General features: G+C 54.8%; 54 protein-coding genes, 2 tRNA genes and 1 other RNA gene (2 of these 57 only partly in view). 34 read left to right on the forward strand and 23 right to left on the reverse strand.

What is annotated here, in order from left to right; all coding sequences use genetic code 11:
* From EH164_RS10375 to EH164_RS10405, 6 genes are all read left to right on the forward strand, one after another.
* Window positions 1-33 carry the final stretch of an RNA polymerase sigma factor gene (locus tag EH164_RS10375; protein WP_124968176.1) on the forward strand. 513 nt of this gene lie to the left of the window's left edge, so only the last 33 of its 546 coding nucleotides appear in the window; the start codon falls outside the window, past its left edge; its stop codon occupies window positions 31-33.
* A gap of 123 nt (window positions 34-156) precedes the next feature.
* A complete protein-coding gene (locus tag EH164_RS10380) occupies window positions 157-1,635 on the forward strand; it encodes a PAS domain S-box protein (protein WP_241175023.1) in 1,479 nt (492 codons plus the stop codon).
* Window positions 1,632-2,273 carry a response regulator transcription factor gene (locus EH164_RS10385; protein WP_023478664.1) on the forward strand — a complete coding sequence of 214 codons (642 nt, stop codon included), beginning with the start codon at window positions 1,632-1,634 and terminating at the stop codon, window positions 2,271-2,273. Before EH164_RS10380 ends, EH164_RS10385 begins: the two co-directional genes overlap by 4 nt.
* A 97-nt stretch (window positions 2,274-2,370) precedes the next feature.
* Entirely contained in the window at window positions 2,371-2,841 is a 471-nt protein-coding gene (locus EH164_RS10395) for an SMI1/KNR4 family protein (RefSeq protein WP_124968177.1), read from the forward strand.
* A gap of 109 nt (window positions 2,842-2,950) precedes the next feature.
* A complete protein-coding gene (locus EH164_RS22760; RefSeq protein ID WP_241175024.1) occupies window positions 2,951-3,355 on the forward strand; it encodes a hypothetical protein in 405 nt (134 codons plus the stop codon).
* A gap of 82 nt (window positions 3,356-3,437) precedes the next feature.
* Complete coding sequence (locus tag EH164_RS10405) at window positions 3,438-3,899, forward strand: hypothetical protein (RefSeq protein WP_241175025.1); 462 nt, start codon at window positions 3,438-3,440, stop codon at window positions 3,897-3,899.
* Between the two features lie 112 nt (window positions 3,900-4,011).
* Here the strand turns inward: EH164_RS10405 and EH164_RS10410 are convergent, their stop codons facing one another.
* From EH164_RS10410 to pth, 3 genes are all read right to left on the reverse strand, one after another.
* A complete protein-coding gene (locus EH164_RS10410) occupies window positions 4,012-4,599 on the reverse strand; it encodes a DUF4291 domain-containing protein (RefSeq protein WP_124968178.1) in 588 nt (195 codons plus the stop codon).
* A 293-nt stretch (window positions 4,600-4,892) separates the two neighbouring features.
* The gene (ychF, locus tag EH164_RS10415) at window positions 4,893-5,984 is read right to left on the reverse strand and encodes a redox-regulated ATPase YchF (protein WP_124968179.1); all 1,092 of its coding nucleotides are present in this window, start codon (window positions 5,982-5,984) and stop codon (window positions 4,893-4,895) included.
* Between the two features lie 125 nt (window positions 5,985-6,109).
* Entirely contained in the window at window positions 6,110-6,694 is a 585-nt protein-coding gene (gene pth, locus EH164_RS10420) for an aminoacyl-tRNA hydrolase (protein WP_023478596.1), read from the reverse strand.
* A gap of 272 nt (window positions 6,695-6,966) precedes the next feature.
* Between pth and ychH the strand changes: the two genes are divergently transcribed.
* Together ychH and EH164_RS10430 are read left to right on the forward strand one after the other, a co-directional pair.
* On the forward strand, window positions 6,967-7,242 hold the full coding sequence (ychH, locus tag EH164_RS10425) for a stress-induced protein YchH (protein ID WP_023478593.1): 276 nt from the start codon (window positions 6,967-6,969) through the stop codon (window positions 7,240-7,242).
* 115 nt (window positions 7,243-7,357) lie between these two features.
* Window positions 7,358-8,413, forward strand: coding sequence for a MerR family transcriptional regulator (locus tag EH164_RS10430; RefSeq protein WP_124968180.1), 1,056 nt, complete (start codon window positions 7,358-7,360; stop codon window positions 8,411-8,413).
* On the opposite strand, the gene dauA is transcribed toward EH164_RS10430, so the two are convergent.
* The 4 genes from dauA to lolB form a co-directional block, all read right to left on the reverse strand.
* The gene (dauA, locus tag EH164_RS10435; protein WP_124971383.1) at window positions 8,399-10,051 is read right to left on the reverse strand and encodes a C4-dicarboxylic acid transporter DauA; all 1,653 of its coding nucleotides are present in this window, start codon (window positions 10,049-10,051) and stop codon (window positions 8,399-8,401) included. The genes EH164_RS10430 and dauA overlap by 15 nt on opposite strands.
* A gap of 132 nt (window positions 10,052-10,183) precedes the next feature.
* Window positions 10,184-11,131, reverse strand: coding sequence for a ribose-phosphate diphosphokinase (gene prs, locus EH164_RS10440; protein ID WP_007371855.1), 948 nt, complete (start codon window positions 11,129-11,131; stop codon window positions 10,184-10,186).
* 123 nt (window positions 11,132-11,254) lie between these two features.
* Window positions 11,255-12,121 carry a 4-(cytidine 5'-diphospho)-2-C-methyl-D-erythritol kinase gene (gene ispE, locus EH164_RS10445; protein WP_124968181.1) on the reverse strand — a complete coding sequence of 289 codons (867 nt, stop codon included), beginning with the start codon at window positions 12,119-12,121 and terminating at the stop codon, window positions 11,255-11,257.
* Window positions 12,118-12,741, reverse strand: a complete 624-nt coding sequence (gene lolB / locus EH164_RS10450; protein ID WP_023478783.1) for a lipoprotein insertase outer membrane protein LolB — start codon at window positions 12,739-12,741, stop codon at window positions 12,118-12,120. The genes ispE and lolB overlap by 4 nt, the downstream gene beginning before the upstream one ends.
* A gap of 200 nt (window positions 12,742-12,941) precedes the next feature.
* Between lolB and hemA the strand changes: the two genes are divergently transcribed.
* Genes hemA through kdsA form a run of 6 tightly spaced genes read left to right on the forward strand, consistent with a single transcriptional unit; the run spans window position 12,942 to window position 18,256 of the window.
* Window positions 12,942-14,198 (forward strand): glutamyl-tRNA reductase, encoded by a 1,257-nt coding sequence (gene hemA / locus EH164_RS10455; RefSeq protein ID WP_023478633.1) that lies wholly within the window; start codon window positions 12,942-12,944, stop codon window positions 14,196-14,198.
* A gap of 43 nt (window positions 14,199-14,241) precedes the next feature.
* Complete coding sequence (prfA, locus tag EH164_RS10460; RefSeq protein ID WP_023478594.1) at window positions 14,242-15,324, forward strand: peptide chain release factor 1; 1,083 nt, start codon at window positions 14,242-14,244, stop codon at window positions 15,322-15,324.
* Window positions 15,324-16,154 (forward strand): peptide chain release factor N(5)-glutamine methyltransferase, encoded by an 831-nt coding sequence (gene prmC / locus EH164_RS10465; RefSeq protein WP_124968182.1) that lies wholly within the window; start codon window positions 15,324-15,326, stop codon window positions 16,152-16,154. The genes prfA and prmC overlap by 1 nt, the downstream gene beginning before the upstream one ends.
* A 15-nt stretch (window positions 16,155-16,169) precedes the next feature.
* Complete coding sequence (sirB2, locus tag EH164_RS10470; protein ID WP_023478628.1) at window positions 16,170-16,562, forward strand: invasion regulator SirB2; 393 nt, start codon at window positions 16,170-16,172, stop codon at window positions 16,560-16,562.
* 3 nt (window positions 16,563-16,565) lie between these two features.
* The gene (gene sirB1 / locus EH164_RS10475) at window positions 16,566-17,375 is read left to right on the forward strand and encodes an invasion regulator SirB1 (RefSeq protein ID WP_023478892.1); all 810 of its coding nucleotides are present in this window, start codon (window positions 16,566-16,568) and stop codon (window positions 17,373-17,375) included.
* Between the two features lie 26 nt (window positions 17,376-17,401).
* Window positions 17,402-18,256 (forward strand): 3-deoxy-8-phosphooctulonate synthase, encoded by an 855-nt coding sequence (kdsA, locus tag EH164_RS10480; protein WP_076769943.1) that lies wholly within the window; start codon window positions 17,402-17,404, stop codon window positions 18,254-18,256.
* A 43-nt stretch (window positions 18,257-18,299) separates the two neighbouring features.
* Here the strand turns inward: kdsA and chaA are convergent, their stop codons facing one another.
* Window positions 18,300-19,394 (reverse strand): sodium-potassium/proton antiporter ChaA, encoded by a 1,095-nt coding sequence (gene chaA, locus EH164_RS10485; protein WP_054803465.1) that lies wholly within the window; start codon window positions 19,392-19,394, stop codon window positions 18,300-18,302.
* 275 nt (window positions 19,395-19,669) lie between these two features.
* On the opposite strand from chaA, the gene chaB reads away from it, so the two are divergent.
* On the forward strand, window positions 19,670-19,900 hold the full coding sequence (chaB, locus tag EH164_RS10490; protein ID WP_023478915.1) for a putative cation transport regulator ChaB: 231 nt from the start codon (window positions 19,670-19,672) through the stop codon (window positions 19,898-19,900).
* Window positions 19,901-20,071: 171 nt separating this feature from the next.
* Window positions 20,072-20,770, forward strand: a complete 699-nt coding sequence (locus EH164_RS10495; RefSeq protein WP_124968183.1) for a gamma-glutamylcyclotransferase — start codon at window positions 20,072-20,074, stop codon at window positions 20,768-20,770.
* A 9-nt stretch (window positions 20,771-20,779) separates the two neighbouring features.
* Here EH164_RS10495 and EH164_RS10500 read toward each other — a convergent pair whose 3' ends face one another.
* From EH164_RS10500 to EH164_RS10515, 4 genes are all read right to left on the reverse strand, one after another.
* Window positions 20,780-21,025 (reverse strand): DUF1883 domain-containing protein, encoded by a 246-nt coding sequence (locus EH164_RS10500; protein ID WP_023478761.1) that lies wholly within the window; start codon window positions 21,023-21,025, stop codon window positions 20,780-20,782.
* Between the two features lie 199 nt (window positions 21,026-21,224).
* A complete protein-coding gene (locus tag EH164_RS10505; protein WP_124968184.1) occupies window positions 21,225-23,009 on the reverse strand; it encodes a methyl-accepting chemotaxis protein in 1,785 nt (594 codons plus the stop codon).
* A 108-nt stretch (window positions 23,010-23,117) separates the two neighbouring features.
* A complete protein-coding gene (locus tag EH164_RS10510) occupies window positions 23,118-23,471 on the reverse strand; it encodes a DsrE/DsrF/TusD sulfur relay family protein (protein ID WP_124968185.1) in 354 nt (117 codons plus the stop codon).
* 71 nt (window positions 23,472-23,542) lie between these two features.
* Window positions 23,543-24,058 (reverse strand): YbhB/YbcL family Raf kinase inhibitor-like protein, encoded by a 516-nt coding sequence (locus EH164_RS10515; protein WP_241175046.1) that lies wholly within the window; start codon window positions 24,056-24,058, stop codon window positions 23,543-23,545.
* Between the two features lie 195 nt (window positions 24,059-24,253).
* Between EH164_RS10515 and EH164_RS10520 the strand changes: the two genes are divergently transcribed.
* A complete protein-coding gene (locus EH164_RS10520) occupies window positions 24,254-25,666 on the forward strand; it encodes a YchO/YchP family invasin (RefSeq protein WP_124971386.1) in 1,413 nt (470 codons plus the stop codon).
* Here the strand turns inward: EH164_RS10520 and narL are convergent, their stop codons facing one another.
* Together narL and narX are read right to left on the reverse strand one after the other, a co-directional pair.
* Entirely contained in the window at window positions 25,667-26,317 is a 651-nt protein-coding gene (narL, locus tag EH164_RS10525; protein ID WP_023478729.1) for a two-component system response regulator NarL, read from the reverse strand.
* A complete protein-coding gene (gene narX / locus EH164_RS10530) occupies window positions 26,310-28,112 on the reverse strand; it encodes a nitrate/nitrite two-component system sensor histidine kinase NarX (protein WP_124968187.1) in 1,803 nt (600 codons plus the stop codon). The genes narL and narX overlap by 8 nt, the downstream gene beginning before the upstream one ends.
* Before the next feature lie 308 nt (window positions 28,113-28,420).
* Here narX and EH164_RS10535 point away from each other — a divergent pair, with 308 nt between their 5' ends.
* From EH164_RS10535 to narI, 5 genes are all read left to right on the forward strand, one after another.
* A complete protein-coding gene (locus tag EH164_RS10535) occupies window positions 28,421-29,809 on the forward strand; it encodes a NarK family nitrate/nitrite MFS transporter (RefSeq protein ID WP_124968188.1) in 1,389 nt (462 codons plus the stop codon).
* 395 nt (window positions 29,810-30,204) lie between these two features.
* Window positions 30,205-33,948 (forward strand): nitrate reductase subunit alpha, encoded by a 3,744-nt coding sequence (locus EH164_RS10540; RefSeq protein WP_023478715.1) that lies wholly within the window; start codon window positions 30,205-30,207, stop codon window positions 33,946-33,948.
* The gene (narH, locus tag EH164_RS10545) at window positions 33,945-35,480 is read left to right on the forward strand and encodes a nitrate reductase subunit beta (RefSeq protein ID WP_023478752.1); all 1,536 of its coding nucleotides are present in this window, start codon (window positions 33,945-33,947) and stop codon (window positions 35,478-35,480) included. Before EH164_RS10540 ends, narH begins: the two co-directional genes overlap by 4 nt.
* Window positions 35,477-36,187, forward strand: a complete 711-nt coding sequence (gene narJ / locus EH164_RS10550) for a nitrate reductase molybdenum cofactor assembly chaperone (RefSeq protein WP_023478820.1) — start codon at window positions 35,477-35,479, stop codon at window positions 36,185-36,187. Before narH ends, narJ begins: the two co-directional genes overlap by 4 nt.
* Window positions 36,187-36,864 (forward strand): respiratory nitrate reductase subunit gamma, encoded by a 678-nt coding sequence (gene narI, locus EH164_RS10555; RefSeq protein WP_124968189.1) that lies wholly within the window; start codon window positions 36,187-36,189, stop codon window positions 36,862-36,864. Before narJ ends, narI begins: the two co-directional genes overlap by 1 nt.
* 306 nt (window positions 36,865-37,170) lie before the next feature.
* Here the strand turns inward: narI and EH164_RS10560 are convergent.
* From EH164_RS10560 to EH164_RS10580, 5 genes are all read right to left on the reverse strand, one after another.
* Window positions 37,171-37,327, reverse strand: a non-coding RNA gene (locus EH164_RS10560) — RtT sRNA.
* A gap of 44 nt (window positions 37,328-37,371) precedes the next feature.
* Window positions 37,372-37,456: transfer RNA gene (locus tag EH164_RS10565), tRNA-Tyr, on the reverse strand.
* A 34-nt stretch (window positions 37,457-37,490) separates the two neighbouring features.
* A tRNA-Tyr gene (locus EH164_RS10570) sits at window positions 37,491-37,575 on the reverse strand.
* Window positions 37,576-37,733: 158 nt separating this feature from the next.
* Window positions 37,734-38,576 (reverse strand): formyltetrahydrofolate deformylase, encoded by an 843-nt coding sequence (gene purU, locus EH164_RS10575; RefSeq protein WP_023478636.1) that lies wholly within the window; start codon window positions 38,574-38,576, stop codon window positions 37,734-37,736.
* A 47-nt stretch (window positions 38,577-38,623) separates the two neighbouring features.
* Window positions 38,624-39,082: a YchJ family protein gene (locus EH164_RS10580; RefSeq protein ID WP_124968190.1), complete on the reverse strand. Its 459-nt coding sequence runs from the start codon at window positions 39,080-39,082 to the stop codon at window positions 38,624-38,626.
* A gap of 111 nt (window positions 39,083-39,193) precedes the next feature.
* Between EH164_RS10580 and rssA the strand changes: the two genes are divergently transcribed.
* From rssA to galU, 3 genes are all read left to right on the forward strand, one after another.
* Entirely contained in the window at window positions 39,194-40,102 is a 909-nt protein-coding gene (rssA, locus tag EH164_RS10585; protein ID WP_034812189.1) for a patatin-like phospholipase RssA, read from the forward strand.
* 91 nt (window positions 40,103-40,193) lie between these two features.
* On the forward strand, window positions 40,194-41,207 hold the full coding sequence (gene rssB / locus EH164_RS10590) for a two-component system response regulator RssB (RefSeq protein ID WP_023478635.1): 1,014 nt from the start codon (window positions 40,194-40,196) through the stop codon (window positions 41,205-41,207).
* 198 nt (window positions 41,208-41,405) lie between these two features.
* Window positions 41,406-42,317, forward strand: coding sequence for a UTP--glucose-1-phosphate uridylyltransferase GalU (gene galU / locus EH164_RS10595; RefSeq protein WP_023478871.1), 912 nt, complete (start codon window positions 41,406-41,408; stop codon window positions 42,315-42,317).
* 277 nt (window positions 42,318-42,594) lie between these two features.
* Here galU and hns read toward each other — a convergent pair whose 3' ends face one another.
* Window positions 42,595-43,005, reverse strand: coding sequence for a histone-like nucleoid-structuring protein H-NS (gene hns / locus EH164_RS10600; RefSeq protein WP_023478663.1), 411 nt, complete (start codon window positions 43,003-43,005; stop codon window positions 42,595-42,597).
* 546 nt (window positions 43,006-43,551) lie between these two features.
* Here hns and tdk point away from each other — a divergent pair.
* The gene (gene tdk, locus EH164_RS10605) at window positions 43,552-44,166 is read left to right on the forward strand and encodes a thymidine kinase (RefSeq protein ID WP_124968191.1); all 615 of its coding nucleotides are present in this window, start codon (window positions 43,552-43,554) and stop codon (window positions 44,164-44,166) included.
* Window positions 44,167-44,257: 91 nt separating this feature from the next.
* Here tdk and adhE read toward each other — a convergent pair whose 3' ends face one another.
* On the reverse strand, window positions 44,258-46,939 hold the full coding sequence (gene adhE / locus EH164_RS10610; RefSeq protein ID WP_124968192.1) for a bifunctional acetaldehyde-CoA/alcohol dehydrogenase: 2,682 nt from the start codon (window positions 46,937-46,939) through the stop codon (window positions 44,258-44,260).
* Between the two features lie 477 nt (window positions 46,940-47,416).
* On the opposite strand from adhE, the gene EH164_RS10615 reads away from it, so the two are divergent.
* The 6 genes from EH164_RS10615 (at window position 47,417) to oppF (ending at window position 54,519) form a co-directional block, all read left to right on the forward strand.
* Window positions 47,417-48,064, forward strand: coding sequence for a YchE family NAAT transporter (locus EH164_RS10615; protein ID WP_034812181.1), 648 nt, complete (start codon window positions 47,417-47,419; stop codon window positions 48,062-48,064).
* 818 nt (window positions 48,065-48,882) lie between these two features.
* A complete protein-coding gene (gene oppA, locus EH164_RS10620; RefSeq protein WP_124968193.1) occupies window positions 48,883-50,514 on the forward strand; it encodes an oligopeptide ABC transporter substrate-binding protein OppA in 1,632 nt (543 codons plus the stop codon).
* A gap of 135 nt (window positions 50,515-50,649) precedes the next feature.
* The gene (oppB, locus tag EH164_RS10625) at window positions 50,650-51,570 is read left to right on the forward strand and encodes an oligopeptide ABC transporter permease OppB (RefSeq protein ID WP_023478736.1); all 921 of its coding nucleotides are present in this window, start codon (window positions 50,650-50,652) and stop codon (window positions 51,568-51,570) included.
* 14 nt (window positions 51,571-51,584) lie between these two features.
* Window positions 51,585-52,493: an oligopeptide ABC transporter permease OppC gene (oppC, locus tag EH164_RS10630; RefSeq protein ID WP_023478831.1), complete on the forward strand. Its 909-nt coding sequence runs from the start codon at window positions 51,585-51,587 to the stop codon at window positions 52,491-52,493.
* An 11-nt stretch (window positions 52,494-52,504) separates the two neighbouring features.
* The gene (locus EH164_RS10635) at window positions 52,505-53,518 is read left to right on the forward strand and encodes an ABC transporter ATP-binding protein (RefSeq protein ID WP_094419774.1); all 1,014 of its coding nucleotides are present in this window, start codon (window positions 52,505-52,507) and stop codon (window positions 53,516-53,518) included.
* Window positions 53,515-54,519 (forward strand): murein tripeptide/oligopeptide ABC transporter ATP-binding protein OppF, encoded by a 1,005-nt coding sequence (oppF, locus tag EH164_RS10640; RefSeq protein ID WP_023478603.1) that lies wholly within the window; start codon window positions 53,515-53,517, stop codon window positions 54,517-54,519. Before EH164_RS10635 ends, oppF begins: the two co-directional genes overlap by 4 nt.
* A gap of 53 nt (window positions 54,520-54,572) precedes the next feature.
* Here the strand turns inward: oppF and EH164_RS10645 are convergent, their stop codons facing one another.
* Window positions 54,573-54,902 carry an HI1450 family dsDNA-mimic protein gene (locus EH164_RS10645; protein ID WP_023478694.1) on the reverse strand — a complete coding sequence of 110 codons (330 nt, stop codon included), beginning with the start codon at window positions 54,900-54,902 and terminating at the stop codon, window positions 54,573-54,575.
* 31 nt (window positions 54,903-54,933) lie between these two features.
* Complete coding sequence (gene cls / locus EH164_RS10650; protein ID WP_023478590.1) at window positions 54,934-56,394, reverse strand: cardiolipin synthase; 1,461 nt, start codon at window positions 56,392-56,394, stop codon at window positions 54,934-54,936.
* A gap of 140 nt (window positions 56,395-56,534) precedes the next feature.
* On the opposite strand from cls, the gene EH164_RS10655 reads away from it, so the two are divergent.
* Both EH164_RS10655 and EH164_RS10660 read left to right on the forward strand, forming a co-directional pair.
* A complete protein-coding gene (locus EH164_RS10655; RefSeq protein ID WP_023478828.1) occupies window positions 56,535-56,708 on the forward strand; it encodes a YciY family protein in 174 nt (57 codons plus the stop codon).
* Window positions 56,709-56,770: 62 nt separating this feature from the next.
* A protein-coding gene (locus tag EH164_RS10660; RefSeq protein WP_124968194.1) for a LysE family translocator crosses the window boundary here: on the forward strand, window positions 56,771-57,138 show its 5' portion. The gene runs 253 nt beyond the window's last position; only the first 368 of its 621 coding nucleotides appear in the window; its start codon is at window positions 56,771-56,773; the stop codon falls past the right edge of the window.

Here is a 57,138-nt window from a genome sequence, read left to right on the forward strand (position 1 = left end):
CGGGAGACGCTAAAAGGGAGAATTTACGCCTGAATCCGGGTTTGCTGAAAAGGACAAATTAACTGCTAAGATTATTAGCTCATTAATATTTAGCGGGTTACGACTATCATGCCGTCGGATGGCTATTCTCTGCGGCATGATATATCCGTGGAGGGAATGATGCTTTTACAGGGTGTATCAGGCCAGGCTGATAATCATGAGGTTAATATCAGCGGCTTATCAAACATTGCCTTAGACAAAATCCATGATGCGATTTATTTGATAGACAGCCAGCTGCATATTAAATATGTCAACGAAAAAGCCTGCCAGTTGACGGGATATTCCCGTGAGGCATTTTCACAACTCAGCTTTGATATTATTGATAAAGAACTGCGCGACAATGATGTTTTTGCTCTTTGGTGGAAACTCAGTACCCGTCCTGAAGGGATAACATTCACTTCGCAACATACCGGACGCCATAACGATTTTCCCGTCGAGGCGAGCTGTAGCGGATATAACCATGATGGCGAGCTGCATATATTATGTATTGTTCGCGATATGCATGAAATTCGTCGGCAAAAAGAGCAGCAGCTACTGCGGGAAAAACAGATGCACCGTGTGGTGGAAAATTCTCCCGATCTCATTTTACGTTTTGATTTGCAGACCCGCTGCCTCTACGCCAACCTGGCCGTCCGCAACTGGTTTAATCTGAGCGAAAACGATATCAGCCGCGTGCCGCTGACCGAAAGCGTGCCGCGCGGGGGCGTCGGCCTGAGCCTGTTTAAGCTGGTCTCGCGCACCATGGTGGATGAAAACATTGCCGAAGATGAGCTGGTGGTAAAGCGTAACGGGGAGAAACGCATCCTCCATGTGCGCTGCGTCCCGGAATATGATCTGCGCGGCGAGATAATGAGCGTGCTGGCGGTGGGGCGCGATATTACCGCTATCCGCAAGACCGAAGAGGAGCTACGGCAGCTGACGCATAATCTGGAACGGGCGCGGGAAGCGGAAAAAAAACAGCTGGCGCGTGATATTCATGACGAGCTGGGCCAGCATTTAACCGCCTTGCGTACGGGCTTGTCGCTGCTGGCGATGCGTAAAGACCAGTCTGCCGATGCGCAGCAGGCGGAAATTCAGCAACTGATGGGGCGTCTGGACAGCACCATTCAGGTGGTACGGGATGTCTCAACCCGGCTGCGGCCCAATGTGCTCAATCTCGGGTTGATTCCTGCGCTGGAGTGGTTGCGCGATCAGTTTATAAAAAACAACGGTATCCGCTGCATTTTGCTGGCGCCCGACGAGCATACCGTGGTGCTGGATGATGCGACGCTGACGGCGGCATTTCGCGTGGTACAGGAGTCCCTCACCAATGTCGCCCGCCATGCCAGAGCCAGCAATGTCTATATCTTCGTCAAACTCGCGCCGGATGCGCTGCTTATCGAAGTTGTCGATAACGGCAGGGGCTTTCATCTGCATCGTGTGAAGAGAGGAACCTGTGGGCTGCACGGGATCGAGGAGCGTGGCCGCATGCTAAATGGCGAGGCGACCATCAATAGCACACCCGGTAAAGGAACACGGGTTAAACTGAAGTTCCCCCTCTCTGTAGGTGTTAAATCAGCACCATCCTGTTCGAAAACCAGGAGGATCGATCGATGAGTGAATGCATACGTCTGATGATTGCCGACGATCATGCCATCATGCGTGAGGGCCTGAAGCAAATTTTTGCACTCGATGAGACTATCGAAGTGGTATGTGAAGCGCCGGATAGCGGCCAGGTGCTGGAGCGTTTGCGCCAGCACGACGTCGATCTGCTGCTGCTGGATATTTCGATGCCGGGCATGAGCGGGGAAGATCTGATCACCCGCCTGATACCGCTCTATCCCCAGTTGCGTATTCTGGTATTGAGTATGTTTAACGAACCGCAAATTGCCCGGCGGGTGTTAAATAACGGCGCGCTGGGCTATATCACCAAAGATAAGTCGCCAGAGATTTTACTCAAAGCGATCCGCACCGTGGCACAGGGATCACGCTATATCGATCACGATTTGGCGCAGGAAATTATCTTTTCCGACTACCAGAACAATAATCGTGCGCCGCATGAGAGCCTGACGATGCGCGAACGGCAAATAATGATCATGCTGGCCCACGGCGAGTCGATTAATGCGATAGCCGATGCGCTCTCCATCAGTAATAAAACCGTCAGTACCTATAAGTCACGCATGATGAAGCGAATGAAATTCACCAATAACGCCCATATCGTCAAATATTCCCTGCGGCATAACCTGGTGCAATAAGATCTATCGCCACTGCCTGACGGGGGGCAATTATATTCTCTATCGGCTGACAAAGACTAAGTATCTTTCTACAGCCTGGATGGGATACGGAGCAAAAATGATTGATATTTATAAAGAGCTTGATGATTTAATTAGTGCAAGTGGTGAGGAAGCGCAAGGAAGTGGTCCCGCCACTGAGGATGTAATTGAGCTTTATGAGAAAGAGCTTAAGGTTAATTTCCCTCCCACATATAAGATTTTTTTGGAGAAGTATGGGACGCTTTCATTTAATGGAGAGTCATTTTATGGCATCTCAAAGTTAGGCTTGGCCGCACAATCTGCACCTGATGTCAGGTATACAACCCTTAAGGCCAGGGAACTTGGCGATATTGATAACAATATGATTTTGATAAAATCCTCTGGTTATGGCCCGCTATTTTCTATTGACGTATCTGTTCAAAGTGATGGCGAGGCAGCAGTAGTGGAAACAGACTTATCATTCAAGAGAGATGGCAGTAAAAAAATCGTGGCTAAGACTTTTGCAGATTTTTTGATGTTTGAAATTAAAGAATCTTTGGAAGATTTATAATTCCTTTGAAGAGCTATATGTCGCATTTTGTTAGACTGCCAGTACCTCTTATTAACGTCAACTACAACCTGTTTCGCTACTACGACCCGGCGCCGGGCGTTATACCCAGATGGACCCGATTGGGTTAGCGGGCGGGCTGAATACCTACAGCTATGTGGGTGATCCGATGGTGTGGGTGTATCCGTTGGGGTTGGTTGCATGTTATAAGCCACCGCACGAGAATGTTTTTTACAGGACCACGTCAAAAGAAGATTTTGCTGTTTTACAAAAAACAGGACGGATGCCAGGTACAACCGAAACAACAAAATCTCCTACCCGTGAGTTTTCAGAAGACTATGACGGAATATTGGTACAATTCATTCTAAAACCAGGTACGCGAGCACAGTTAGAAGGTATTGGCATTAGAGATAAGTCTGATCTGGCTGCTGTAACCCATCCTGATATACCAAGCCCAGTAAACTCAAAAGGTTGGGGATTGAAAATGCTTGATTTAAAGGCGATGATGACCAGATAAATATTGGTTCTGGAAGGGAAGGGGGCACTGCTTTAAAAATCTTTAACGATGGTATCGATTATTTTAATGTGGTGAGGCAATAATGAATTCAGAGCAAAAGAACTTAGTGCTTTCCGTGGTTAATAATAAGCCACTTAGAGCTGGAAAAATAACAGATGAAGAATTTCTAAAGCTTTTTCCATGTACTCAGGGGAATGTTGAGGATTTTATAGATGACATTTTAAAAAATGCGCATTCTTCTAAAGACCTGAAAGAAGTTGAATACGCTTTATATATTGGCTTTCATTTTGGATTTACAAACAAGCATGAAAATATCTTGATACATCTTTTGGGTGATGATTTTCATTATAAACATGATGATGTTGTGCGGGCTTTAGTTAAAATAAAGGCTAAAAGCGATGATGCAGTAAATGCCCTATATAACTGCGCTTTGTCTGAATATGATTATTTGGCTGATGACAGAGAGGATGATAATTACATGTTGGCATGGAACTGTATATACGCTTTAGCGAAAATAGGTTCAAATACGCCTCTGAGAAATTAAAAGCATTGTCAAGAAATTCCATTCCTAAAATAAAGAACAAAGCGGTACAGGTTGGAAGATCTTACGGTATTTTAGATTAGAGAATGAATTTTTATTTAAGCCGGTTTCCGGCTTAAATTTTATAAGGCCGTTCTTGAGGGAGAAGGGAAATTGCTAAATGTATGTCCCCAGCATCTATGCTCCCTTTTATCTTTTCGACAAGGCTGGTTACATCTGAAATGTTGGTAATCCATTTTTTGCAATAATCTTCAACGGCTTGATTACGTAATCCTATTTGTATGGTGCGATAGTTTAGTCTATTTAGATATAAGTCCCTTTCTGGATCCCATTGTATTATTACATCTGATTCTTTTATATCGGTGCTCCAGCTGTCTGAGCTATTATGAAGAGACTCGCCATGACTGCTAAGTACTCCGCTTTTAAGTATTTCACGGAATCCTGTGTGGCTTATATCTATTGCCAGAATTCTTTTTTGTCTTGAGTCTTTTTTTGCCCATCCTGAACGGTACATCATCCATAAAAAAGAAGGCTTAATCCATGTCATTCTGCTTATACTGAACGGTGGAGATACGAATGTTTTGTTCTCAAGAGCGCTTTCTGCTATTTCATCGGAAAACGCCTGGTAAACTCGAATAAAATCATCCGTATAATATGCTCTAATTTCATTTGTTGGAGTTAAAGATGTGGTTATTTTATCCATGGTTTTTCAATTATAGATTGTAAATATCATTATTTATTATAAGCAATATCCAGGAATAATACCATGTCCCACATTGATACTTGGGGCTGTATTCTGGTAAAAATCAAGAGTAAACCAGAGCCTTAAATATTTTGCTGACGGCAGCAGCTGGTAATACGGCTACGACGATGTCGGGGGATGATCTTTCTGATAGGGAGCTTCCGATTAAAAAAAATCCACGCAGTTGCGTGGATTTTATCGTTTTTGTGATGCGTATGAGATTCAGCAAATCCCCATAAGACACCACATTTTATTTAGACGTTGAACAGGAAGTTCATCACATCGCCATCTTTAACGATGTACTCTTTGCCTTCTGAACGCATCTTGCCGGCTTCTTTCGCGCCTTGTTCGCCTTTATAAGCGATGAAATCTTCATAGGCGATGGTCTGGGCGCGGATAAAGCCTTTCTCGAAGTCGGTGTGGATTTTACCGGCTGCCTGCGGAGCGGTTGCGCCGACAGGAATGGTCCATGCGCGTACCTCTTTCACGCCAGCGGTGAAGTAGGTTTGCAGGTTCAGCAGCTCATAACCGGCACGGATCACGCGGTTCAGGCCCGGCTCTTCCAGACCCAGCTCAGCCATAAACTCTTCACGGTCAGCATCGTCCAGCTCGGCGATGTCAGACTCAACGGCGGCGCAAACGGCAACCACCACGGAACCCTCTTTCGCGGCGATATCGCGCACGGTGTCGAGGTACGGGTTGTTCTCGAAGCCATCTTCATTGACGTTAGCAATGTACATGGTCGGTTTCAGGGTCAGGAAGCTCAGGTAGCGAATAGCCGCTTTCTCTTCAGCAGAGAGATCCAGCGAGCGCAGCATACCGGCGTTTTCCAGCTGCGGCAGACATTTTTCCAGCGCAGACAGCTCGGCTTTCGCATCTTTGTCGCCGCCTTTGGCTTTCTTCTGCACGCGGTGGATTGCGCGTTCGCAGGTATCCAGGTCAGCCAGCGCCAGCTCGGTATTGATAACGTCAATATCGTCAGCCGGATCGACCTTGTTGTTGACGTGAATGATGTTGTCATTCTCGAAGCAGCGCACCACGTGACCGATGGCTTCGGTTTCACGGATGTTGGTCAGGAACTGGTTGCCGAGGCCTTCACCTTTGGAGGCGCCTTTTACCAGACCGGCGATATCAACGAACTCCATGGTGGTCGGCAGAACGCGCTGCGGTTTAACAATTTCCGCCAGCTTATCGAGACGCGGATCGGGCATCGGTACGACACCGGTGTTCGGCTCAATGGTACAGAAGGGGAAGTTCGCCGCTTCGATACCCGCTTTGGTGAGCGCGTTGAACAGGGTGGATTTACCTACGTTAGGCAGACCAACGATACCGCATTTGAATCCCATGATGTAATTACCTTAATCTCTTGATAATCAACCCGTTATTAAAAACGGATTGTCGAAAAGTGAAAAACTGCGCCTAGTATACACATAACCAATGTTATGCGCGGCAAAAAAGGCGCTGGGCGCGCTTACTGCGCTTTAAAAGCGTGCAGGCGATTGGTAGCTTTGGTCAGCCCCTCTTTCAGCCACACTTCGGTACAACGCGCCGCTTCGTCTACCGCATCGTCGATCAGCGTCTGCTCTGACACCGGCGGTTTACCCAGCACAAAACCGACAACTTTGTTTTTATCGCCCGGATGGCCAATTCCGATGCGTAAGCGGTGAAAATTGGGGTTATTGCCCAGTTTGCTGATGATATCTTTCAGGCCATTATGCCCGCCGTGACCGCCGCCGAGCTTAAACTTTGCCACCCCTGGCGGCAGATCGAGCTCATCGTGCGCCACGAGGATCTCGTCGGGGTTGATACGGTAAAAAGTGGCCATCGCCGCGACCGCTTTACCGCTCAGGTTCATAAATGTCGTGGGCACCAGCAGGCGCACATCTTCGCCCGCCAGCTGAATGCGCGAGGTAAAACCAAAGAATTTCGGCTCATCGCGTAACGGCGCGCGGGCGCGCTCCGCCAGTAAATCCACATACCATGCGCCAGCATTATGGCGTGTCGCGGCATACTCCGCGCCGGGGTTTGCCAGCCCGACAATCAGTTTAATCGTCACTTTCTTTTCCTGACCAGGTCAATGTCCGGCGCGTAGTTTACGTCGAGCGGCGCGCGATGACAAAATTCTCACATCTGATGATGCGTTAAGGGAAAGTAATTACTCAGATCAATCATTCGAATTTCAACTAGTTCATGGGGTTATGTGTAAATTTATGTTAGGCGGATATGTGTAATTGTGATCCTGCCCGCAACCGTTAAAAAGGGCGCTGTCTATACTTTGCACACAAGGATTGGGGATATCCCATCCAACCCACTGTTCGGAGGTGACACATGAAACGTAGAAACGCGTCGTTACTCGGCAATGCGCTCATGGGGTTGGGGTTAATTGTGATGGTTGTCGGCGTCGGTTATTCGGTTCTCAACCAGTTACCGCAGCTTAACCTGCCACAAATTTTCGCCCACGGCGCGGTGCTCAGTATCTTCCTTGGCGCGGTGCTCTGGCTGGCTGGCGCGCGCGTCAGCGGTCATGAAGAGGTGTGCGACAAATACTGGTGGGTGCGTCACTATGACAAACGCTGCCGTCGCGACAGGCAAAACCACGGCTAACCAATACTGATTTCAATAACGGCTCCTGCGGGAGCCGTTTTTTTTGGTTTTTTGCTTGACCCTCACGTAACGTGAGGCACGAAAGTGGCGTCTGTGGAGCACGAAAGGAGCAGTTATGTTAATTCAGGTAGGTGAGCTGGCGCGGCGCGCGGGCATTAGCGTTCGCACCCTTCATCATTATGAGCATATTGGCCTGCTGCTGCCTTCTGCCCGAAGCGCCGCCGGTTACCGGCTCTATAACCTCGCTGATGTGAAGCGCCTGCAGATGATTCAGGCGCTGGCAAAATCGGGGATGGAACTGGCGGCAATTGGCGACTACCTGGCGCGGGAAACGCGCCCGCTGGCTGAACTGTTAAATGACCAGATTACCCGGCTCGACAGGCAGGTGCGCGATATCGTGACCCTGCGCGATCGCCTTGTCGATCTCCGGGATGGTCTTGCCCGCGGCGCGGAGCCCGACCTTGAGTCATGGCTACAGACACTGGAGTTGATGAAAATGTACGATCGTTGGTTTACGCCGCAAGAGTTAGACGAGTTACCGTTTGCCGCCCGGGATGAAGCGCGTGACCGCGTCTGGGCGACGCTGGTTAGCGAAGCGCAAACACTGATGGACAATAACGTGGCAGCGGATGATGCGCAGGCGATGGATCTGGCGACCCGCTGGATGACGCGTCTTGAGCAGGATACGGCCAACAAGCCGGAGTTTCTAACGCGGCTTAATGAGATGCACAGCGCCGAACCGCAGATGCGCGAACAGACCGGCATTACGCCTGCGATGACGGAGTACATCACCCGCTGTTTCGCCGAGAGCAAGCTGGCTATCTGGCAGCGCTACTTAACGCCGCAGGAGATGGCCTTCACCCGCGCGCACTACTTCGACCGCATGATGGAGTGGCCTGCGCTGGTGGCAAAACTGCATGATGCCAGCCGTCGCGCGCTTGATCCGCAAAGCGATGAGGCGCAGGTGCTGGCGGCAAACTGGCTGGAGCTATTTCAGTCCTATGCCGGGCGCGATCCGCAGACGCAGCAGAAGTTTCGCACGGCGATGCAGCAGGAGCCGCATCTGATGAAGGGGACATGGATGACGCCCGCGGTGTTGCAGTGGCTCCAGCGGGCAATCGAGTTAATGATGCGCGCCCGTTACGGCGCGCCGGGATCAGAGATCGGCTAACGCCGCGTCGCGGTTCGGGAAGAAGGCCAGCCTGCCGGGGATCGGTTGAATACCGGCACGGGCAAAGGTGCGCAGCGGCTGAAACTCCAGGTTGCTGACGCGAAGCTCTGTGCCCTCCGGCAGGCGGCTGACGAAACGGCGGAAGGCATCAAGCCCACCGGCGTCGAGCACCGGAACCGCGTCCCACTTCAGCACTACGATGCGTTTTCCGGCGATACGCGTCTCCAGATCGCTGAACAGCCCCTCTGCCGCCGCAAAAAAAAGCGGGCCGATCACTCTCAGCACCAGCACATCTTCCGGCACGCTGACATTCACCGCCGCAAGACGCGTCATACGCGCGATGCGGCGCATAAACAGCAGCGAGGCGAGGACAATGCCGACGCTGATGGCAATCACCATATCGAACAGCACCGTCAGCGACATGCAGATCAGCATCACCACATTGTCATCGGCCGGCGCGCGGCGCAGCAGATCGACCACCTTATGCGCTTCGCTCATATTCCACGCCACCATCAGCAGCAGCGCGGCCATCGCCGAGAGCGGCAGCCAGGAGAGCAGGGGAGCCAGCACCAGCAGCGCCATGATCACCAGCAGGGAGTGGATCACCGCCGAAATGGGTGAGGTGGCACCGGCGCGCACGTTTGCCGCCGAGCGGGCAATCGCCGCAGTAGCCGTAATGCCGCCAAAGAAGGGCGCGACAATATTGCCCATCCCCTGACCAATCAGTTCACTGTTGGCTTTGTGCTTGGTGCCGGTCATGCCGTCGAGCACCACCGCGCAGAGCAGGGACTCAATCGCGCCAAGCATCGCCATGGAAAATGCCGCGGGCAACAGGGCCCGCAGGGAGTCCCAGCTTAAGGTAAAAGTCGAGCCAGGCAGATCCCACGGCAGCACCAACTGCGGCAGCAGTTGCGGAATGCCGTTGCCCTGGCTGCCATCAGCCAGCAGATAGTGAAACTGCGAACCAATGGTGGCGACATGGCCGCCGAGCAGGTTGACCACCCCCATCACCGCACAACCGGCCAGCAGCGCAGGCAGATGCCCCGGCACACGCAAACGCAGGCGCGGCCAGAGGATCAGCGTGCCGAGCGTCACCACGCCGATGGCGGCATCGCCCGGATTAATGGTCGGCAGCGCCATTACCAGTGCGCCCACTTTTTGCAGGTAATGCTCCGGCACATGGGCCATTTGCAGACCGAGAAAATCTTTGATCTGCATGGTGCCGATAGTAATGCCGATCCCGGAGGTAAACCCAAGCGTCACGGAGAGCGGAATGTACTCAATCAGGCGACCAAAACGCGCCAGACCAAAAAGGATCAGGAAGACCCCGGACATCAGCGTCGCCACCAGCAGGCCGCCGAGGCCAAACTGTTGCGAAACCGGGTAGAGGATCACCACAAACGCTGCTGTCGGGCCGGAGACGCTGTAGCGCGACCCGCCGCTCAGGGCAATCACAATGCCCGCGACGGCGGCGGTGTATAAACCGTATTGCGGCGCGACACCGCTGCCAATCGCCAGCGCCATCGCCAGCGGAATGGCGATAATGCCTACCGTGATCCCGGCGATCAGGTCGCGGGTAAAGCGGGCGGCGGTATATTTTTCTTTCCAGCAGGCATCAATCAGCGCGCGGAAAGGCATGATGTGGGGAGAAAGTAACGTTTTCACAGGAGTCACTCTTTTGCGAAGCGTAGTCTAACTAATTAATAAATCATACAAATAAAAAAGAGGGTTAAAAAAACCCGCCGGAGCGGGTTTGATATGCATTATCGATTAATGTTCGAACATCGCAGAGATCGATTCTTCATTGCTGATACGACGGATAGCTTCGGCCAGCATGCCAGAGAGCGTCAGCGTACGTACGTTCGGCAGCGCTTTGATCTCTTCGCTCAGCGGAATGGTGTCGCAGACAACCACTTCGTCAATCACGGAGTTGCGCAGGTTATTCACCGCATTACCGGAGAAAATCGGGTGAGTGGCGTAAGCGAAGACGCGTTTCGCGCCGCGCTCTTTCAGGGCTTCTGCTGCTTTGCACAGCGTACCGCCGGTGTCGATCATATCGTCAACCAGCACGCAGTCGCGGTTCGCCACGTCACCGATGATGTGCATCACCTGCGAGACGTTGGCGCGCGGGCGGCGCTTATCGATGATCGCCATGTCGGTATCGTTCAGCAGTTTGGCAATCGCACGTGCGCGAACCACACCGCCGATATCCGGCGAAACCACAATCGGGTTGTCGAGGTTCAGCTGCAGCATATCTTCGAGCAGAATCGGGCTGCCGAACACGTTATCAACCGGTACATCAAAGAAGCCCTGAATCTGTTCAGCATGCAGGTCTACGGTGAGGACGCGGTCAACGCCAACGCTTGAGAGGAAATCGGCAACCACTTTTGCGGTAATCGGTACGCGAGCGGAGCGGACGCGGCGATCCTGACGGGCGTAACCAAAGTAGGGGATAACGGCGGTGATACGGCCTGCGGAAGCACGGCGCAGGGCATCGACCATCACAACCAATTCCATCAGGTTGTCGTTAGTAGGAGCACAAGTGGACTGGATGATGAAAATATCACCACCGCGTACGTTTTCATTGATTTGTACGCTGACTTCGCCGTCGCTAAAGCGACCTACGGCGGCGTCGCCGAGAGAAGTGTACAGGCGGTTGGCAATACGTTGTGCTAGTTCCGGGGTGGCGTTACCAGCAAAAAGCTTCATATCAGGCACGAGAAGAACCTCAGGCATGCGTCCAGTGGTGGATAGGATACGCCAAAATGTGCGGTCAGGGCGAAAAACTATCCATGCGGTGTATTAAAGAGCGCGATGCAACGTCTGGAACAAGTGACGTTGTCACCGTGACTCAGCTTGCCCGGCGATGGTTTGTGCTAGCGGCGAGAGGTTAACGCCTCGCGCGACAAAACCGTTCAGCCATTCCGGGGCTTGCTCAAGCACCTGACGAGCGGAGGATTCGGTGTCAAATTCGGCAAAGACACAGGCTCCTGTGCCAGTCAGGCGCGACGGCGCGTATTCTAACAGCCAGGAAAGCGCCGCATCAACCTCACGAAAACGTTTTCTTGCGATAACCTCGCAATCGTTGCCGAATTCACAATTCAGTAACGTATTGATTGACCTGACGGGCGTATTGCGCGGGAGCTCGGGATCGCCAAAGATAAGCGGCGTCGGGATGCTGACGCCCGGGTGGGCTACCAGGTACCATTTTTCCGGCGGATCGACCGGCGTAAGCAGCTCACCGACCCCTTCGGCAAACGCCGCATGGCCGCGCACAAACACCGGTACATCGGCACCAAGCGTTAAACCCAGTTGCGCCAGTTCATCGACGCTCAGCCCGCACTGCCAGAGATGGTTAAGCGCCACCAGCACCGTCGCCGCATTCGACGAGCCGCCGCCAAGCCCGCCGCCCATCGGCAGATGCTTTTCAATGGCGATATCCGCGCCGCAGCCTGCGGCCAGCCGTTCGGTCGCGGCGGCGCGCTTCATTAGCAAACGCGCCGCGCGCACGATCAGATTCTCCTCATCCGGCACGCCCTCGACCGGCGTCAGCAGGCAGATTTTGCCGTCCCGGCGCGGCTCGATGGTCAACGTGTCGCCATAGTCGAGAAACTGAAACAGCGTTTGCAGCGTGTGGTAACCATCCTCACGCTGGCCGGTGATGTATAAAAAGAGGTTAAGTTTTGCCGGAGCAGGCCAGGTCATCATTTAACGATCCAGTTATCCATCTTTAACTTGATGCGCTGCTTGCCGTCGCTCAGCTCCATATTGGAAGGCAGGGCCGGCTGGGTTTTGCTGTCATAGCCGCCATACACCACTTTCCAGCTCTTGCCGTCCTGGCTGTAGTTAACCTGGCTCAGGCGATACTGGTCGTCGAGTTTGTAATCGGTGGCGTCGCCCGGCAGGCCGAGGATCCACTGGCGCAGGCTGTTAAGCGGAATCGGCATGCCGGTCAGCTTGCCAATCATCTCTTCCGCGTCGTCGGCGGTGTAGTGCTTACCTTTATTATCCACCAGCTCGACGTTGCCCGGCTGCGCCTTCAGTTCAAGCTCGGTGCTGCCCAGCGGGTTGGTGAGCAGTAAGCGGTAGCGATCCTGGCCGGTTTGCTGCCAGAAGAAGCGGGCATAGACTTTTTGCTCATCCGAGAGATAAGCAAACGCGCCGCGCGTCTGATACTGGTGTAAATCGCGCACCTGCTGCTGATGCTGACGCCACTGCGGCGCATCGGGGCTTTTTCCTGGCCCTTTCGGCGCGGTCAGGGTACAGGCGGTGAGCACGAGGCTTGCCAGCGGTAGCAGGCGAATGAGGCGGAAATCCGACAGAATCATAACGATGACAAATCCTTGTAACAGTTTACAGACAGAAGCTTAATGCTAGCGCCGCACAGAAAGAGCGTCTACGTTCACGTTGTCTTAAATCATAAAAAGACCAATTACTCCGAAAGGATAGTCTCCCTTTTATTGACTGGGCTCATCCTGTATGATGCGTGCAGTCTAACCTTATCAACGTTGGTACTATTCCCGCGCCCATGACCCTTTTAGCACTCGGCATCAACCACAAAACAGCACCTGTTGCGTTGCGAGAACGTATTGCGTTTTCGCCGGAAACGCTTGACCAGGCGCTGGAAAGCCTGTTGGCGCAGCCGATGGTGCAGGGGGGCGTGGTGCTCTCAACCTGTAACCGCACCGAGCTCTATCTGAGCGTCGAAGAGCGGGAGAACTTACAGGAAGCGCTGGTGCGCTGGCTCTGCGACTATCACCATTTACGTGAAGATGAGGTTCGTCAGAGCCTCTACTGGCACGAAGATAACGACGCCGTCAGCCATTTAATGCGCGTGGCGAGCGGGCTTGATTCGCTGGTGCTCGGCGAGCCGCAGATCCTCGGCCAGGTGAAAAAAGCCTATGCCGACTCCCATCGCGGACACGGAAATGCCAGCGAGCTGGAACGCATGTTCCAGAAATCCTTCTCTGTCGCCAAGCGCGTACGCACGGAAACCGACATCGGCGCCAGCGCCGTGTCGGTCGCTTTTGCTGCCTGTACCCTCGCGCGGCAGATCTTTGAATCTCTTTCGACGGTTACCGTGCTGCTGGTCGGCGCGGGCGAGACCATTGAACTGGTGGCGCGCCATCTGCGCGAGCACAAAGTCCAGAATATGATCATCGCCAACCGCACCCGCGAGCGTGCGGAGCTGCTGGCGAATGAGGTCGGGGCGGAAGTGATCGGCCTGAGCGAGATTGATGAGCGCCTGAAAGATGCCGATATCGTCATCAGTTCGACCGCCAGCCCGCTGCCGATTATTGGCAAAGGGATGGTCGAGCGGGCAATGAAGGCGCGTCGCAATAAGCCAATGCTGCTGGTGGATATCGCCGTTCCGCGCGACGTCGAGCCGGAAGTGGGTGAAATTGCCAACGCCTATCTGTACAGCGTTGACGATCTGCAAAGCATCATTCAGCACAACCTGGCGCAGCGCAAAGCCGCGGCGGTGCAGGCAGAAACTATCGTCGCCCAGGAAACCAGCGAGTTTATGGCCTGGCTGCGCGCGCAAAGCGCCAGCGAGACGATTCGCGACTATCGCAGCCAGTCAGAACAGGTTCGCGATGAGTTGACGGCAAAAGCGCTCGCCGCGCTGGAGCAGGGCGGCGATCCGCAGACCATTATGCAGGACCTGGCGTGGAAGCTGACCAACCGTTTGATCCACGCCCCAACCAAATCTCTTCAGCAGGCCGCCCGTGACGGGGATGACGATCGCCTGCATATTCTGCGCAACAGCCTCGGGCTGGATTAGCACACCACACTCCTGATAATTACTAAAAGGTGCCTTTACGCCTATGAAGCCTTCTATCGTTGCCAAACTGGAAGCCCTGCATGAACGCCATGAAGAAGTTCAGGCGCTGCTGGGCGACGCGCAAACCATCGCCGATCAGGATCGCTTTCGCGCCCTGTCGCGCGAATATGCGCAGCTGAGCGACGTTTCCCGCTGTTTTACCGACTGGCGACAGACGCAGGACGATATCGAGACCGCGCAGATGATGCTCGACGACCCCGAAATGCGCGAAATGGCGCAGGAGGAGTTACGCGACGCGAAAGAGAAAAGCGAGCAGCTTGAGCAGCATTTACAGGTGCTGCTGCTGCCGCAAGATCCCGATGATGAGCGCAACGCGTTTGTCGAAGTCCGCGCCGGGACCGGCGGGGATGAAGCCGCGCTGTTTGCCGGCGATCTGTTCCGCATGTATAGCCGTTATGCCGAGGCCCGCCGCTGGCGCGTCGAGATCATGAGCGCCAACGAAGGCGAACATGGCGGCTATAAAGAGGTGATTGCCAAAATCAGCGGCGACGGCGTCTATGGCCGTCTGAAGTTTGAATCGGGCGGGCACCGCGTGCAGCGCGTCCCGGCCACCGAATCGCAGGGGCGTATTCACACCTCAGCTTGTACCGTTGCGGTGATGCCGGAGCTGCCGGAAGCGGAGTTGCCGGATATTAACCCGGCGGATCTGCGTATCGACACCTTCCGCTCCTCCGGCGCGGGCGGCCAGCACGTTAACACCACCGATTCGGCGATCCGTATTACCCACTTGCCGACCGGCATTGTGGTCGAGTGCCAGGATGAGCGTTCGCAGCATAAAAACAAAGCCAAAGCGCTCTCGGTGCTGGGCGCGCGCATTCGCGCGGCTGAAGTGGCGAAACGCCAGCAGACGGAGGCCTCCACGCGCCGTAACCTGCTCGGCAGCGGCGATCGCAGCGACCGCAACCGCACCTACAACTTCCCGCAGGGTCGCGTAACCGATCACCGCATCAACCTGACGCTCTACCGTCTGGATGAAGTGATGGAAGGCAAGCTTGATGCGCTGATCGAGCCGATCGTGCAGGAGTACCAGGCCGACCAGCTGGCGGCGCTCTCCGAGCAGGATTGATGGAGTATCAACAGTGGTTGCGCGAAGCAGTCAGCCAGCTGCAGGCGAGTGAAAGCCCGCGGCGCGATGCTGAGATCCTGCTCGGCTTTGTTACCGGCAAGGCGCGCACTTATATTCTCGCCTTCGGTGAAACGCCTCTTACCGACGAGCAGCAGGAGCAGCTTGCCGCGTTACTGGCCCGCCGCGTGCGCGGCGAGCCGGTTGCACACCTGATTGGCGAGCGTGAATTCTGGTCGCTGCCGCTGTTCGTCTCGCCAGCAACGCTTATCCCGCGTCCCGATACCGAATGTCTGGTCGAGCAGGCGCTCGCCCGGCTTCCCGCTGCGCCGTGCCGTATTCTTGATTTGGGTACCGGCACCGGCGCGATTGCGCTGGCACTGGCCAGCGAGCGGCCAGATTGCCAGGTCACCGCCGTCGATCTCATTCCGGAAGCCGTCGCGCTGGCGCAGCGTAACGCCGAGCACCTCGGCATCCGCAACATTGAGATTGTGCAGAGTCGCTGGTTTAGCGCCCTTGAAGGCCAAACCTTTTCGCTTATCGTCAGCAACCCGCCCTATATTGATGCGCAGGATCCCCATCTGGCGCAGGGCGATGTGCGCTTTGAACCGCTCAGCGCGCTGGTGGCGGCGGATAATGGCCTTGCGGATCTGCATTCATTGATTAAAGACGCTCCGCGCTACTTACTGCCGCAGGGCTGGCTGTTGCTGGAGCATGGCTGGCAGCAGGGGGCGGCGGTGCGCGAGATTTTTGCCCGCTACGGCTGGCAGCAGGTGGAAACCTGCCGGGATTATGGTGATAACGAACGCCTGACGCTGGGACGGCGGCCGTAACGGGAGCAACAGGGAATGTGCCTCTTTAACATCCTGATTACGTTACATTTGACGTCGGTGGCGCTGACCATTAGCCTGTTCACCCTGCGTTACTGGTGGCGCTGGAGCAACAATCCCCGCTTTCAGGCGCGCTGGGTGCGGGTGTTACCGCATATTGTCGATAGCGTTTTGCTGCTCAGCGGCGTGGGGTTGATAGCCCTGACCGGCTATTTGCCTTTTACTGTTAAAGGCGCATGGCTGACTGAAAAGCTGTTTGGCGTTATCATCTACATCGTTTTGGGTTTTATTGCGCTCGGGCGACATCGTCCGCGCGGCCAGCAGGCAGGTTTTATCGCCTTTATGCTGGGGCTGGTGGTGCTGTACATCATCATTAAACTCGCCGCCACAAAAGTACCGATACTGGGGTAAGACATGAGGTCGTTAGCTGATTTCGAATTTAACAAAGCGCCATTATGCGACGGGATGATCCTTGTTTCCGAGCTGATACGCGATGATTTTCCTTCACAATATGTACAAGACGAACTGGAGCATCTGCTCGCGCTTGCCCGTGAAGAGATCAGTCAGGCAAAGCCTCAGGAGCATCAACTGGAGGAGCTTCTCGCGCTGTTCTACGGCGAATGGGGCTTCAAAGATACCCGCGGCGTCTACCGTCTCTCCGATGCGCTGTGGCTGGATAAAGTGTTGCAGAACCGCCAGGGCAGCGCCGTGTCGCTGGGGGCGATCCTGCTGTGGGTCGCCGGGCGGCTCAATATTCCGCTGACCCCGGTTATCTTCCCGACGCAGCTGATTCTGCGCGGTGAGTGGCTGGATGGCGAAATGTGGCTGATTAACCCGTTTAATGGCGACACGCTGGACGAACATACGCTCGAAGTTTGGCTGAAGGGCAATATCAGCCCGGTGGCCGAGCTGTTTAACGAAGACCTTGATGAGGCAGACAACGCTGAAGTGATCCGCAAACTGCTGGATACCCTGAAGTCGGCGTTGATGGAAGAGCAGCAGATGGAGCTGGCCCTGCGCGCCAGCGAAGCGTTACTGCAGTTCAATCCGGAAGATCCGTATGAGATCCGTGATCGCGGGCTGATTTATGCGCAGCTGGACTGCGACCATGTGGCGCTGCATGACTTAAGCTATTTTGTCGAGCAGTGCCCGGAAGATCCAATCAGCGAAATGATCCGCGCGCAGATCAACACGATTTCCCATAAACAGATTACCCTGCATTAAGCATTCACACTCGATAAGGCGATTTTATGAAACAAAAAGTGGTCAGCATTGGCGACATCAACGTGGCGAACGACCTGCCGTTCGTGCTGTTCGGCGGCATGAACGTGCTGGAATCCCGCGATTTAGCCATGCGCATTTGTGAGCACTACGTCACCGTGACCCAGAAGCTGGGCATCCCGTACGTGTTCAAAGCCTCTTTCGATAAAGCCAACCGCTCTTCCATCAAGTCCTACCGCGGGCCGGGTCTGGAAGAGGGGATGAAAATTTTCCAGGAGCTGAAGCAGACCTTCGGCGTCAAACTGATCACCGACGTGCACGAAGCGAGCCAGGCGCAGCCGGTCTCCGAAGTGGTGGATGTGATCCAGCTTCCGGCCTTCCTTGCCCGCCAGACCGATCTGGTGGAAGCGATGGCGAAAACCGGCGCGGTGATAAACGTCAAAAAACCGCAGTTCGTAAGCCCGGGTCAGATGGGCAATATCGTCGACAAATTTATCGAGGGCGGTAACGACAAAGTTATCCTCTGCGATCGCGGCGCGAACTTCGGTTACGACAACCTGGTAGTCGACATGCTCGGCTTCAGCGTGATGAAAAAAGTCTCCAACAATTCGCCGGTGATCTTTGACGTCACCCACGCGCTGCAGTGCCGCGACCCGTTTGGCGCCGCGTCCGGCGGCCGTCGTGGTCAGGTCGCCGAGCTGGCCCGCGCGGGCATGGCAACCGGTCTTGCCGGTCTGTTTATTGAAGCGCACCCGGACCCGGATAACGCCAAGTGCGACGGCCCGTCGGCGCTGCCGCTGGCGAAGCTGGAGCCGTTCCTGCAGCAGATCAAAGCGATTGACGATCTGGTGAAGAACTTCGACGAGCTCAACACCGAAGCGTAAAAGAAAAACCCCGCGAAAGCGGGGTTTTTTGTATCCGAATAACTCAGGCGAAGATGGTCATCAGGTAGGCGGCAAACAGCGCCAAATGCGCCGCGCCGTTGAGCACATTGGTGCGCCCGGTCGAGAAGGAGATCTGGCACAGCATGAGTGATGCCACCATCACAATCATCTCAGGCGCATCGAGGCCGAACACCAGATCGTTGCCGGTGAACCAGGCAATCAGCGTGACCACCGGTACGGTCAGCGAGATGGTTGCCAGCACCGAGCCGAAGAAGAGATTCATCGCGCGCTGCACCTGATTGTTCAGCACCGCTTTTAACGCCCCCAGCCCTTCCGGTGAGAGGATCAGCAGTGCGACGAGGAAGCCGGTAAAGGCCACCGGGGCGTTCACTTCCGTCAGCAGCGCTTCCAGCGGCTGCGCGTTCATCTTGGTCACCGCAATCACCGCAATCAGATGCACAATCAGCCACGCGGTGTGCCAGAAATTGCCGTGCGCCGACGGCTTACCGTGGTGCGGATCGTCGCCGTCATCTTCATGCTCATAGACAAACAGGCTCTGATGGGTTTTGGTCTGGATCAGCAGAAACACGCCATACATCGCCGCCGAGATGAGCGCCACCAGCAACGCCTGGCCTGTGGTGAAATTCGCTTCCGGCAGCGCCATCGGGAAGACCAGCACGATAATCGCCAGCGGAAAGAGGGCGATCAGATACTGCTTGATGCCAAACAGATTGACGTACTGCGTGGCAAATTTACGCCCGCCCAGCAGCAGTGAGAAACCTACCAGCCCGCCGGTGACAATCATAATGATGGAGTAGAGCGTATCGCGCATCAGCGTCGGCGCGGCATCGCCGGTCGCCATCAGCGCGGAGATCAGGCTTACTTCGAGGATAACAACGGAGAGGCTCAGAATTAACGAGCCGAAAGGTTCGCCCAGACGGTGGGCAAGAACGTCAGCGTGGCGCACCACGCTAAAGGCGCTGGCTAAAATCCCGACCAGCGCCAGCACATTGATTCCGACTATCGCCGGCAGCGACTGCGAGCTTCCCCAGAAGAGCAGCACGGCCAGCGCCAGCACCGGGAAAATGAGCGTGGTCTCCTTGTGGCGGGTTTTAACCGCCTCGTGGGTTGTTGTCATTATGATTCTCCTCAGAGGGCAGTGTTGTTGAAGTATAGATAAAGAACGAAAGGTGATTAAAATAGCAAAAAAGTCGCATTTACGCGGTCATTTTTACCTGTTTTTACGGTGGTAAATTTTTTTATGCTTTAAGTCATCAAAAGCACGTGTTTTCTTAAAATAATGAAATATAAACATAACGATAGTTAAGTTAAAAAGTCATTTATCCTTCATACCTGGCGCGGGGGCGGGTTGTCGACCAGACTTAACCTTTTAGCCCAAGAAGGAGCAGAAAAGTGCCCTATAAAGCAAAATCTGAGCTGCCAGACAGCGTGCAACATGTGCTTCCTGCCCACGCGCAGGAGATCTATAAAGAGGCGTTTAACAGCGCCTGGGATCAATACAAAGATAAAGATGACCGACGCGGCGATGCCAGCCGGGAAGAGACGGCGCACCGCGTCGCCTGGGCGGCGGTCAAAAATGAGTATGAGAAGGGGGATGACGACAAGTGGCATAAGAAAAAATAGCGCGTAGCAGCGCTACCTTCGCCATTTATAGCTTTATTCGATGGATTGATGCTGTTGCATGCGGCGCGTGAATTGCATATCGTCATATGGCGCTGCGGTGAAACGACGGCGTATGTCGGGAAGGCAGCAGTAAAGCAGTCGCAAGGACGCAGGCAGTGGCGGAGGTAGAAGATGTTAACGCGTGATTTCTTGCGAACGGCCGATTGCAAAACGGCGTTTGGCGACATAGAAGAGTCGTTGTTGTGGTCGGCCGAGCAGCGGGCGTCCTCGCTGGCGGCGACGCTGGCCTGTCGGCCGGATGATGGCCCGGTGTGGATTTTTGGCTACGGCTCGCTGATGTGGAACCCGGCAATGGAGTTCGATGAATCCTGCCCGGGAACGCTGGTCGGCTGGCATCGCGCCTTCTGTTTGCGCCTCACTGCCGGACGCGGTACTGCGTGCCAGCCAGGGCGTATGCTTGCACTGAAAGAGGGCGGGCGCACCACCGGCGTGGCTTACCGACTGTCAGAAGAGAGCCTGCAAGACGATCTCGCGCTGCTGTGGAAACGGGAGATGATTACCGGTTGCTATCTGCCGAGCTGGTGCAGGCTTACGCTTGACGATGGTCGCGAGGTCAATGCGCTGGTATTTATTATGGATCCGCGCCACCCGCTCTATGAGTCAGATACCCGCGCGCAAACCATCGCGCCATTAATTGCCGCCGCCAGCGGCCCGCTTGGCACCAATGCCCAGTATCTCTTCTCCCTTGAACAGGAGCTGATTAAGCTCGGCATGCACGATGACTGCCTGAATGAACTGGTGGGAAGAGTGCGTATGCTGCTGGAGGGGGACAAACCAGGCCCGGAAATGGTGCCTGGTTTTGCCTGCTAAGAATGGTGTTTACGCCGCAACGTAGCTGATCGAGTGCTCCAGCGACTGGCTGTGGCTATCGATCAGCACGCTCCAGATGCCGCTGTAAGGCACCGAAAGATAAGCGCTGGCACGGTTCTGGACACTCAGAATATCCGCCTGCGCATTCGGCCTGCGGCTCTTCTCACACATCAGATGGATATGGCAATTTTCAGAACAGCGAACCACCACCGTATCCCCGCCAAACAGTTTTAAACTTGCTTTTACTACCGCCATTTTTTTAACCCCGTCATTTGAATAACGCCATCCCTGCGTGATGTTGTTCACAAAACACTCCGTGCATCACACCAAACGACCGTTAGCCAGATGCTGATTTTGATCAACAAATGACGTAAGGATTAAACAAAAATAACAATCTGCGGCGAGGGGGGAGATCCGGCGCGAAAAACCGTGGTCTTCACGCGCCGGTAAAAGATTAAATGCGGAAATGTCCGGCAGTGTCGGCAAGTTCACCCGCCTGGGTGCGCAGCGCCCCGGCAGCGGCGGTTGATTCGACGACCAGCTCGGCGTTCTGCTGCACCATGCGATCCAGATTAATCACCGCATGATTGATCTCCTGAATACCTTTCATCTGCTCGCTGGTGGCGACGGTGATCTCGCGCATGATCACCGATACGCTGTCGATGCTGGTGACAATATCGGTCATGCTGTCGCCCGCCAGCCGCACATAGCGCGAGCCGGTGGCAACGCTGTCGGTGGTGGAGTCAATCAGCGTTTTAATCTCCTTCGCCGCCTGCGCGCTGCGGCTGGCGAGATTGCGCACTTCGCCTGCCACTACTGCAAAGCCGCGACCCTGTTCACCGGCGCGCGCCGCTTCCACCGAGGCGTTAAGCGCGAGGATATTGGTCTGGAAAGCGATGGCATCAATAACGCTGGTGATATCGCCAATCTTCGCTGAGGCAACTTCAATCGACTGCATGGTGTTGATCGCCTGCGTCACCACCTGGCCGCCGCGTGAAGCGGCTTCTGATGCGACATGCGCCTGGGTATTCGCTTGTGCTGCGGCATCGGTGGATTGCGCGACCGATGCCGTGATCTGCTCTACGGCGCTGGCGGTTTCTCGCAGGCTGGAGGCCGCCTGCTCTGTGCGCCCGGAGAGATCCTGGTTCCCGGCGGCAATCTCCTGCGCCGCCAGCTGCACCGAGTGGGTGGAGTCGCGCAGTTTCACCATCACCACCGCCAGCTTGTCGCTGAAGGCGTTAAAGGCGTGGGCGATCTGCGCCACTTCATCGTTACCACTCTCCGGCAGGCGCTGGGAGAGGTCGTTGGTGCCGCTGCTGATGGCGTTCATCGCATCGCGGATCACCACCAGGCGCTTAAGCAGCGCTGCGACCATCCACTGCATCAATGCCCCGGCAATAATCACCAGCACAATCAGCGACACGGCGGAGGCTTTCAACTGCGCGCGCAGACCGGCGGTGGCGTCATCCCCATCGAGGGCGACCACCAGCAGCCAGTCGGTCCCTTTCACCCGGCTGGCTAACAGCGACTTCTCATCACCGGCATACTCGCCAGTGACGGTTTTTCCGCTACTTAGATCGGCAAAGGAGACGCCGTGAATAGCATCAGAGAAAGGTTTCATCGTCAGCTTTTCATCGGCGGCGGCAATCACTGAGCCATCGCTGGCAAGCAGCATACCGCTGCTGTGTGGCGTCGGGCTGATGCCGCGTACGTTAGCCACCACGCTGGTCATCGAGACATCCCCGGCGACCACGCCCTTCAGCGTGCCGTTCTCTTTTACCGGCACGGCAAAGGTCACCACCAGTTGACCGGTGCTGGCATCAACATAGGGGGCGGTAACCACCGGGGCATCGGCTTTCACTGCCTGCTGATACCACGGTCGAATGGTCGGATCGTAATCCGCCGGGACACCGCCGGGATCGGAGAACTTCGCGGTTTTGCTGGCGTAGCCAACATAGACGTTGATGAAACCCCCGGCGCGCGCGATTTGGGCAAATACCGGCACCGGATCGTCCGTTAACGCCACGCTTTGCAGGGAGGCGATCATCGCTGTTTTGCTGGCGACCCAGTCGGCAATGGCAATGCCATGGCTGTCGCGGGTGCTGGAGAGAATATCCTGCTGGGTTTGCTGGTTGTGCTGGCGCGTAACCTGGTAGTTGATGATGGTGTTAAGCAGCAAGGCGACAGTAAGACAACCTGCCGTCGCCGCCATAATCCGGGCTTTAATGGATCTGAACATTTTTATTGTACCTGCTGTGTTTGTCTTAAGTGGCTATCGGCAACACAGCAGGTAAACTTGATGACTCGACGCCATCCATAAGAAGATTGTATTAAACTCGCCTTTCCATTAGAAAGTTAATACTTTGTCCGCCGCCAGTGTCCACTGCGCCAGCTCGACAAGGGTACCGATCTCCACGCCCTCAACCAGCGGCAGGGCGCTGACGCCGCGGCCGTCGGCGCAGGTCTTGCACAGTTTCACCGGCACGCCCTGGGCGGTAAGGATCTCCAGCATCTGCTGAATGTTGTAGCCCTCGGCAGGCTTCTGACCGCGCAGCCCGGCGGTCACCGCATCGGACATTAAAAATAGCTTCAGCTCGACAGGCTCCTCCTGCTCGCGCAGCGCGATTGCCAGCCGCAGGCTGTTAAACAGCGATTCACTTCCGTAGGCCGCACCATTGGCGATGATCACAACGTTTTGCATTGTCACTCCTTCGATTAACCGTAGCGAAAAGGGCTATGCTACTGCGCCGCGCGGACGGCGCAAAGGTAAAATCATTGCCCGAAGCGGCCAATGAGCCCGGCGGCGGCAAGCGTGTTGCCTTTAAGCTTGCTGAATAGCTCCTCGCGGGTCAGCCCCTCCTCTAAGGTCGGTGGCAGCGAGGTGGCAATAAGAGTGAAGGTGTAGTGATGCGCGCCGCTGCCCGGCGGTGGGCAGGGGCCATGCCAGCGGAAATTGCCGGGCGTGTTTTTCCCGCCGGTAAAACCTTTGCCGTCGCGCAGATCGTTTTGCGCAAAGCCGGCGCTGGAGGGCGCAATGTTATAGGCCACCAGATGCGTCACGCCCAGCCCGCGTGCGCCCTCCGGGTCGTGCACGATCAGCGCAAAACTCTGCGTGTTGGTCGGCGCGTTATTCCATACCAGCGCTGGCGAGAGGTTTTCGCCTGTGCAGTTGGGGTTATTGCTGGCGTTACCGGCGAATTTTTTCTCCATCATTGCGTTATCGGCAAAGGCCGGGGATTGCAGTGCGAAAAGGGGAGTGGCGCTGGCCTGCGCCCCGCAGAGCAGCATCCAGCCGCACAGCAGAGTTATTTTTGTTTTCATGACGCGTCTCTCGTTACAAGGATGCATTAACTGTAGCCGTAGCGAGGCGCGTCGATTAGGGATTTTCCTGATATATCGCCAGCGGCTGTAATCGCCCGCCAAAACCGCTAGACTAAGTGACTTACTTCACAAAACTGGCCCAGGAACCCCATTAACGTCGTGATACGCTGCTCCTTTACCTCTCCACTTCTCTCCCTTCTTGCCTTTTTAGTGGCGGGAGGCGATGCCCATGCGCTGCAGAGCAAATATGTGCAGCAGGCGGAAAACCCGTTTGATAACAATGGTGACGGCCTGCCGGATCTCAGCATGGCACCGGAGACGGATGCGCAGGAGAAACACTTTGCCGAGGTGGCGAAAGCGTTTGGTGAAGCGAGCATGACTGACAGCGATCTCAGCGCTGGTCAACAGGCGCGCCAGTTCGCCTTTGGAAAACTGCGCGATGTGGTGAGCGGCGAGGTCAATCAGCAAGTGGAGTCCTGGCTTTCGCCGTGGGGCAACGCCACCGTCGATATGAAAGTGGATAACGAAGGGCAGTTTAACGGCAGTCACGGCAACTGGTTTGTACCGTTGCAGGACAATAACCGTTACCTGAGCTGGAGCCAGTTGGGCCTCACGCAGCAGGATAGCGGGCTTATTGGCAATGTGGGCCTCGGGCAGCGCTGGGTGGCAGGTGACTGGCTGCTCGGTTACAACACCTTTTACGACACGCAGCTGGAAGAGAATACCGGGCGCGCCGGGTTTGGCGCGGAGGCGTGGGGTGAATACCTGCGTCTTTCGGCCAACTACTACCAGCCGGTGAGCCACTGGCGCTATGACACGGCGACGCAGCAGCAGCGCATGGCGCGCGGCTATGATGTCACCGCACAGGCGCGGTTGCCGTTCTACCAGTACGTCAATACCAGCGTCAGCGTTGAGCAGTACTTTGGCGACAGTGTCGATCTGTTTGATAGCGGCACCGGCTATCACAACCCGGTCGCCGTAAAACTGGGGGTTAATTACACCCCGGTGCCGCTGGTGACCATTACCGCCGAGCATCGCCAGGGGGAGAGCGGGGTAAGCCAGAACGATCTGGGGCTAAAACTCAACTACCGCTTTGGCGTGCCGCTGCATAAACAACTCTCGCCCTCTGAAGTCGCCGTCAGCCGCTCGCTGCGCGGCAGCCGCTACGATAGCCCGACGCGCAACAATCTGCCGGTGTTTGAGTATCGCCAGCGCAAAACGCTTTCCGTCTTCCTGGCGACGCCGCCCTGGGATCTTCAGCCGGGGGAAACGGTGGCGCTTAAGCTGCAAATTCACAGCACGCACGGTATTCGCAGCCTGACCTGGCAGGGCGATACACAGGCGCTGAGCCTGACGCCGCCGGTGAATGCGCGCAGCGGTGATGGCTGGACGTTGATTATGCCGCGCTGGGACAGCAGCGAAGGGGCAAGCAACAGCTGGACGCTGTCAGTGCTGGTGGAGGATGAGAAGGGGCAGAAAGTAGAGTCCAACACCATTGTGCTGAAACTGACCGAGCCGGTGATCCCACCGGCAACGGAAGGCGGTACGGACTGGTCGATGCCAGCCGCGCCGTGATCAGAAAACCCGCTCCTGGTGTACCCAGACCGCCGCTTCGACGCGGGATTTTAGCTTCATCTTTTTCAGCATATGTTTGACGTGCACTTTCACCGTGCTCTCGGTGATATCCAGGCGGCGGGCAATCATCTTGTTTGGCAGCCCCTGGGCGATAAGCTTCAGGATGTCGCGCTCGCGCGGCGTTAACTGGGAGATATCGCGATCGGTAGTCGCGCGGTTAGCGCGCAGGCTCGCCGCCAGCACCGGGGTCAGCGCCTCGCTCAGCACCATTTCGCCTGCCGCCGCCTGCTGTAATGCTTTCAGCAAATCTTCCGGCTCCATATCTTTCAGCAGATAGCCGTCGGCTCCGCGCTTCAGGGCGGTGACCACATCCTCTTCATGATTAGAGACGCTGAACACCACGATGCGCCCGGAAAGTGTCTTCTCCCGCAGCTTATCGAGAGTTTCCAGCCCGTTCATGCCCGGCATATTGAGATCGAGCAGGATCAGATCCGGGTCCAGCGACTCCGCCAGTTCAATGCCTTGCTCTCCGTTGCTCGCCTCGCCGACCACGGTGATGTCGTGGGCCATGCTAATTAACTGCTTCACACCGGTACGCAGCATCGGATGGTCGTCGATCAGCAGGATAGTTGCCGGATCCTGATTACTCATGGTTATCTCCTTGCATGGATGAGAGAAACGTTTCGGGTATAAACGTCACGACAACGTCAGTCCCCCCGGAGGCTCCGGGACGCACCTGGCAGTCGCCGCGCAGGCTTTGCGCGCGGTCACGCATAATAATTAATCCGTAGTGGTTGGTTCGTTCCGCATTATCCGGGATACCGCACCCGTTATCGCTGATGCGTAATACCACCCGGTTTTCCTGTTGTTGCACGGCGACGCTGACCGCGGTAGCGCCGGAGTGTTTTAACGCGTTGCTCAGCGCCTCGCGGGCGATCTGCAACAGATGAATGGCCTGATGCGCCGGGACAACGCGGGGCGGAAGCTGGTAATCAAGCCGCACGTCAAAGCCAAAATGGGCGCTGTACTCCTGACAACTGGACTCCAGCGCCGGACGCAGACCCGGCTCGGTGAGCTGTAAGCGGAAAGTGGTCAGCAGCTCGCGTAGCTGCGCCCATGACGTATTGAGTTCGTTGCGGATCTGGCTCAATAACTGGCGGCTGCTCTCGGGGATTTCGTCACCCTGCATCTGCAAACAGCTGACCTGCATCTTCATACAGGAGAGGGACTGGGCAATCGAATCGTGCAGCTCGCGGGCAATGGTCGCGCGCTCCTCCATCACCATCAATTGCTGCTGGCGATCCTGATGGCGATCCAGCGCCAGCGTGGCGGTAAGCTGTTCAACCAGCGTGTCAACAAGCTGCTGCTGATCGTGGCTTAAATGGCGGCCCGGCGGCAGCTTCGCCAGCAGCAGGCCGTACTGCATATGGGCATCCGCCAACCGCCATTTGAGCGTCGAGCCAATGCCAGTCGATTCAATGAGTTTGCCGTCGCGCGGGCAGAGGTGGCAGCCTTTGATATCGCAGCTGGCCGTTGACTGGCAGGTAAACTCCTGGTGATTCTCTTCATCTTCCAGGTCATAAACCCGCAGTTCAATATCGTGCAGCAGGGTCAGATTCTGTAAGCCATTGAGCACCGGCGAGAGGCGCTCGCACATCGGAATGCGTGAATGCAGGCGGTGGTTGGCCTGCCATAAGAAGGAGAGGATCTCGTTTTTCTGCTCAAGCCCGGCGGTCTTCTCCTGTACGCGCCGCTCAAGCACCGCATAACTCTCGCCCAGCTCCGCAGACATATTGTTCAGCGCCTCGCCAAGGGTCGCCATTTCGTTGCCGCCGCTGATATGGGCGCGCTGGGTAAAATCACGCTGGCTGACGGCGCGCGCCATATGCAGCAACTGCTGCCACGGACGGAGCAGACGCGCCCGAAGCCACACCAGCGCAAGCAGAATCAACAAGCCCATCAGTACAGCCATCACCCGGTGCAGCACCACCACTTCGGCGATGCGGTGCTCGGTGTTGCTGTCAAAAGCAGAGACCAGTTTATCGATGCGCCCGACGAATACGGCGATGATATCCGCGACCTGCGCGGGCTGCCGGGCATCCTTAATCGCCGGGATCACCACGTTGTGCCAGTAGGTTTGCAAATCAGCAAGCTGCGCCTGTTGCCCATCGCGTTTCGCCGCCAGCGCCAGTTCGGGACTGAAAGCGGTGTGCTCCATCTCATCGAACAGATATTGCTCATCTTCCTGCAGCGGGATGGCCGACATCAGCCGGTAGCTCTGCATACGCAGCGAGCCTGCTTTGTTGATGGCATGCGCGCTGCCCTGAACGCCCTGCACCAGCCAGCCGGAGACCGCCATACCGGTCACCCCAATCAGCGTGGATAACAGCATCAGTACGGCCAGTTGGCTGACCAGCGACATCGGTGAAAAGAGGCGTTTAAGCATGGGGAAATGAGACTCCTTGGCCGCGTAAAGTGCGGGTGGCGTTATTGTCAGCTATCGCCTGGAGTATACCCATACCCACAAAGAGTTACTCCTTTATTGCCAGCAGGGTGACATTCGGAGGGACAAACGACCCGGCAGCGGTCAGCGCCGTGAAAAACCACACCTTTTTTGAAGGTAAACGCTACTCATAAATGAGCATGATGTTTTTTTGCGCTTTATAACGCCAGCTTTTCCTTTGATTTATATCAACTTAACGCGCGCCACAGAAATTAATGTGGCAGGCATCAAACTGCACATCAGAGGTGTCTATGCATCAAACATCCGTTCCGGATACGCGTTCGTCATCACGGGTTATTACCGAATGGCGTCCCGAAGATCCGGCTTTCTGGCAGCAGCAGGGACAGCAGATTGCCAGCCGCAATCTGTGGATCTCCGTGCCCTGCCTGCTTTTAGCGTTCTGCGTCTGGATGCTGTTTAGCGCAGTGGCGGTGAATCTACCCAAAGTGGGCTTTCAGTTCACCACAGACCAGCTGTTTATGCTGACGGCGCTGCCGTCGGTCTCCGGCGCACTGCTGCGCGTACCGTACTCCTTTATGGTACCGGTGTTTGGCGGTCGTCGCTGGACGGCATTCAGCACCGGCATTCTGATTATCCCCTGCGTCTGGCTCGGTTTTGCGGTGCAGGATACCTCCACACCATTCAGCACATTTATCATTATCTCCCTCCTGTGCGGTTTTGCCGGAGCGAACTTTGCCTCCAGCATGGCAAACATCAGCTTCTTCTTCCCGAAAGAGAAGCAGGGCGGGGCGCTTGGCATCAACGGCGGCTTCGGCAACCTTGGCGTCAGCGTGATGCAGCTGATTGCGCCGCTGGCGGTCTCGTTCTCCATCTTTGCTGCCTTTGGCGGCGGTGGCGTAACCCAGCCTGATGGCACCATGCTCTACCTGCAAAACGCGGCGTGGATCTGGGTACCGTTCCTGGCAGTGTTCACCCTCGCGGCGTGGTTCGGCATGAACGAACTGGCGACCTCGAAAGCCTCGCTCAGCGCGCAATTACCGGTGCTGAAGCGCTCGCATCTGTGGATCATGAGCTTCCTCTACCTGGCGACCTTCGGCTCGTTTATCGGCTTCTCCGCTGGCTTCGCGATGCTGTCAAAAACCCAGTTCCCGGAGGTGCAGATCCTGCATTTTGCCTTCTTCGGGCCGCTGGTTGGCGCGCTGGCACGTTCAGCAGGTGGCGCGATTTCCGACCGTCTTGGCGGCACGCGCGTGACGCTGGTTAACTTTGTGGTGATGGCGATCTTCAGCGCCTTGCTGTTCCTGACGCTGCCGTCGAACGGCGAGGGCGGCAACTTCACCGCCTTCTTCTGTGTCTTCCTGGTGTTGTTTCTCACCGCCGGGCTGGGCAGCGGCTCCACCTTCCAGATGATCTCCGTTATCTTCCGTAAGATGACCATGGAGCGGGTGAAAAAAGCGGGTGGCAGTGAGAGCGACGCAATGCGTGAAGCCGCGACGGAAACGGCGGCCGCGCTGGGCTTTATCTCGGCGATTGGCGCGATTGGCGGCTTCTTTATCCCGAAAGCGTTTGGCACCTCGCTGGCGCTGACCGGCTCGCCGGCGGGCGCGATGAAAGTGTTTCTCGTGTTCTATATCGCCTGTGTGGTGATCACCTGGGCGATATACGGGCGTAAAAAATAATAATAAATGTAGTGTGTTGATTATCATTGCGCGGCTTCGGTCGCGCATTTTTTTGCCCTCTACATAGTTACAACATACTTATGGCCATACTGCGCTGCTTCGGTCAGCACTGTGACCGCTATCGCATCGCAGCGGCGTCTACCCCTTAATACCTGGATACCGGGATAAATCTGAATAATTCAGTAACTAAATATAATATATTTATGTTAATCAGTTAGTTACGTAATAATCATCGATAACTCTTTGGGAGTACTCCGTTGTCGGCGCATCAACGGCGCGCTATGGCGGCTTGATCATCATCAATTCTCTTTGTCTTTGCGGGGGTTACCTTCGCGGCAAATGCAGCAATGTCGATTTAGCCAGAGAGCCGAAAAGGCTCCAACAGGAGAACCCCGATGAGTAAATTCCTGGACCGGTTTCGCTACTTTAAACAGAAAGGCGAAACCTTTGCCGATGGGCACGGCCAGCTTGTAAACACCAACCGGGACTGGGAGGATGGATACCGCAGCCGCTGGCAGCACGACAAAATCGTGCGCTCAACCCATGGCGTAAACTGCACCGGCTCTTGCAGCTGGCAGATTTTCGTCAAAAACGGCCTGGTCACCTGGGAAACCCAGCAAACGGACTACCCGCGTACCCGTCCTGATATGCCAAACCACGAACCACGCGGCTGCCCGCGCGGAGCAAGTTACTCCTGGTATCTCTACAGCGCCAACCGCCTGAAATACCCCCTGATGCGTAAACGCTTGATCAAACTCTGGCGTGAAGCGAAAGCGCAGCACAGCGATCCGGTAAATGCCTGGGCTTCGATCATTGAAGACGCGGATAAAGCTAAGAGTTTTAAGCAAGCGCGTGGACGCGGTGGCTTTGTGCGCTCTTCCTGGCAGGAAGTGAATGAACTGATTGCCGCCTCTAACGTCTACACCGTGAAAACCTACGGCCCGGACCGCGTGGCTGGCTTCTCGCCAATCCCGGCGATGTCGATGGTTTCTTACGCCTCCGGCGCACGCTATCTGTCGCTGATTGGCGGCACCTGCCTGAGCTTCTACGACTGGTACTGCGACTTGCCGCCTGCTTCACCGCAGACCTGGGGCGAGCAGACCGACGTGCCGGAATCGGCTGACTGGTACAACTCCAGCTATATCCTCGCCTGGGGCTCCAACGTGCCGCAGACCCGTACCCCGGATGCGCACTTCTTTACCGAAGTTCGCTACAAAGGGACCAAAACTGTCGCGATTACTCCGGACTACGCGGAAATCGCCAAGCTGTGCGACTTGTGGCTGGCGCCGAAGCAGGGCACCGATGCAGCAATGGCGCTGGCGATGGGCCACGTGATGTTGCGTGAATTCCACCTCGATAAGCCGAGCCAGTACTTCACCGATTATGTTCGTCGCTACACCGACATGCCGATGCTGGTGATGCTGGAAGAGCGTGATGGCTACTACGCCGCGGGCCGCATGCTGCGCGCCGCCGATCTGGTCGATGCGCTGGGCCAGCAGAACAACCCGGAGTGGAAAACCGTCGCGCTGGATAGCGAAGGCAATATGATCGCGCCGAACGGTTCCATCGGTTTCCGCTGGGGCGAAAAAGGGAAGTGGAACCTTGAGCAGCGTGATGGTGGCAACGGCGCGGACGTTGAGCTGACCCTCAGCCTGCTGGGCAAACACGATGATGTTGCACAAGTTGGCTTCCCCTACTTTGGCGGCGACAACACCGAGCACTTCCAGGGTGTCACGCTGGATAACATCCTGCTGCACAAACTGCCGGTCAAACGCCTGCAACTGGCGGATGGCAGCAGCGCGCTGGTGACTACCGTTTATGACCTGAATATGGCCAACTACGGTCTGGATCGCGGTCTGGGCGATGAAAACTGCGCCAGCCGTTATGACGAAATCAAAGCCTATACACCGGCCTGGGCAGAGAAAGTGACCGGTGTGCCGCAGGCGCAGATTATTCGCGTTGCGCGCGAGTTTGCTGAGAACGCCGATAAAACTCACGGCCGTTCGATGATCATCGTCGGTGCCGGGATGAACCACTGGTATCACCTCGACATGAACTATCGCGGGCTGATTAACATGCTGGTCTTCTGCGGCTGCGTTGGTCAGAGCGGCGGCGGTTGGGCGCACTATGTCGGCCAGGAAAAACTGCGTCCGCAGACCGGCTGGCAGCCGCTGGCTTTTGCCCTCGACTGGCAGCGTCCGGCGCGCCATATGAACAGCACCTCCTACTTCTATAACCACTCCAGCCAGTGGCGCTATGAAACGGTGACGGCGCAAGAGTTTCTCTCGCCGATGGCGGATAAATCCCGCTACAGCGGCCATCTGATTGACTTTAACGTCCGCGCCGAGCGTATGGGCTGGCTGCCTTCTGCGCCGCAACTGGGTACTAACCCACTGCGCATTGCCGCCGAAGCTGAAAAAGCGGGGATGTCAGCGGTGGATTACACCGTGAAATCCCTGAAAGAGGGTTCGCTGCGTTTTGCCGCCGAGCAGCCGGAAAACGGCAAAAACCATCCGCGTAACCTCTTTATCTGGCGCTCCAACCTGCTGGGCTCCTCCGGGAAAGGGCATGAGTACATGCTGAAATATCTGCTCGGCACCGAGCACGGTATTCAGGGCCAGGATCTGGGCAAACAGGGCGGCGTGAAACCGGAAGAGGTGGAGTGGCAGGATAACGGCCTCGACGGCAAACTCGACCTGGTGGTGACGCTCGACTTCCGTCTCTCGAGCACCTGTCTTTACTCTGACATCGTGCTGCCGACCGCGACCTGGTATGAGAAAGACGACATGAATACTTCGGATATGCATCCGTTTATTCATCCGCTCTCTGCCGCCGTCGACCCGGCGTGGGAATCGAAAAGCGACTGGGAAATCTATAAAGGCATCGCCAAATCCTTCTCTGCGCTCTGCGTGGGCCATTTAGGCAAAGAGACCGATGTGGTAACGCTGCCGATCCAGCATGACTCCGCCGCCGAGCTGGCGCAGCCGCTGGGCGTGAAGGACTGGAAAAAAGGCGAGTGCGATCTTATCCCGGGTAAAACTGCACCGCATATTATTCCAGTGGAACGCGATTACCCGGCAACCTACGAGCGCTTTACCTCTATCGGCCCGCTGATGGAGAAAATCGGTAACGGCGGTAAAGGCATCGCGTGGAATACCCAGAGCGAAATGGATCTGCTGCGCAAGCTCAACTACGTGAAAGCGGATGGCCCGGCGAAAGGTCAGCCGATGCTCAACAGCGCCATCGACGCGGCAGAGATGATCCTGACCCTCGCACCGGAAACCAACGGCAACGTGGCGGTGAAAGCCTGGGCGGCGCTGAGTGAATTTACCGGTCGCGACCATACCCATCTGGCGCTGAATAAAGAGGATGAGAAGATCCGCTTCCGCGATATTCAGGCGCAGCCGCGCAAAATTATCTCCAGCCCGACCTGGTCTGGCCTGGAAGATGAGCATGTCTCTTATAACGCCGGTTATACCAACGTTCATGAGCTGATTCCGTGGCGTACGCTCTCCGGCCGTCAGCAGCTCTATCAGGATCATCAGTGGATGCGCGACTTTGGCGAAAGCCTGCTGGTCTACCGTCCGCCGATCAACACCCGTTCGGTAAAAGAGATGCTGGGTGTGAAAGGCAACGGCTACCCGGAAAAAGCGCTCAACTTCCTGACGCCGCACCAGAAGTGGGGGATCCACTCCACTTATAGCGACAACTTGTTGATGCTGACGCTTGGTCGCGGTGGCCCGATTGTCTGGCTGAGTGAAACTGACGCCAAAGAGATGGGCATTGCCGATAACGACTGGATCGAAGTCTTTAACAGCAACGGCGCGCTCACCGCCCGCGCGGTGGTCAGCCAGCGCGTACCGTCCGGTATGACGATGATGTACCACGCCCAGGAGCGCATTGTGAACCTGCCAGGCTCGGAGATCACCGGCCAGCGCGGCGGTATTCATAACTCGGTCACGCGTATTACGCCGAAACCGACGCACATGATTGGCGGTTACGCGCAGCTGGCGTACGGCTTTAACTATTACGGCACAGTCGGGTCCAACCGCGATGAATTTGTGGTGGTACGTAAGATGAAGAACATTAACTGGTTGGATGGCGAAGGCAATGACCAGGTACAGGAGAGCGCAAAATGAAAATTCGTTCACAAGTCGGCATGGTGCTGAATCTCGATAAGTGCATCGGCTGTCATACCTGTTCAGTCACCTGTAAAAACGTCTGGACCAGCCGCGAAGGGATGGAGTACGCGTGGTTTAACAACGTCGAAACCAAACCGGGCACCGGCTTCCCGACCGACTGGGAAAACCAGGAGAAGTGGAAGGGCGGCTGGATCCGTAAAATCAACGGTAAGCTGCAACCACGCATGGGTAGCCGCGCGATGCTGCTGGGCAAAATCTTCGCCAACCCGCATCTGCCGGGCATCGATGATTACTACGAGCCGTTTGATTTTGACTATCAGAACCTGCATAACGCGCCGGAAAGCAAGCATCAGCCGATTGCGCGTCCGCGCTCGCTGATCACCGGCCAACGCATGAACAAAATCAGCGCCGGGCCGAACTGGGAAGACGATCTCGGCGGCGAGTTCGAGAAGCTGAGCCGCGATCAGAACTTCGAAAATATGCAGAAGGCGATGTACGGCCAGTTCGAAAACACCTTCATGATGTATCTGCCGCGCCTGTGCGAGCACTGCCTCAACCCGGCCTGTGTCGCTACCTGCCCGAGCGGTGCCATCTATAAGCGTGAAGAAGATGGCATTGTGCTGATCGATCAGGATAAATGCCGCGGCTGGCGCATGTGCGTCACCGGCTGCCCGTACAAAAAAATCTACTTCAACTGGAAGAGCGGCAAGTCTGAGAAGTGCATCTTCTGCTATCCGCGTATCGAAGCGGGCATGCCGACGGTCTGCTCTGAAACCTGCGTAGGGCGTATTCGTTACCTCGGCGTGCTGCTGTATGACGCGGATGCGATTGAGAATGCGGCCAGCACCGAAAATGAGAAAGACCTTTATCAGCGTCAGCTGGATGTCTTCCTCGATCCGCACGATCCGGCGGTGATCGCTCAGGCACTGGAAGATGGCGTACCGCAGAGCGTAATCGATGCGGCGCAGAAATCGCCGGTCTACAAAATGGCGATGGACTGGAAGCTGGCGCTGCCGCTGCACCCGGAATACCGCACGCTGCCGATGGTCTGGTACGTGCCGCCTCTGTCACCGATCCAGTCCGCTGCCGATGCGGGCGAGCTGGGCAGCAACGGCATTCTGCCGGACGTCGAGAGCCTGCGTATTCCGGTGCAGTATCTGGCGAACCTGCTGACCGCTGGCGATACCCAGCCGGTGCTGCTGGCGCTGAAACGTATGCTGGCGATGCGTCACTTCAAACGGGCTGAAACCGTCGACGGCGTGATTGATACCCGTGCGCTGGAAGAGGTGGGCCTGACGGAAGCGCAGGCGCAGGAGATGTATCGCTATCTCGCCATCGCCAACTATGAAGACCGTTTTGTGGTGCCGTCCAGCCATCGTGAACTGGCGCGTGAAGCCTTCCCGGAGAAGAGCGGGTGTGGCTTTAGCTTCGGCGATGGGTGTCATGGTTCGGATAACAAATTCAACCTGTTCAACAGCCGCCGCATCGATGCGGTGAATGTGACAGTGAAAACGGAGCCGCACGCATGATTGAACTGGTGGTTATCTCCCGCCTGCTTGAGTACCCGGATGCTGCCCTGTGGCAGCATCAGCAGGAGCTGTTTGATGCGCTGGCCTCCGGCGACAATCTGTCGAAAGCGGACGCCCAGCAGGTAGGTATCTTTTTACGTGACCTGACGTCGCAGGATCTGCTCGATGCGCAGGCTACCTACAGCGAGCTGTTCGATCGTGGTCGCGCCACCTCGCTGCTGCTGTTCGAACATGTGCACGGTGAATCACGCGATCGTGGCCAGGCGATGGTGGATCTGCTGGCGCAGTATGAGCGCCACGGGTTGCAGCTCGACAGCCGCGAACTGCCGGACCATCTGCCTCTCTACCTGGAGTATCTGGCGCAGTTGCCAACCGCTGAAGCGATTGGCGGTTTACAGGATATCGCGCCGATCCTGGCGCTGTTGCAGGCGCGCTTACAGCAGCGTGAAAGTCACTACGCCTCGCTGTTTGATGCGCTGTTAACGCTGACGAAAACCGAGGTGGATAACGCGCAGGTGGCGGAAAAAATTGCCGGCGAAGCGCGCGACGATACGCCGCAGGCGCTGGACGCGGTATGGGAAGAGGAGCAGGTGAAGTTCTTTGCTGAACAGGGCTGCAATGATTCCGATATCACTGCGCACCAGCGTCGTTTTGCCGGTGCCGTCGCGCCGCAATATCTGAATATCTCAACAGGAGGAGAGCGCTAATGCACTTCCTTAATATGTTCTTCTTTGACATCTATCCCTATATGGCGGGCGCGATCTTCCTGATTGGCAGCTGGCTGCGGTATGACTATGGGCAGTACAGCTGGCGGGCAGGCTCGAGCCAGATGCTTGACCGTAAAGGGATGAACATTGCATCCAACCTGTTTCATTTAGGCATCCTCGGGATTTTTGCCGGTCACTTTCTTGGCATGCTGACGCCGCACTGGATGTACGAATCTTTCCTGCCGATTGAAGTGAAGCAGAAGATGGCGATGATCGGCGGCGGTGCCAGCGGCGTGCTGTGCCTGGTCGGCGGTCTGATGCTGCTCAAGCGCCGTCTCTTTAACCCGCGTATTCGCGCCACGTCGACGGCGGCGGATATCCTGATCATGAGCCTGTTGATGGTGCAGTGTACGCTCGGTCTGGTGACCATTCCGTTCTCCGCGCAGCATATGGACGGCAGCGAAATGATGAAGCTAGTGGGCTGGGCGCAGTCAGTGGTGACCTTCCATACCGGTGCGTCCGCGCATCTTGATGGCGTTGCCTTTATTTACCGCGTGCATCTGGTGCTCGGTATGACGCTGTTTGTGCTCTTTCCGTTCTCACGCCTGGTGCATATCTGGAGTGCGCCGGTGGAGTATTTAACGCGTAAATACCAGATTGTCCGCGCCCGTCGCTGATTACGCTGGATTGACGATGAACAACCCTGCTTCGGCAGGGTTTTTTGTTTTCGGCGCGGTGCGGTTTGCGTGCCGGATGGCGGCTGCGCCTTATCCGGCCTACGGGGTGGCACGATTCAGGGCCGGGCATTTTGCACGGTTCAACATTGGGCGCTGGTTTCGTAGGCCTGATAAGCGGAGCGCCATCGGGCAATGGTATTTTGCACGATTCGACATTGGGCGCTGGTTTCGTAGGCCCGATAAGCGAAGCGCCATCGGGCAATGCAGCGGTTGCAGAACTGGTAAATATAAAAGAAGGGTAGCGGAATAAGCAGGGGAAAGGATTACTCGTCGCTATGCTCCTCGCCCTTCGGGTCGTTGCCTGCGGCAACGCTCTCTCGCAACGCTCTCTCGCTACGCTCTCTCGCTACGCTCGAGTCGAACCTTAGTCGAAGCTTTTCATCCTTCCCCGAATGGAGAATATGAGGTAATGGAGTAGGTATTTTAATTGGGGAGTTATTCAGAAGATGGTGGTGGGGGAAGGATTCGAACCTTCGAAGTCTGTGACGGCAGATTTACAGTCTGCTCCCTTTGGCCGCTCGGGAACCCCACCACGGGGTAATTCAAATTGTGATGCAGGACGTAGATGGTGGTGGGGGAAGGATTCGAACCTTCGAAGTCTGTGACGGCAGATTTACAGTCTGCTCCCTTTGGCCGCTCGGGAACCCCACCACGGGGTAAAACTTTTTACTGGCCGCTTCCTTCTCGGGAAGCGGGGCGCATCATACCAAATGACGCGCCTCTGTAAAGCATTCAATCGTGAAAAATGAATCGGTTGCCTGCTTTTTACCCGCAACGCTGTAAAGCCAGGCAACCTGAAGAGAGGGCGCTTAAAGAATGATCGTCCGGTTACCGTAAACAAAGACGCGCTGGGCCAGCACCTGGTAGAGCGCGCGGCTGAGCACGTTCTTCTCCACGTCGCGCCCGGCACGCATCATATCTTCAGCAGTATAGGTGTGATCGACATGGATCACGTCCTGCATGATGATCGGGCCTTCATCCAGGTTGTCATTCACGTAGTGTGCCGTAGCACCAATAATTTTCACGCCGCGCTCGTAAGCCTGGTGATAAGGGCGTGCGCCGATAAACGCCGGCAGGAAGGAGTGGTGAATATTGATGATCTTATTCGGGAAGCGCGAGACAAAGTCCGGCGTCAGGACGCGCATATACTTCGCCAGCACCACGTAATCAGGCTGATGGGCTTCAATCGCTTTCACCATCAGATTGTCATGCGCTTCGCGCGTTAAGCCTTCATGGCTGACCAGCTCGAAGGGAATGTCGAAGCGCTCAACCAGCGGGCGCAGCGTTTCATGGTTGCCAATGACCGCTGCAATCTCCACATCCAGGCCGCCATAGTTGGCTTTCATCAACAGATCGCCGAGGCAGTGCGCCTCTTTGGTCACCAGAATCACCACGCGGCGACGACCCGCCGCATTCAGTTCGCGAACTGAGCCTTCCGGCAGCGCGCTGTCGAGATCGGCCAGCAGCGTGGCATCGTTAAAAATGCCCTCAAGTTCGGTACGCATAAAGAAGCGGCCGGTACGGTGGTCGACAAATTCATTATTCTGAACAATGTTCAGCTCGTGCTTATAACAAATGTTAGTGATACGAGCGATAAGGCCCTTCTGATCGGGGCAGATGGTGCGCAGAATTTTACGTTGTAAAGAGTGCATTGCCGGGTAAATCCTGTTGAGTGTGTTTGTTAAGGGTGCTGCCGGGCTTATTGCCCGCAGCACTTTTTGAATTTTTTACCTGACCCGCAGGGGCAGGGATCGTTACGACCAAACTGCGGTCGCGTACCGTCGATGTAAAACCATTCGCCGTTTTCCTTTAAAAAACGGGAACGTTCAATAATTGCGCCATTTTTGTCATTCTCGCGAAAGCGAGCAACAAAACTGACATAACCTTCATTGTCATCGTGGCCGTAAGCGTGCTCAAATAGCGTCAGTCCGAGCCAGGTTGTGGTCGCGAAACCGGCCTCAATCTGTTCGCGAAAGGTGTGTGCCGCGCAGGAGGGATGCCAGGTTTTCACCAGATAATCCGTCTGATGTAAGACAAAAGCGGTATAGCGAGAACGCATCAGGCGAGAGGGATCCGGCGCTACGTGTTGACCAGACAGATAAGGCTGGCAACATACGCTATACTCCTGAGCGCTACCGCAAGGACATGTTTGAGACAAAACAGCATTCCTGAAACAATAATAACGGCGCAGCACGCGCCAGGGTGGCAATATGTTAACTGAGCCGCCGCGTTGTGGCTACAGTAAGCCGGGGGAAGTGAAGCACGCGGAATGAGAACGGTAAAAATCGGTCTGGCGCTGGGTTCTGGCGCAGCCAGAGGTTGGTCGCATATTGGCGTCATTAATGCGTTAGAGCGCGCCGGCATTACTATTGATGTCGTGGCAGGATGCTCAATCGGGTCATTAGTTGGCGCGGCATACTCCTGTGGACGTTTGTCTCTGCTGGAGAATTGGGTGCGCTCTTTCCGCTACTGGGACGTACTGCGGCTGATGGATCTCTCCTGGCGCCGCGGCGGTTTGCTGCGCGGTGAGCGCGTGTTCAATCAATACCGCCAACTCCTTCCTTTTGACGACTTTAGCCACTGTGAAAAGCGTTTTGGCGCGGTCGCAACCAATCTCAGCACCGGACGTGAGTTATGGTTTACCGAAGGCGATCTGCACCGTGCTGTGCGCGCCTCATGCAGTATTCCGGGTTTGATGTCGCCCGTTGCGCATAATGGCTACTGGCTGGTCGATGGCGCGGTGGTTAACCCGGTCCCGGTTTCATTAACCCGCGCGCTGGGTGCTGACATCGTTATTGCCGTTGATCTTCAGCATGACGCCCATTTAATGCAGCAGGATTTGCTCTCCGTAACGCCTTCCGATAGCGAGATGGAAAAAGGTAGCGGTGAAGCCCTGCGCTGGCATCAGCGCCTGCGCGAGCGGCTTAGCCGCACCACGCCGAAACGCCCGGTGACGCCGACTGCGATGGAGATCATGACTACGTCGATCCAGGTGCTGGAAAACCGCCTTAAGCGCAACCGTATGGCGGGCGATCCGCCGGATATTTTGTTGCAACCTATTTGTCCGCAAATATCCACCCTCGATTTTCATCGTGCTGATGCGGCGATTGCCGCCGGGCAATTAGCGGTGGAAAAGAGGATGGACGAGTTACTTCCGCTGGTGCGGACTTTAGCGTGAACATAATTTTTATAAGACTTCAGCAAATTCTGACAGGCGAGTGTCGGCGAAGCGTGCCACTATTGATCTACTGTCAGGCAGGGGAGATGAGATGACGCAGCCGTTGGTCGGGAAACAGATATTGATAGTGGAAGACGAACTCGTTTTCCGATCGCTGCTGGATTCATGGTTGCAATCTCTTGGCGCAACGACGTTGCTGGCCGGAGACGGAGTGGATGCGCTGGAGCAGATGGCTGGCAATCAACCCGATTTGATTATTTGCGACCTGGCCATGCCGCGTATGAATGGTCTCGCGATGGTTGAAGCGCTGCGCAACCAGGGCATGCAGACGCCGGTGCTGGTGATTTCCGCTACCGAAAATATGGCCGACATTGCAAAAGCTCTGCGTCTTGGCGTGCAGGATGTCGTCCTGAAGCCCGTTAAAGATTTTAATCGTCTGCGGGAAACTATCTTCGCCTGCATCTACCCAAATATGTTTAATTCCCGGGTCGAGGAGGAGGAGCGTTTATTCCAGGACTGGGATGCGCTGGTGGATAACCCGCAGGCCGCAGCGAATTTATTAAAAGAGCTTCAGCCTCCTGTACAGCAGGTCATTTCCGGTTGTCGGGTAAATTATCGCCAGCTTGTTTCCGCTGAAAGCCCTGGACTGGTGCTGGATATTGCACCGCTTTCCGGACACGATCTCGCTTTCTATTGTCTTGATGTAACTCGCGCCGGCAATAATGGCGTGTTGGCGGCGCTGCTGCTGCGCGCATTATTTAACGGCTTACTTCAGGAACAATTGTCACATCAACGCCAGCGCTTACCTGAAATGGGTGCTTTACTTAAGCAGGTAAACCAATTGCTGCACCAGGCAAATTTGCCGGGGCAGTTCCCGTTACTGGTGGGGTATTACCACAGCGAGCTTAAGAATTTGTTATTAGTTTCGGCCGGTTTAAACGCCACGTTAAATACCGGTGAACACCAAATTCAAATCAGCAGCGGCGTTCCTCTCGGTACGCTTGGGAATACCTATCTGAACCAGGTAAGCCAGCGCAGCGAAGCGTGGCAATGCCAGGTTTGGGGTGCAGGCGGGCGGTTACGCTTAATGTTGAACGCGGAATGAGCGATCGCGTGGCGAAGCTCAGATAGATTTACCCGTCATTTAAAAACGGGTGCTAATATCGCCGCAGTTTCTTCGTATTAATCCTAATTAGTTGTTAGCGCGTCCTTTTCAGACCTGGTCATTGGGTTGGTACTGATATACTCAGACGCGAGTTAATTCATGAACCTGTTCAAATCATGGACAGTCCAGGAGATTTCAATGGCTGCAATAAATTCGAAAGTGACTAAAGCAGTAATCCCGGTCGCGGGGTTGGGAACGAGGATGCTACCAGCTACGAAGGCAATTCCGAAAGAAATGTTGCCGCTGGTTGATAAGCCATTAATTCAGTACGTGGTCAATGAGTGCATCGCCGCGGGCATTACTGAAATCGTTCTGGTAACACATTCATCTAAAAACTCTATTGAAAACCACTTTGATACCAGCTTTGAGCTTGAAGCAATGCTGGAGAAGCGCGTTAAACGTCAGCTTCTTGAAGAAGTGCAATCTATCTGCCCGCCGCACGTGACCATCATGCAGGTGCGTCAGGGTCTGGCGAAGGGTCTTGGCCATGCCGTCATGTGCGCGCATCCGGTTGTCGGCAACGAGCCGGTCGCCGTTATCCTGCCGGACGTAATCCTTGATGAGTTCGAATCCGATCTGTCGCAGGATAACCTCGCTGAGATGATCAAACGCTTCGACGAATCGGGTGCCAGCCAGATCATGGTTGAGCCGGTTGATGACGTTACCGCTTACGGCGTAGTGGACTGCAAAGGCGCCACGCTGAACCCGGGCGACAGCGTGCCGATGGTTGGCGTGGTTGAGAAACCGAAAGCGAACGTCGCGCCGTCAAACCTGGCGGTTGTTGGCCGCTATGTCCTGAGCGCTGAAATTTGGCCGCTGCTGGCGAAAACGCCTCCGGGAGCCGGTGATGAGATCCAGCTTACCGATGCAATCGATATGCTGATCGAAAAAGAGACCGTTGAAGCCTATCACATGAAAGGCAAAAGCCATGACTGTGGTAATAAACTCGGCTATATGCGCGCCTTTGTAGAATATGGCATTCGCCATAACTCTCTGGGCGAAGAGTTTAAAGCCTGGCTGAACGAAACGGTAGGCGCTGCTAAAGCATAACCCCCAGCGCAGACAGTAAATAAGGTCGACATTAATCGTGCTCAGCACTGATTATCGTCGGCCTTTTTTATTGCGCGTTTATCAGCAGGCCTCTGTGAAAAGGGGAGATAAGAAAAAGCCTATAATGCTGGTAATAAAAATGGCGGGTTTTTGAGCGCAGCCAGCGGCGAAAACAAACATCGTTATCTTCCGGCCTATTTGTGAAGAAATTGTGTAGAACGGGCAAAAAAAATCCCGCCAGCGGCGGGATATTAAAAGCAGATAAGCGTTTACTCACTTAAGCGAGCAGAAAGTCTTCCAGCTTTTTACCTTGTTCATCGATAGCTTTTTTGATTACGGCTGGAGTACGACCCTGACCGGTCCAGGTTTTCGTTTCGCCATTTTCATCTACGTAGCTATATTTAGCCGGGCGTGCAGCGCGTTTTGCTTTAGTACCCGTTTTAGCCGCAGCCATGCTGTTCAGCAATTCATTCGGGTCAATACCATCAGCAATTAACATTTCACGATACTGCTGCAGTTTACGGGTACGCTCTTCAACTTCAGCTGCGGCAGCGTTCTCTTCTTCACGACGCTCATTAACCACGACTTCTAATTTTTCCAGCATCTCTTCCAGTGTTTCAAGCGTGCATTCTCTTGCCTGTGCGCGCAGAGTACGGATGTTGTTCAGAATTTTAAGGGCTTCGCTCATTGTAGTAATCTCAAACTTATATTGGGGTGGTTTGTTGGGCTAATAATAGAGCGTTAAATTCAGCAGTGCAATAGCCGCGAATGTAAGGAATTCAAAATAGCCCTTTATTTAAGTCTTTTCTAAATACCGCTATCTTAAATTTTTAATCAACAACCACACTGCCAGACAGGTATAAGCGTGCAGTTCAGGTTCGTTCATATGCAAAGGTGAAGCGATATTTTTTGATTATTCCTTTAGGAGAAATAGCCATAATGGATAAATAACAACCGCGTGTATTACCGTGTTAAATGCGCTTACTTTAGTAAAATATTAATAATTTCTGGATGATATGATAAGGATCATCGCATAACGACAGTATGCTAACTTCCTGAATTTGTTACGGCTGTTTCTTTTGCAGCTACAACCGCTGCGATCGGAAAATGCGTGTTTATGCGTAAATGTGTCTACAGGATTAACCTAAGCTACAACGCTTGCTCAGGTCCGGCCGTTAAAACATGATACAATTCGCCGCAGGATCATCACACTTTGATTAGGGTTTTGCGCGCAATGGCACAGCTTTATTTCTACTATTCAGCAATGAATGCAGGGAAATCGACGGCATTACTACAGTCCTCGTACAATTATCAAGAGCGAGGCATGAGAACGGTAGTTTATACCGCAGAAATTGATAACCGCTTTGGTGCAGGGAAAGTCAGTTCCCGGATTGGTTTATCCTCGCCCGCACGTCTGTTTAATCAGCACACCTCGCTGTTTGACGACATTAAAGCTCAGCACGAAGAAGAAGCCGTGCACTGTGTGCTGGTGGACGAATGCCAGTTTTTGACGCGGGAGCAGGTATACGCTCTTTCAGAAGTGGTGGATGAGCTTGATATTCCCGTACTCTGTTATGGGCTGAGAACCGATTTTCGCGGTGAACTCTTTGGCGGTAGCCAGTATTTGCTGGCGTGGTCAGATAAATTAGTTGAGCTTAAAACCATCTGTTTTTGCGGACGTAAGGCAAGTATGGTGCTGCGACTGGATCACGCGGGACGTCCTTATAATGAAGGCGAGCAGGTGGTAATTGGCGGCAATGAACGCTATGTCTCCGTATGCCGTAAACATTATAAAGAAGCGCTGGCAGAAGGCTCTCTCGCGACGATACAGGCGCGGGTAAGAGGGTAGGGATTGCGTTCCGCGAACTGAGTAAATAGATTCTGGTTGCGCAGAAAATAAAAAACCCGCCGAAGCGGGTTTTTTTTATGACGCTATATCATTAAGCGGGTTTCTTCGCTTTTTTGTCAGCTTTAACCGGTGCAGCTTCCACTTTTGGCGCGGCAGCGGCTTCACCCTCTTTATATTCGCGACCGTAGAAGGTATCCAGCAGGATCTGCTTCAGCTCTGCGATCAGCGGGTAACGCGGGTTCGCGCCGGTGCACTGGTCGTCAAACGCATCTTCAGAGAGTTTGTCGACGTTCGCCAGGAAGTCCGCTTCCTGTACGCCAGCTTCGCGAATTGATTTCGGAATACCCAGCTCCGCTTTCAGGCTCTCCAGCCAGGCCAGCAGCTTCTCAATTTTTGCCGCGGTGCGGTCGCCCGGTGCAGAGAGACCCAGGTGATCGGCAATCTCTGCGTAACGGCGGCGTGCCTGCGGACGGTCATACTGACTGAACGCGGTCTGTTTGGTCGGGTTGTCATTCGCGTTGTAGCGGATAACGTTGCTGATCAACAGGGCGTTAGCCAGGCCGTGCGGGATATGGAACTGCGAGCCCAGTTTGTGCGCCATAGAGTGACACACGCCGAGGAAGGCGTTAGCAAACGCGATACCGGCGATGGTTGCGGCACTGTGGACACGCTCACGGGCAACCGGGTTTTTCGACCCTTCGTTATAAGAAGCCGGCAGGTTCTCTTTCAGCAGTTTCAGTGCCTGCAGCGCCTGACCGTCGGAGAACTCAGAAGCCAGAACCGAGACGTATGCTTCCAGCGCGTGGGTTACCGCATCCAGGCCACCAAAGGCGCAGAGGGATTTCGGCATATCCATCACCAGGTTGGCGTCAACCACCGCCATATCCGGGGTGAGGGCGTAATCCGCCAGCGGGTATTTCTGACCGGTAGCATCATCGGTAACCACCGCAAACGGCGTCACTTCAGAACCGGTACCGGAGGTGGTGGTCACAGCGATCATTTTCGCTTTGACGCCCATTTTCGGGAACTTGTAGATACGTTTACGGATATCCATAAAGCGCAGCGCCAGCTCTTCGAAGTGAGTTTCCGGATGTTCGTACATCACCCACATGATTTTCGCGGCATCCATCGGGGAGCCGCCGCCGAGGGCGATAATCACGTCCGGCTTAAAGGAGTTCGCCAGTTCAGCGCCTTTACGCACCACGGTCAGTGTCGGATCGGCTTCCACCTCGAAGAACACTTCAGTTTCCACGCCCGCAGCCTTCAGCACGGAGGTGATCTGGTCAGCATAACCGTTGTTAAAGAGGAAACGGTCGGTCACGATCATGGCGCGTTTGTGACCATCAGTAATCACTTCATCCAGCGCGATAGGCAGAGAGCCGCGGCGGAAGTAGATTGATTTCGGAAGTTTATGCCACAACATGTTCTCAGCTCGCTTAGCAACGGTTTTCTTGTTGATCAGGTGCTTAGGACCAACGTTTTCAGAGATGGAGTTACCACCCCATGAACCACAACCCAGAGTCAGGGAAGGCGCAAGTTTGAAGTTGTAGAGGTCACCGATACCCCCCTGAGAAGCCGGGGTGTTGATGAGAATACGCGCGGTTTTCATCATCTGGCCAAAATGGGCCACACGCTCAGGCTGGTTGTCCTGGTCGGTGTAGAGGCAGGAGGTGTGCCCGATACCGCCCATGGCGACCAGTTTCTCCGCTTTCACGACCGCATCGTCGAAATCTTTCGCGCGATACATTGCCAGCGTCGGAGAGAGTTTCTCATGGGCGAACGGCTCGCTCTCATCCACAACGGTAACTTCACCGATGAGGATTTTGGTGCTTGCCGGTACGCTAAAGCCCGCCAGTTCAGCAATTTTGTGCGCCGGTTGACCGACGATAGCCGCGTTAAGAGCGCCATTTTTCAGGATGATATCCTGAACCGCTTTCAGCTCCTTACCCTGCAGCATGTAGCCGCCGTGGCTGGCGAAACGCTCGCGCACTGCGTCATACACGGAGTCAACAACCACAACAGACTGTTCAGAAGCACAGATCACGCCGTTATCGAAGGTTTTCGACATCAGCACAGACGCAACAGCACGTTTGATATCGGCGGTTTCGTCGATGACAACCGGGGTGTTACCCGCACCAACACCTATTGCCGGTTTACCAGAACTGTAAGCGGCTTTCACCATGCCCGGACCACCGGTCGCGAGGATCAGGTTGATATCCGGGTGATGCATTAAAGCATTAGAGAGTTCGACGGAAGGTTGGTCGATCCAGCCGATAAGGTCTTTTGGCGCACCTGCTGCGATTGCAGCCTGCAGCACAATGTCCGCCGCTTTATTGGTGGCATCTTTTGCACGCGGGTGCGGAGAGAAGATGATTGCGTTACGGGTTTTCAGGCTAATCAGTGATTTAAAGATTGCAGTAGAGGTAGGGTTAGTGGTCGGTACGATACCGCAGATAATGCCGATAGGCTCAGCGATAGTAATCGTGCCGAAGGTATCATCTTCCGATAATACGCCGCAGGTTTTCTCATCTTTGTACGCGTTGTAGATATACTCAGAAGCAAAGTGGTTTTTAATCACTTTATCTTCAATGATACCCATGCCGGATTCAGCTACGGCCATTTTCGCGAGGGGGATTCGAGCATCAGCGGCAGCCAGGGCGGCGGCGCGGAAGATTTTATCTACTTGCTCTTGAGTAAAGTTGGCATATTCACGCTGGGCTTTCTTCACACGTTCAACGAGTGCGTTCAGTTCAGCGACATTAGTAACAGCCATAATGCTCTCCTGATAATGTTTAAACTCTTTTAGTAAACCATCTGCGCAAACTGTCAGTATAGTCAGCGCCGCCACAGGTTGCGTAAAGCTATGTAAGACAACAAGTTACAAAGCATAATGCCGCTGGTTTACTAAAAGAGCCCTAACGAACCGGGAGCAATTATTGACATTTCTGCTCTCTATTCGTGGCATCAAGATTACCCACTTCTGAGTAATTAATGCGTGATCCATATCAAGTTTTAACGAAGCTGACACCTTTCAGCCTGCCCATTTTCAGTGAGTTGTATCAATTGTTAACGGTTCGCCGCAGAAGATGGCTCGGATTTTTCACATCTAGCTCAACTCAATAACACCCTGTTTTATCAGGGTTATTGGTGAATGAACTGATGGACTCCAGAAAAAAATCGCGTATCTTCTGCATGGATTTTCCTGTCACGCTATTGTTTCTAAGGTACTGGCGATAACGCGGAGCTTGCTGTGGATCACTTTGGGTTTGATATTCCTCTCTATTTTAAATTTTTCGTCGGTCTCTTTGCGCTGGTGAACCCGGTTGGCATCATCCCGGTTTTTATTAGTATGACCAGCTATCAAATGGCCGACGCCCGCAATAAAACCAACCTTACCGCGAATGTCTCAGTCGCTATCATTCTCTGGACGTCACTCTTTCTGGGCGACACCATCCTGCAACTGTTTGGTATCTCGATTGACTCTTTCCGCATTGCCGGCGGCATTCTGGTCGTTACCATCGCAATGTCGATGATCAGCGGCAAGCTGGGGGAGGATAAACAGAATAAGCAGGAGAAATCGGAAACCGCTATTCGCGAAAGCGTGGGCGTGGTGCCGTTAGCGTTGCCATTAATGGCAGGGCCGGGGGCAATCAGCTCCACCATCGTTTGGGGGACGCGCTACCACACGCTTGCACACCTGATTGGCTTCTCAGTGGCGATTGCGCTGTTCGCGCTCTGCTCATGGGGGCTGTTCCGCATTGCGCCCTGGCTGGTGCGCCTGCTCAGGCAAACCGGCATTAACGTCATTACGCGTATTATGGGGCTGCTGCTGATGGCGTTAGGCATTGAGTTTATTGTTGCCGGCGCGAGGTCGCTTTTCCCTGGTCTGCTGAATTGATTCATTCTTTCATTTATATAGGTTTTATTTTTTTCTGAGCGCGAGAACATCGCGCTTTCGAATGTAAGCCTGCTCGCATAATTAGCAAAAGATATGAAGAATCAGCAGAAGGGCGGCAGGCATAACAAATTACAATAATCAGAAAAGCTGTTTTCTATCATACAATTATAAGTTTCATGAATCATTGATGTCTGCATTTTGAGCAATTAAATCTGTTATTTCTCTCACATCATACTATTGGGCTTGCCGAGTCATTATCGAAATGATATTAGTACTTTCAATCTCCTCGCAGAGTAATGTGCTAAAAAGTAGTCAATTGTTGATTTTTTGTGCAAATTTCTGCGAAGGCAGCCAATAAGCATCACAAGGCGGTGGTGCTTCTTTATCTGATTGATAATTCATAAGAAAAAACCAACAGGGAGACGCAGTCGTCATCTCGCTGCGGCTGTCGCTACGCCGTAAAAGAGAAATGGTTAACAAATTTGCAAAATGTATTGGCGGCGGTCTCGGGCATTTGTTATTTTCCGGCGAATGTCTTTATCAGCCTCATAATTTACAGCGTAAAGCGATTTGTTGAGAATCGTTTTCAATTAGAAAATAAATAGCATGAATACAACGCGGCTCGACAGGGGAGGCGCGTTAATGAATCGACGCGAGATTGCCGTTCGAGCGATCCGTAATAAAAAAGTCGGTGATAGCAGAAGTAAAAAAAAGATGTCTGAAAGCGCCAAAAGCTCCTGCGCTATTCAGGCCCCCGAACAGGGGATGATACAGCTGGCATAAATGTCAGTAATTATAATGATTGGAGTCACAACACAATGTCCATCATCACAAAGAAAAGCGTAGTTGCAGCGGGTATTTTAGCAGCGCTTATTTCCGGTAACGCCGCCTTCGCGGCCGACGTTCCGGCTGGCGTTCAACTGGCGGAAAAACAGACGCTGGTGCGTAATAACGGTGCTGAAGTGCAATCTCTCGATCCGCATAAAATCGAGGGCGTTCCGGAATCAAACGTTAGCCGTGACCTGTTTGAAGGTCTGCTTATTTCCGATGTTGAAGGCCACCCGACTGCCGGTGTTGCTGAAAAATGGGAAAACAAAGATTTTAAAGTCTGGACATTCCATCTGCGTAAAAACGCCAAATGGTCAGACGGCTCCCCGGTTACCGCCCATGACTTCGTCTATAGCTGGCAGCGCCTGGCTGATCCGAAAACGGCTTCTCCGTACGCCAGCTATCTGCAATATGGCCACATCGCCAATATCGATGATGTTATCGCCGGTAAAAAACCGACCAGCGAACTGGGCGTAAAAGCGATCGATGATAATACCTTCGAAGTCACGCTGAGCGAGCCGGTTCCCTATTTCTATAAACTGCTGGTTCACCCGTCCGTTTCCGCTGTGCCAAAAGCCGCGATTGAAAAATTTGGCGATAAGTGGACCCAGCCTGCAAATATTGTCACCAACGGCGCTTATAAGCTGAAAGATTGGGTGGTCAACGAACGTATCGTTCTTGAGCGCAACACCAATTACTGGGACAACGACAAAACCGTTATTAACCAGGTAACCTACCTGCCAATCTCTGCAGAAGTGACGGACGTTAACCGCTACCGCAGCGGCGAAATCGACATGACCTATAACAACATGCCGATTGAACTGTTCCAGAAACTGAAAAAAGAGATCCCGAAAGAAGTTCACGTCGATCCGTACCTCTGTACTTATTACTACGAGATCAACAACCAGAAAGCGCCATTCACTGACGTTCGCGTGCGTACCGCCCTTAAACTGGCGCTGGACCGCGATATTATCGTTAATAAAGTGAAAAACCAGGGCGACCTGCCTGCTTACAGCTACACCCCGCCGTATACCGACGGTGCAAAACTGACCGAACCGGCCTGGTTCAAAATGACCCAGGAGCAGCGTAACGCCGAAGCGAAAAAACTGCTCGCCGAAGCGGGTTACACAGCCGACAAACCGCTGAGCTTCAGCCTGCTATATAACACCTCCGATCTACACAAAAAACTGGCGATTGCCGTTGCCTCGATCTGGAAGAAAAACCTCGGTGCCAACGTTAAGCTGGAGAACCAGGAGTGGAAAACCTTCCTCGATACGCGTCATCAGGGCACCTTTGATGTAGCACGTGCTGGCTGGTGTGCGGATTACAACGAGCCGACCTCCTTCCTGAACACCATGCTTTCAGATAGCTCGAACAACACCGCGCACTATAAGAGCCCGGCGTTTGACAAGCTGATTGGCGACACGCTGAAAGTGACCGACGAAGCGCAGCGCGCTGAGCTTTACTCCAAAGCTGAACAGCAGCTTGATAAAGACTCCGCTATTGTTCCGGTTTACTACTACGTGAACGCCCGTCTGGTGAAACCGTGGGTGGGTGGCTACACCGGTAAAGACCCGTTAGATAATATCTACGTGAAAAACTTGTATATTATCAAGCATTAATGGCAATGAGTGGGGCAGGGCAACCTGCCTCACAGTGTCTTATTTTTATCGCACCAGAACACACATCGGTCGCAGACGGCACCTGGGTCGTCTGAAAGAGAATGTGTAAAAGGCACAGGCCAGAAGGTACGGGCAATGTTGAAATTTATCCTGCGTCGCTTTCTTGAAGCGATTCCAACACTCTTTATTCTGATTACGATTTCGTTCTTTATGATGCGTCTTGCGCCGGGAAGTCCTTTTACCGGTGAACGTGCGCTTGCGCCAGAAGTAATGGCCAATATCGAGGCGAAATACCATTTAAACGATCCCATCACCACCCAGTATTTCAGCTACCTGAAACAGCTGGCGCATCTGGATTTTGGTCCGTCGTTTAAATACAAAGATTACACCGTCAATGACCTGGTGGCGGCGAGCTTCCCGGTTTCCGCCAAATTGGGCGCCGCGGCGTTTATCCTCGCGATTGTGTTCGGCGTGACGGCAGGCGTTATCGCCGCGTTGAACCAGAACACCAAATGGGACTACACGGTAATGGGGTTAGCCATGACCGGGGTCGTGATACCCAGCTTCGTTGTCGCGCCTCTGTTGGTGATGATATTCGCTATTATGCTGCAATGGCTTCCGGCCGGTGGCTGGAATGGCGGGGCACCTAAATTTATGATCCTGCCGATGGTCGCGCTCTCGCTCGCCTATATCGCCAGCATCGCGCGTATCACCCGTGGTTCGATGATTGAAGTGCTGCACTCCAACTTTATCCGCACCGCGCGCGCGAAAGGGCTGCCGATGCGCCGCATCATCTTCCGTCACGCGCTGAAACCGGCGCTGCTGCCTGTGCTCTCCTATATGGGCCCGGCTTTTGTCGGCATCATTACTGGCTCTATGGTTATCGAAACGATTTATGGCTTGCCGGGCATCGGCCAGCTGTTCGTGAATGGCGCGCTTAACCGCGACTACTCGCTGGTGCTGAGCCTGACCATTCTGGTCGGCGCGCTGACCATCACCTTCAACGCGATTGTTGATGTGCTCTACGCCATCATCGATCCGAAAATTCGTTATTGAGACTGGAGTTCGCCATGATGTTAAGTAAGAAAAACAGCGAGGCGCTGGAAAACTTCAGTGAGAAACTCGAAGTCGAAGGGCGTAGCCTTTGGCAGGATGCGCGTCGCCGCTTTATGCACAACCGTGCGGCGGTCGCCAGCCTGTTTGTACTGGTGCTGATTGCGCTGTTCGTGACGCTGGCGCCGATGCTGTCGCAGTTCAGCTACTTTGATACCGACTGGGCGATGATGTCTAACGCGCCGGATATGGAATCAGGACACTACTTCGGCACCGACTCCTCCGGGCGCGATCTGTTAGTGCGTGTTGCTATCGGCGGGCGTATCTCGCTGATGGTCGGCATCGCCGCCGCGCTGGTGGCGGTGGTTCTCGGTACGCTCTACGGTTCGCTCTCCGGTTACCTGGGCGGCAAAACCGACTCGGTGATGATGCGTCTGCTGGAGATCCTCAACTCCTTCCCGTTTATGTTCTTCGTTATCCTGCTGGTCACCTTTTTCGGGCAGAACATCCTGCTGATCTTTGTGGCCATCGGCATGGTCTCCTGGCTTGATATGGCGCGTATTGTGCGCGGCCAGACCCTGAGCCTGAAGCGTAAAGAGTTCATTGAAGCAGCGCAGGTGGGTGGGGTTTCCACTGCCAACATCGTGATGCGCCATATCGTGCCGAACGTGCTGGGCGTGGTGGTGGTGTATGCCTCGCTGCTGGTGCCAAGCATGATCCTGTTCGAATCCTTCCTGAGCTTCCTCGGCCTCGGTACGCAGGAGCCGCTCAGCAGCTGGGGCGCGCTGTTAAGCGATGGCGCAAACTCAATGGAGGTTTCTCCATGGTTGCTGCTCTTCCCGGCGGGTTTCCTTGTGATCACCCTGTTCTGTTTCAACTTTATCGGCGATGGCCTGCGTGATGCCCTCGACCCGAAAGATCGTTAAGGAGTGCCGTTATGAGCATGACTGAAACCGTAGTAGCGTCAACGACGCGGCAGCAAACGGACCTCCTGCTGGATGTGAAAGATCTCCGCGTCACCTTTGGCACGCCGGATGGCGATGTCACCGCGGTCAACGACCTGAACTTCTCCCTGCGCGCAGGTGAGACGCTGGGCATTGTGGGCGAATCGGGCTCCGGTAAATCCCAGACTGCATTTGCGCTGATGGGGCTGCTGGCTTCCAACGGGCGTATTGGTGGCTCTGCGCTGTTTAATGGCAAAGAGATCCTGAACCTGCCGGAACATGCGCTGAACAAACTGCGCGCCGAGCAGATCTCAATGATTTTCCAGGACCCGATGACCTCGCTGAACCCTTACATGCGCGTCGGCGAACAGCTGATGGAAGTGTTGATGCTGCACAAAGGCATGAACAAAGCCGAAGCGTTTGAAGAGTCGGTAAAAATGCTCGACGCGGTCAAAATGCCGGAAGCGCGTAAGCGCATGCGCATGTACCCGCACGAGTTCTCCGGCGGGATGCGCCAGCGCGTGATGATAGCCATGGCGCTGATGTGCAGGCCGAAGCTGCTGATTGCCGATGAACCAACCACTGCCCTCGACGTGACCGTGCAGGCGCAGATCATGACGCTGCTCAACGAGCTGAAACGCGAATTCAATACCGCGATTATCATGATCACCCATGACCTCGGCGTCGTGGCGGGCATCTGCGATAAGGTGCTGGTGATGTATGCCGGGCGTACCATGGAGTATGGCAAAGCGCGCGACGTCTTCTATCAGCCGTCCCACCCGTACTCGATCGGCCTGCTGCATGCGGTGCCGCGTCTGGATGCCGATGGCGAAGCGATGTTGACCATTCCGGGCAACCCGCCAAACCTGCTGCGTCTGCCGAAAGGTTGCCCGTTCCAGCCGCGCTGTCCGCACGCGATGGAGATCTGTAATAACGCGCCGCCGCTGGAAGAGTTCGCGCCGGGCCGTCTGCGCGCCTGCTTTAAGCCGGTGGAGGAGTTAGTATGAACGCCGTAACCGAAGAGAGAAAAGTGCTGCTCGAAATCGCCGATCTGAAGGTGCATTTCGATATTAAAGATGGCAGACAGTGGTTCTGGCAGCCGCCGAAAACCCTGAAAGCGGTCGATGGCGTGACGCTGCGCCTCTATGAAGGTGAAACCCTTGGCGTGGTCGGTGAATCCGGCTGCGGTAAATCCACCTTCGCGCGCGCGATTATCGGCCTTGTGAAAGCGACCGACGGGAAAGTCGCCTGGCTGGGTCGCGACCTGCTGGGCATGAAGCCGGATGAGTGGCGCGCTGTGCGCAGCGATATCCAGATGATTTTCCAGGATCCGCTGGCCTCGCTGAACCCGCGTATGACTATCGGCGAAATCATTGCTGAGCCGCTGCGCACCTATCATCCGAAGATGCCGCGCCAGGAAGTGAAAGACCGCGTCAAAGCGATGATGATGAAGGTGGGCCTGCTGCCTAACCTGATCAACCGCTATCCCCATGAGTTCTCCGGCGGTCAATGCCAGCGTATCGGCATCGCACGCGCGCTGATCCTTGAGCCGAAGCTGATTATCTGCGACGAACCAGTCTCCGCACTCGACGTGTCGATTCAGGCGCAGGTGGTCAACCTGCTGCAACAGCTACAGCGTGAAATGGGGCTGTCGCTGATCTTTATTGCCCACGATCTGGCGGTGGTGAAGCATATCTCCGATCGCGTGCTGGTGATGTACCTGGGCCATGCGGTAGAGCTGGGCACCTATGATGAGGTGTACCAGAATCCGCTGCACCCTTACACCAAAGCGCTGATGTCGGCGGTGCCGGTGCCCGATCCTGATGTCGAGAAGAACAAAACCATTCAGCTGCTGGAGGGGGATCTGCCATCGCCGATCAACCCGCCATCCGGCTGCGTCTTCCGCACCCGCTGCCCGATTGCCGGGCCGGAGTGTGCGAAAACCCGTCCGGTGCTGGAGGGGAGCTTCCGCCACGCGGTCTCCTGTTTGAAGGTCGATCCGCTTTAAGCGAGGCATAAAAAAAGGGCTGACAACATGTCAGCCCTTTTTCTTTCCAGCGCTTATTCGCGCCAGAGAATATGGCAAAGCTTATGGTCTTTCTCGCGGCACAGCAGCACGCGCGCAAAGATATCATTCAGCTCACCGCCGTCCGTCTCCGCCAGGCCAATGACCACCTCAGCAAAGAAATCGGGGTTTAAATCGAAATCCACATGCTCCTGCCAGTCCTCGCCGGGATCGAACAGTTCTGCACCGCCACGCTCTTCAAACTGCAGGTTGAAAAGAATAATGTCTGCCGGATCCAGGTTGTCCGCCGCCAGTTCAAGGAAAATGTCATACGCTTGCTCAAGCGTTTCATCTTCCGTCAGGCGGTTATTCAGGTCCATTTCCATAAATTACCTCATCACGTCTGTTGGGCACGTTTTACAGCAACGGACTAAAGAAGTAAAACAGTCGTTCAGCAATGCGGTGCCAGAAGGGGCGTTTTACCCATAAGCGCGCATCCAGCAAGCGCGAGCGGGAGATGTAATCATCCTGCACCGCCGCCAGATCGCCGCCAAATCCCGCATCGTCAATTACCAGCGTGATCTCAAAGTTGAGCCACAGGCTGCGCATATCGAGGTTCACCGTGCCGACCAGGCTCAGCTCGCCGTCAACCAGCACGCTCTTGGTATGCAGCAATCCGCCTTCAAACTGGTAGATTTTCACCCCGGCGGCCAGCAGCTCGGTAAAGAATGCGCGGCTGGCCCAGCCGACCAGCACGGAATCATTTTTGCGCGGCAGAATAATACTCACATCCACCCCGCGCTGCGCGGCGGTACAGATCGCATGCAGCAGGTCGTCGCTCGGGACAAAGTAGGGGGTGGTCATGATCAAATATTCACGCGACGCATACACCGCCGTCAGCAGCGCCTGGTGGATCAAATCCTCCGGGAAGCCCGGGCCAGATGCAATGGTATGAATAGTGTGCCCGCTGGCCTCTTCAAACGGCATGATATTGGCATCGGGCGGCGGCGGCAGAATGCGCTTGCCGGTCTCAATCTCCCAGTCGCAGGAGTAGACGATGCCCATAGCCGTGGCGATAGGGCCCTCCATGCGCGCCATCAGATCGACCCACTGACCGACGCCGGAGTCCTGTTTAAAGTAGCGCGGATCAACCATGTTCATGCTGCCGGTGTAGGCAATGTAGTTATCAATGAGTACGATTTTGCGGTGCTGGCGCAAGTCCATGCGGCGCAGGAAGACACGCATCAGATTGACCTTCAGCGCTTCGACGACATCAATGCCCGCATTGCGCATCATTCCCGCCCACGGGCTGCGGAAGAAGGTGACGCTGCCCGCTGAATCCAGCAGCAAACGACAGTGCACGCCGCGGCGCGCTGCCGCCATCAGCGACTCTGCCACCTGGTCGGCCATACCGCCGGGCTGCCAGATATAGAAAACCATCTCGATATTGTGGCGGGCTAGCTGGATATCGCGGATCAGCGCCTGCATCACGTCATCTGAGGAGGTCAGCAGTTGCAGCTGATTACCTTTGACCCCGGCGATACCCTGGCGGCGCTCGCACAGCTTAAACAGCGAGGAGGCAACGCTGCTGTTCTCGGTGGCAAAGATATGGTTGAAGTGTTTAAGATCGCTGAGCCACTTGGCGGTGGAGGGCCACATCGCCCGCGCACGCTCCGCGCGCCGTTTACCGAGATGCAGTTCGCCCAGAGAGAGGTAAGCGATAATGCCCACCAGCGGCAGGATATAGATGACAAGCAGCCATGCCATGGCCGAGGTGACCGCCCGGCGCTTCATCAGAATACGCAGCGTAACACCTGCAATAAGCAACCAGTAACCAACAACAATGAGCCAACTCATTACGGTGTAAAACGCGGACATCGACAAAAATCCTTTTACAATCTGTATTGGTTGAGTTTACGCATACGAATTCATCTGGCAAATAAAAACGCCGAAAAGCGCTGGCCTGAAAGAGGTGACGGACTATAATGGCGGCTTCTCTTTTGTATAGAGTTGTAACAATGAAGCGTAGTCGAACGGAAGTGGGGCGCTGGCGTATGCTGCGTCAGGTTGGCCGCCGGAAAGCGCGCTGGCTGGAAGCGCAGTCCCGCCGTAATATGCGAATCCACAGCATCAGGAAATGCGGCGTTAATCGCCATCGTAATGTGCTGCTGTTTGCCATCTACGATATCTGAATCCCGGGCACCGAAAAGGTGCCCGCGGTCGTTTATAGCCCCTTAGTTTCAGGAGAAAGACGATGTCACCGATCGACAGCCTAATGGCGTTTACCTTCGCCGCAACGCTCTTAACGCTCACGCCGGGTCTTGATACCGCGTTGATCTTGCGCACCGCCACGGTAGAAGGGCGTAAACAGGCTTTTCAGGCGCAGATGGGGATTAACGCCGGGTGTCTGATCTGGGGGGCAATGGTGGCATTCGGACTTGGGGCGCTGATTGCCGTTTCAGAGCTGGCGTACAGCGTCCTCAAGTATTGCGGTGCCGCGTACTTATGTTGGTTGGGGTTAACGATGCTGCTGCGTCCGCGCGGGGCATTGAGCGGTATCAATAACGTTGAAAATCCGTCGCAGAACTGGTTTATCAAAGGGATGTTCGGCAATGTACTTAA

Origin of the sequence: Kosakonia sp. CCTCC M2018092 (genome assembly GCF_003864115.1) — a bacterium.
In the GTDB taxonomy this organism is placed as follows: domain Bacteria; phylum Pseudomonadota; class Gammaproteobacteria; order Enterobacterales; family Enterobacteriaceae; genus Kosakonia; species Kosakonia cowanii.

What these genes read in the sequence shown, in the direction of transcription:
- EH164_RS10380 (WP_241175023.1), top strand. Translation starts at nt 157, where the DNA reads ATGATGCTTTTACAGGGTGTATCAGGCCAGGCTGATAATCATGAGGTT.
- EH164_RS10385 (WP_023478664.1), top strand. Translation starts at nt 1,632, where the DNA reads ATGAGTGAATGCATACGTCTGATGATTGCCGACGATCATGCCATCATG.
- EH164_RS10395 (WP_124968177.1), top strand. Translation starts at nt 2,371, where the DNA reads ATGATTGATATTTATAAAGAGCTTGATGATTTAATTAGTGCAAGTGGT.
- EH164_RS22760 (WP_241175024.1), top strand. Translation starts at nt 2,951, where the DNA reads ATGGACCCGATTGGGTTAGCGGGCGGGCTGAATACCTACAGCTATGTG.
- EH164_RS10405 (WP_241175025.1), top strand. Translation starts at nt 3,438, where the DNA reads ATGAATTCAGAGCAAAAGAACTTAGTGCTTTCCGTGGTTAATAATAAG.
- EH164_RS10410 (WP_124968178.1), bottom strand. Translation starts at nt 4,599, where the DNA reads ATGGATAAAATAACCACATCTTTAACTCCAACAAATGAAATTAGAGCA.
- ychF (WP_124968179.1), bottom strand. Translation starts at nt 5,984, where the DNA reads ATGGGATTCAAATGCGGTATCGTTGGTCTGCCTAACGTAGGTAAATCC.
- ychH (WP_023478593.1), top strand. Translation starts at nt 6,967, where the DNA reads ATGAAACGTAGAAACGCGTCGTTACTCGGCAATGCGCTCATGGGGTTG.
- EH164_RS10430 (WP_124968180.1), top strand. Translation starts at nt 7,358, where the DNA reads ATGTTAATTCAGGTAGGTGAGCTGGCGCGGCGCGCGGGCATTAGCGTT.
- dauA (WP_124971383.1), bottom strand. Translation starts at nt 10,051, where the DNA reads ATGCCTTTCCGCGCGCTGATTGATGCCTGCTGGAAAGAAAAATATACC.
- ispE (WP_124968181.1), bottom strand. Translation starts at nt 12,121, where the DNA reads ATGATGACCTGGCCTGCTCCGGCAAAACTTAACCTCTTTTTATACATC.
- lolB (WP_023478783.1), bottom strand. Translation starts at nt 12,741, where the DNA reads ATGATTCTGTCGGATTTCCGCCTCATTCGCCTGCTACCGCTGGCAAGC.
- hemA (WP_023478633.1), top strand. Translation starts at nt 12,942, where the DNA reads ATGACCCTTTTAGCACTCGGCATCAACCACAAAACAGCACCTGTTGCG.
- prfA (WP_023478594.1), top strand. Translation starts at nt 14,242, where the DNA reads ATGAAGCCTTCTATCGTTGCCAAACTGGAAGCCCTGCATGAACGCCAT.
- prmC (WP_124968182.1), top strand. Translation starts at nt 15,324, where the DNA reads ATGGAGTATCAACAGTGGTTGCGCGAAGCAGTCAGCCAGCTGCAGGCG.
- sirB2 (WP_023478628.1), top strand. Translation starts at nt 16,170, where the DNA reads ATGTGCCTCTTTAACATCCTGATTACGTTACATTTGACGTCGGTGGCG.
- sirB1 (WP_023478892.1), top strand. Translation starts at nt 16,566, where the DNA reads ATGAGGTCGTTAGCTGATTTCGAATTTAACAAAGCGCCATTATGCGAC.
- kdsA (WP_076769943.1), top strand. Translation starts at nt 17,402, where the DNA reads ATGAAACAAAAAGTGGTCAGCATTGGCGACATCAACGTGGCGAACGAC.
- chaA (WP_054803465.1), bottom strand. Translation starts at nt 19,394, where the DNA reads ATGACAACAACCCACGAGGCGGTTAAAACCCGCCACAAGGAGACCACG.
- EH164_RS10495 (WP_124968183.1), top strand. Translation starts at nt 20,072, where the DNA reads ATGTTAACGCGTGATTTCTTGCGAACGGCCGATTGCAAAACGGCGTTT.
- EH164_RS10500 (WP_023478761.1), bottom strand. Translation starts at nt 21,025, where the DNA reads ATGGCGGTAGTAAAAGCAAGTTTAAAACTGTTTGGCGGGGATACGGTG.
- EH164_RS10505 (WP_124968184.1), bottom strand. Translation starts at nt 23,009, where the DNA reads ATGTTCAGATCCATTAAAGCCCGGATTATGGCGGCGACGGCAGGTTGT.
- EH164_RS10510 (WP_124968185.1), bottom strand. Translation starts at nt 23,471, where the DNA reads ATGCAAAACGTTGTGATCATCGCCAATGGTGCGGCCTACGGAAGTGAA.
- EH164_RS10515 (WP_241175046.1), bottom strand. Translation starts at nt 24,058, where the DNA reads ATGCTGCTCTGCGGGGCGCAGGCCAGCGCCACTCCCCTTTTCGCACTG.
- narL (WP_023478729.1), bottom strand. Translation starts at nt 26,317, where the DNA reads ATGAGTAATCAGGATCCGGCAACTATCCTGCTGATCGACGACCATCCG.
- narX (WP_124968187.1), bottom strand. Translation starts at nt 28,112, where the DNA reads ATGCTTAAACGCCTCTTTTCACCGATGTCGCTGGTCAGCCAACTGGCC.
- EH164_RS10535 (WP_124968188.1), top strand. Translation starts at nt 28,421, where the DNA reads ATGCATCAAACATCCGTTCCGGATACGCGTTCGTCATCACGGGTTATT.
- EH164_RS10540 (WP_023478715.1), top strand. Translation starts at nt 30,205, where the DNA reads ATGAGTAAATTCCTGGACCGGTTTCGCTACTTTAAACAGAAAGGCGAA.
- narH (WP_023478752.1), top strand. Translation starts at nt 33,945, where the DNA reads ATGAAAATTCGTTCACAAGTCGGCATGGTGCTGAATCTCGATAAGTGC.
- narJ (WP_023478820.1), top strand. Translation starts at nt 35,477, where the DNA reads ATGATTGAACTGGTGGTTATCTCCCGCCTGCTTGAGTACCCGGATGCT.
- narI (WP_124968189.1), top strand. Translation starts at nt 36,187, where the DNA reads ATGCACTTCCTTAATATGTTCTTCTTTGACATCTATCCCTATATGGCG.
- purU (WP_023478636.1), bottom strand. Translation starts at nt 38,576, where the DNA reads ATGCACTCTTTACAACGTAAAATTCTGCGCACCATCTGCCCCGATCAG.
- rssA (WP_034812189.1), top strand. Translation starts at nt 39,194, where the DNA reads ATGAGAACGGTAAAAATCGGTCTGGCGCTGGGTTCTGGCGCAGCCAGA.
- rssB (WP_023478635.1), top strand. Translation starts at nt 40,194, where the DNA reads ATGACGCAGCCGTTGGTCGGGAAACAGATATTGATAGTGGAAGACGAA.
- galU (WP_023478871.1), top strand. Translation starts at nt 41,406, where the DNA reads ATGGCTGCAATAAATTCGAAAGTGACTAAAGCAGTAATCCCGGTCGCG.
- hns (WP_023478663.1), bottom strand. Translation starts at nt 43,005, where the DNA reads ATGAGCGAAGCCCTTAAAATTCTGAACAACATCCGTACTCTGCGCGCA.
- tdk (WP_124968191.1), top strand. Translation starts at nt 43,552, where the DNA reads ATGGCACAGCTTTATTTCTACTATTCAGCAATGAATGCAGGGAAATCG.
- adhE (WP_124968192.1), bottom strand. Translation starts at nt 46,939, where the DNA reads ATGGCTGTTACTAATGTCGCTGAACTGAACGCACTCGTTGAACGTGTG.
- oppA (WP_124968193.1), top strand. Translation starts at nt 48,883, where the DNA reads ATGTCCATCATCACAAAGAAAAGCGTAGTTGCAGCGGGTATTTTAGCA.
- oppB (WP_023478736.1), top strand. Translation starts at nt 50,650, where the DNA reads ATGTTGAAATTTATCCTGCGTCGCTTTCTTGAAGCGATTCCAACACTC.
- oppC (WP_023478831.1), top strand. Translation starts at nt 51,585, where the DNA reads ATGATGTTAAGTAAGAAAAACAGCGAGGCGCTGGAAAACTTCAGTGAG.
- EH164_RS10635 (WP_094419774.1), top strand. Translation starts at nt 52,505, where the DNA reads ATGAGCATGACTGAAACCGTAGTAGCGTCAACGACGCGGCAGCAAACG.
- oppF (WP_023478603.1), top strand. Translation starts at nt 53,515, where the DNA reads ATGAACGCCGTAACCGAAGAGAGAAAAGTGCTGCTCGAAATCGCCGAT.
- EH164_RS10645 (WP_023478694.1), bottom strand. Translation starts at nt 54,902, where the DNA reads ATGGAAATGGACCTGAATAACCGCCTGACGGAAGATGAAACGCTTGAG.
- cls (WP_023478590.1), bottom strand. Translation starts at nt 56,394, where the DNA reads ATGTCCGCGTTTTACACCGTAATGAGTTGGCTCATTGTTGTTGGTTAC.
- EH164_RS10655 (WP_023478828.1), top strand. Translation starts at nt 56,535, where the DNA reads ATGAAGCGTAGTCGAACGGAAGTGGGGCGCTGGCGTATGCTGCGTCAG.